This is a genomic window from Nostoc sp. S13 (assembly GCF_029379315.1).
GTDB lineage: Bacteria > Cyanobacteriota > Cyanobacteriia > Cyanobacteriales > Nostocaceae > Nostoc.
Map to the genome: position 1 here is coordinate 1 of NZ_JAQYWQ010000057.1, position 41,465 is coordinate 41,465.

Here is a 41,465-nt window from a genome sequence, read left to right on the forward strand (position 1 = left end):
GTTCGCTTTTAGCGTCTCGTAGAGAGCGTCTTGATTCTGACGAATGTATTCTGACGAATGTATTCTTCTTCAATTGGCTTTAAAAACAATCTATCTGTTTTTAAGGTACAATACGTATATGCTAAACCTAACTTATATCTATCGCTTAAAACTAAATCAGCAACAGTCCCAAACCTACGACGCATGGCTAGAAACATCTCGTAGGGTTTGGAATTTTGCGTTAGGAGAGAGGAAAGATTGGTATAACTCAAGGTCATGCAGAATCGATGCTTGCAGGATCAATTGTGAGTACATTATTTCTGCCGATGCGCCCCGACCAACATTCGCATCTCAATGCCTTGCCTTAACTCAAGCTAGGAAAACTAATCCTAACCTGAGGGAAGCACATTCTCAAATGTTACAGCAAGTGTTAAGGCGGTTAGAAAAAGCATTTATTGGGATGTGGGAATCAGGAAGAGGCTTTCCCCGATTTAAAAAACAAGGGAGAATGCGCTCTTTGTTGTTTCCACAATTAGGGGTTAATCCAATTCTTGGAAGCAAGGTTAAACTCCCTGGTGTTGGCTGGGTGAAAATGCGACTATCCCGACCTATTCCAGATGGGTTTGTGGCAAAGCAAGCCCAGGTAGTGAAGAAAGCTTCGGGATGGTATGTAATGCTCATGCTACAAGCTAATGTTGATGTTCCAAACTTTGTGCCACATGGACAACCTATTGGTATTGACATTGGATTGAAAAGTTTCTTAGCAACATCTAGTGGTGAGCAAATCGCTAAACCTCGATTTTTTGTGGATCTCCAATGCAAGCTGAAATTGCTGCAACAAAGAGTTAGCCATAAAAAATTGGGGTCAAACAACTGGCGAAAAGCGGTGGCAAAAGTGTCTCGACTATACGAACACATTTACAATACCCGCAAGGATTTTCATTTCAAGTTGGCGCATAAGTTATGTGACCAAGTTGGGATGATATTCGTTGAAGATTTAAATTTCAAAGCGTGGGCTAAAGGGATGTTTTCAAAGCATACTTTAGATGCTGGTTTTGGTGAATTCTTTTCAATATTAGAGTGGGTGTGTTGTCAGCGCGGGGTTTATTTTGCTAAGGTCAATCCCAATGGAACCAGTCAAATCTGCCCTAATTGCAACCATCACACTGGAAAGAAGGATTTAAGTGAGCGGATACATTGTTGTGGTGAATGTGGATTTCAGACAGATAGAGACGTTGCATCCGCTATGGTGGTGATGCAACGTGGACTTGCAGCCGTAGGGCATACGGTGAGTCAGCCCTGAAGGAGGGTCTCCCTCCGTAGGGGACTGCGAACCCGAAGGGTCAAGATGCTTGGCGAAGGGTTAAGCAATAGCTCCCTTTTGACCCAAGAATCCCCCGTTTTATAAACGGGGGAGTGTCAAAGTTGGTAAGGTGTAGAGTACTGAGTAGAGGAAAATTGTTGAATTTAAAACTCCCAAGAACAAAAGATAGATAATCAACGACTATTGATTAGTGATTGTTGACTATTGACTAAATGACAATGAAATTGAGTGTTAAGCGCACTGTTGATCAGTGGTTCAACAAAATAGAAAAGAATCCATCCCTTGGTGTAACTGTGTCGATTTTGGGTTTAATGGTGATTGGCTGGATAGCTTTTGGGTGGAATTTGGGCAATACTGGCTTGGTTGATGAGACAGAGCCACTGTTTGCCGAAGCTTCTCGCCAAATGTTAGTCACAGGTGATTGGATAACCCCATTTTTCGATGGTGAGACTCGTTTCGATAAACCTGCTTTAATTTACTGGTGTCAGGCGATCGCCTATAAAATTATTGGGGTGAATGAGTGGGCAGTACGTCTTCCTTCGGCGATCGCAGCCTTAGGTTTAATTTGTTTAGCTTTTTACACCGTACACTGGTATTTGACTAAACAAGACGAATTAGAGCAAGTTTCACGTCCGACTCGCCGCTACTTAATATCTTTTATCGCAGCAGCGCTGATGGCACTCAATGCCGAAACTATTATTTGGGCGAGAACGGGTGTCTCTGATATGCTCCTCACCGGATGTATGGCATCAGCTTTGTTATCTTTCTTTCTAGGGTACGCAGGTAAGGAAGGGAGCAGAGAGCAGGGGAGCAGGGGAGCAGCATTAATAACCAATGCCCAATCCCCAATGCCCCATGCCCTATTCCCTAATAAGTGGTATTTAGCTTTTTATGTGCTGATTGCTGGTGCAATTTTGACTAAAGGCCCAGTGGGAATTGTCTTGCCAGGGCTAATTGTTGCCGCCTTTTTGCTTTACGTGGGCAAGTTTCGAGAGGTGTTGCGGGAAATGCGCCTCTTCGTAGGTATACTGATAATTATAGGTTTGTCAGTGCCCTGGTATGCTTTAGTAATTTGGCGCAATGGCTGGAATTACATTAACTCCTTTTTTGGTTATCACAACCTGGAACGCTTTACAGAAGTAGTTAATGGTCACTCAGCACCTTGGTATTTTTACTTTTTAGTAGTGCTGCTGGGTTTTGCGCCATACTCAGTGTATTTACCAGCCTCTATAGTAAGACTAAAGTTTTGGCAGCGATCGCACTGGCGATCCCTTGAACGTTTTCAGCAATTTGGTTTATTCGCCTGGTTCTGGTTTGCTAGCATCTTTGGCTTTTTCACCATTGCTGTCACTAAACTCCCTAGTTACGTCTTGCCTTTAATGCCAGCAGCAGCAATCCTGGTAGCGCTGTTGTGGAGCGAACTTTTACCAAACATGGAGGCTAAAAATGACGATAAGACTCAAACACACGTAGGTACGGAAAAAGTATTTGCTCATCCCCCTGCGTCCTCTTCCATCCCCCCTTTACTCGTATGGAGTGGTTGGTTGAATGTAGTGTTTTTATCATTTTTGGCAACAGCATTGTTTAATTTAAGCCACATATTAGGTACTGATCCAGCTATAAGTAACTTCCACGAACTAATTCAAAAATCTGGTATACCAGTAATAGCAGGCGTAATTTGGCTAGTTTGTGCTATTTTGGTTGGGGGCTTTTTACTGAGTCGCCGATGGAACTATATTATCAGTATTAATTTAGTAGGGTTTGTGGCGTTTTTAATTTTTGTTTTAACGCCTGCTTCGTTTTTTATTGATCGAGAACGTCAATTACCCTTAAGGGAGTTGTCTGCCGTCATCCTAGAAGCAAAACAACCAGATGAAGAATTGATCATGCTTGGCTTCAAAAAGCCTAGTGTAGTCTTTTACAGCCACATCCACGTAAATTATTTAGGATTTCCCCAACAGGCTGTAGCTCATATTAAAAACCAGGCTGCTAAGGCACTACAACCTCCCTCGCTGCTGCTGTTGGCTGAACAGAAAAAGTTTTTACAAATGGACTTACAGCCAGATGATTACAAGAGTTTATCGACCAAGGGTGCTTATAACTTGGTTCGAGTTAATTTTAAGAAAAAGAAAAATCAAAAAATAGACATATCATAATTGGGAATTGGGAATTGGGCATGGGGCATTGGGCATTGGGCATTGGTTATTTCTCCCTCATCTCCCTCATCTCCCTCATCTCCCTTATCCCCACTCCCCACTCCCCACTCCTATGAACATTTGTCATTGTAACCATTGACAGCTAAAGCTTGATTGATCTGCTTTAAGAGGTCTTCCATTGATATCGATCGCGGTAATATTTGAGTAGCGATCGCACTAACAACAGTTTCTATAGATTTCAAACCATTCTTTTTCTGCTTGTCAATTTCCTTATAACCTACCCCAGGCTGAAAACTGGTTTCTGGGTGATTTAATCGCTGATTTAGTACCAAAATTGGTGGTAACTTTAAAGGTGAATCTCCCAATGTTTTCAGCGCTTTTAGCAGGTCTTTGGGGATAGCTGATTCTCCTAAACAAATTAGCAGTAAGTCAACGCTTTGGTGGCGAATTTGTTGTAACACTTCTGCCCAACAGGGACTCATCGCCGCTTTAAAGCCTGCTGTTTGTAGGTACTGAATTAAAGCTTGGAACCACTCAGACCCCCGTTTAGCAGTTTCACTACTAATTGAGCAATTTGTTTCAGTCTGATAATCCTTAACTTGCTTGCGTCTTACCTGTGGAAAATCACGCAGCATTGTTAAGTCCACTACCAAGATGTTGGCAGGGCAGCAAATACCAGAAGCAATTTGCAGTACTGATAGTAAGGCATCTGTTTTCTCGGTGCGACTGCTGTTGTCTTTAGCAAATGGTGTTAAGTAAGGAAATACAGATAGCCCTGGTATTTTAGAAGCTATTAGGGTGGTTGCAACATCGCAAGTAACCAGTGGTATAGCCGCCAAACGGGGGTGTCCAATTAGTTGTTGCAGATAAATTTGGCCAGTGGTACTTTCAACATCTAGCAAAATGACATCAAACTGCCATACCCGTGCCAAAAGTTCTGCCTGATCTAGGTCATCGACTTCAATCACTCGGTGTTCTCGAAGTGAGAGGTGGGGATTAACCGATTCCAACTGGGGATTCACCAACCTGAGAATTCGCAGTGGGGTCTTAGTTGGGATAATTGCGCTCTTGTCTAACCCTAGCTGCGGAACTGCTTGTGCAGTACATAATTTTTCTAGAACTGGTGCTAAGACCTGATGCTCTACTGGCAAACTTAAGAAACCATCGGCTCGGTTAGCAAATGCTTGCTCCTTTTCGGCTCCCGTCGCGGTCACAATTACAGATATATGACGGGTTGCATTGTCAGATTTCAGTAAAGTCAGCACATCCCAGCCTGATAGCAGGGGTAGCAACGGATTCAAAAATATCGCTATTGGTTGCAAGCGCCGAGCTTTTTCGACTGCTTCTGTCCCCGATCGCGCAATCACTACCCGATATCCTAAACCTTTGAGTTGTTCGGTCAAGTCTTCAATATATCGGGCTACTGCCTCGACTACCAAGACCAACCGTTGCGAACTAGCGGGATGATGCTGTGTAGGGGTAATAACATGCTGAGGAGCGACTGTGAGATTTTGCCGTGTCTGTTGGTGTGGTGTTTCTTCCTCTTCTCTAATTCCTATATCTGGTTCAGAAAAACCTGTTTTCGGGGGACTGGGCGGCAGAAGTAGGGTAAACTGGCTACCTTTTCCTTCACGCGATAAGAAGCTGACATCTCCTCCGTGGAGACGAGCCAAGGCGCGAGTTAATACTAGCCCCAGACCAGTGCCTTCAAATTGGCGGGTGAGGGGATTTTCCAGTTGTTGAAATTTTTGAAAGATTAAGTGTTGCTGGTGTTCAGGAATGCCAATACCTGTATCCCAAACTGTAAAGGCAATCCATCCTTCCCAACGACTCACCCGCAGCCCAATTTCGCCAGATATTTCGGTGAATTTAAAGGCGTTGGAAAGTAGGTGTACTAGCATCTGGCGTAAGCGCAATTCATCTGCCACCATCTGATCTAAGCCTAGTTCAATGGAGAGGCAGAATTGGGGAGCAGATAAACGGGCATTTTGAGTTGGGGAAGCTGGTGTAGCTTTGGTAGTTTGAGTGTGGATGGCTTTGGCCTCCGATAGGGCGCGATCGCACACAGCCCGAATTTTCACCGGAGTCAGCGTCAAATCCATTTGTCCCGTTTCCATGCGGGTCAAATCCAAAATGTCATTAACTACACTCATCAGGTGGCGTCCACTTTGATGAATCAGTCCTGCATAACGGGCTTGACGCTCGTTGAGTTCTCCCAATTGCTGATCCACGAGCAAGCGCGATAATCCTAAAACGGCAGTTAGGGGAGTTTTGAGTTCATGACTAATACAAGCTAAAAATTCATCTTTCAACCGATTTAGTTGAATTAAATCGGCATTTTTTGCTGCCAATTCTTTGCAAAGCTGTTGCTGCTCAGTCACATCGGTAGCTAAAATCAACCACAAATCATTGCTGAGTAAAACCTCCTCTTCAGCACTCATGACTTTAAACTCAAGACTATCTAAGGGAATTTTGGCAAACTGCCAGATTTGCTCCTGACCATTTTGCACTTCAACAACGCAGGTACAAGTACCTACCTGACTATCCAAGTAGCACCGACTATATACAGCCTCTGATGATGCTTCTTGCTGAGTCGGTTCCTCTTCACCACCATCCTCATTCTCCCTACCATTGGGATGAACCTTGATTGCTCGTTGGGTGACATGTTCTGTTTTTTCGGAGGATTCAGGGACAAGTATTGCCTCCACCTGTTGCCTAACTCCTTCTGGATCTTTCAAGGCTCCTAATTGCTGCCACCAAGCGGGATTTCGTGCTATCACCTTGCCAGTACCCGTTTGCAACATCAAAGGCCAAGGCAGTCTTTCCAGCAAGTGTACTAGTGGCTGGTGTCCCAATGATTTGGGTTCATTTGGCATTTGCACACCAGCAGCATACTCATGGCGATGCTCACCTGAGCTTTCTAACCCAGCCATGCGTTCCTTAGCTAGCGATCGCAACAGACGTGAAGTATCCAGCAGCCCCAAATATTGACCATTAGAGTCAATCAGCGCCCAATCTAAGTTCTGATCTTTTTCGCCTTGAGGATAACCCCAGCGCAAGCTCAATTTCTCTACAGGCTCAGAAGCTGATATTGTTTGTATTGGCTCAATTAGACCTTGACCCCAGCTAGAGAGTGATTGGTGTAAATTTAGATTTTTATCGTCACTATGTGCTAATAATTTTGGGATTAAACGGGCAGAATACAACAATCCTATGGGGCATTGTTGTTGATTCACTACTACCAAGCGATCGCACTGCTCTTGCTCAAAAATCTCTAACAGCACTGCCAGAGAACTTGTTTGGAGGCAGCTAGGTACGGTTGCCTGAAAGTCATAAAGCGGGTAATGTAGCATTAACATAGGGCTTTGGGGGTCATTCTTCCTGTGGAAACCTCCGGCATTTCCATCTCCCAACTGTTGATGGTTTTTTTGCCTGAAGCCATATCCTCTAAGAAGACTCATATAAGCAACTCTGGTTATTTCAACGCTATTAAAACAACGGGATTTTCCGTCACGGACACTTGCTTGCGGGCGAGTGCACTTTTCCAAGAGGCGACGTTCCTCATTTCTAGCAACTAGCCTCCCCAGTGTCTTACTGGTATTTAAACTCCTCATCGATAGCGACGGCTAAAACAATTATGACCCCAAAGATTCGCTTTAGAACCTTGAGGAATTATAATGATTTAAAATGCGACAATCCTTTAAGTTCGTTTAAGTATCTTATCAAGGAGCAAAATCAAAAAATCTATCTATTTATATAAGATAGGCAAATAATAAATTAGCTCCTGTGTCTTCCTATGCTGACAGATAGCTGATCATCAAAGACCTACTCAGTCCTACCACTCAGTTGCTGCACTCTTGTTGTTGAGTGGCTAGCATTATCTGCTAACACAGAGCGTTATTTTGGGGTAGAATCACCAGTTTACTTCCCACCCATAATTCCCCTAGAAGCGTTTGCCAAACTTATCAACCCGCGTTTCTTGGTCAGGGCGATCAAGGAGATATATTAAAGAGTAAATGTTATTACCAATATTGATTCTGCAACCTGAGATTAACAAATGTTTAGATAATCCAGTTGACTTAGCCAACCAAAAAGGTTTGAGCGCATGGGTGTGGAAATTGATTAACGCAATTATTGCCCAATTTTGCTACCTACCGGTTGCTACAACTACCTGGGGAAAAATCAACTATTTCCCAAATTGTCCGCGACAAAATTCCAGTCAGGCAGACACTGGCAAATACCTCTATGTATTTGCCAGTCAAACGCAAAAAAACCAACAGCATTTCCAGGAGATGACTCCAGCCGAAAGGCAAGGATTATTAAGACGGCTTAAATCAGATTACAGCCTGATTCTTATAAATTATTTTACCACAGACAGAACACTCAAAGAAAAAATTGATAAATTTATCAATACTATATTTTATGCTAATATTCCTGTGCCCCAAATCATCGAAATTCACATGGAGATAATTGAAGAATTTTCTCACCAGCTAAAATTAGAAGGAAGGAGCAATGAAACCTTACTTGATTACCGCTTAACGTTGATAGATATTCTCGCTCACCTATGCGAAGTCTATAGGAGTTCGATTTCTAAGTAAATTAAATTTACCGATGTTCAACTTGGTAAAAGCTACTGCTGTTAGTAACTCCCAATGCGCGAACCAATATTATTGTATTTGTCTGATCATGACTAGCCATTAAGTATATGAATAAAGCCAGAAAAACCTACGTTCTCAAGCTTTACGTAGCAGGCAATACCCATAATTCAGCTCGGGCATTAAAAACACTCAAAGAGATTTTAGAGCAAGAGTTTGAAGGTGTTTATGCTTTAAAAGTGATCGATGTCCTGAAAAGCCCGCAACTGGCTGAAGAAGATAAAATATTAGCAACGCCAACATTATCTAAAATTTTGCCTCCACCAGTTCGCAAAATTATCGGGGATCTTTCAGATAGAGAAAGAGTATTGATTGGATTAGATTTGCTCTATGAAGAACTGAGTGAAGAAGATTTTGAAGAGTAAAATTTTAATCATAAAAAAATTGAGTACAAACTTTAGTAATAAAAAAACCTGGTTTAATACCCTTTTGTGATCAAGCAATGAGTGAAAATGAGCAAGTAGAACCAAAGCAACCACCGATAATTAGGGGTGTAGAAAAAATTCGGACGATGATCGAAGGATTTGACGATATTACTCATGGTGGTTTACCAATTGGTAGAACTACCTTGATTAGTGGCACATCCGGCACTGGCAAAACTTTATTCTCTCTTCAGTTTCTCTATAACGGTATCACTTACTTTGACGAAGCAGGAGTATTCGTTACCTTTGAAGAATCACCCAGTGATATTATTAAAAATGCCCATATCTTTGGTTGGAACTTGCCACGCCTAATCGAAGAAGGCAAGTTGTTTATTCTTGATGCATCTCCTGATCCAGAAGGTCAAGATATCATTGGGAATTTTGACCTTTCTGCACTCATTGAGCGCTTGCAATATGCCATCCGCAAATACAAAGCTAAACGAGTTTCAATCGACTCAATAACAGCAGTATTTCAGCAGTATGAGGCGATGGGAGTAGTACGACGCGAGATTTTTCGCCTGGTAGCACGTCTCAAACTACTGAGTGTCACCACTGTAATTACCACTGAACGTAGTGAAGAATATGGGCCCGTTGCCTCTTTCGGAGTAGAAGAATTTGTTTCCGATAATGTCGTAATTGTTCGCAACGTTTTAGAAGGAGAACGCCGCCGTCGCACAACTGAAATCCTCAAGTTGCGCGGCACAACTCATATGAAAGGCGAGTATCCCTTCACCATTACTAATGAAGGAGTTAACATCTTCCCACTGGGAGCAATGCGCTTGACTCAACGATCTTCTAATATCAGAGTATCTTCTGGTGTCAAAATCTTAGATGAAATGTGCGGAGGTGGTTTCTTTAAAGATTCTATTATTTTGGCAACAGGAGCCACAGGTACTGGTAAAACCTTGTTAGTCAGTAAGTTTATTCAAGATGGCTGCCTGAATGGAGAACAGGCAATATTATTTGCTTATGAAGAGTCACGCGCCCAACTATCTCGTAATGCTTCCTCTTGGGGAATTGATTTTGAAGAATTAGAACATCAAGGTTTACTGAAAATAATCTGTACCTATCCTGAATCAACTGGTTTAGAAGACCACTTACAAATTATTAAATCAGAAATTGCTGTCTTCAAACCAGCTCGCATCGCCATTGATTCCCTATCAGCACTAGCTAGAGGAGTCAGCAATAATGCGTTTCGGCAGTTTGTAATTGGTGTGACGGGTTATGCTAAACAAGAAGAAATTACTGGTTTCTTCACCAACACAACTGAACAATTTCTGGGAGCACATTCGATTACTGACTCTCATATCTCCACGATCACCGATACAATTCTGATGTTACAGTACGTAGAAATTCGCGGAGAAATGTCGCGGGCAATTAACGTATTTAAAATGAGAGGCTCTTGGCATGATAAGGGCATTCGTGAGTATAATATCACTGCTGATGGTCCCGATATTAAAGATTCTTTCCGAAACTACGAACGGATTATCAGCGGTGCTCCTACTCGCGTTAGCATCGATGAAAAGGCGGAACTTTCTCGCATTGTTAGACGTTTTGAAGACAAACAGAGTTCCGAACCCTAAATTTAGTATCGTAGTATATTCTTTCCTAAGTTTAGTATCGTGCTATATTCTGTGGTGAAGAAAGGTTTTCTGCCGCTAGAGTGATTTTCGTGTGAGGGATGCGGTGAAAGGACAGCAATTATTTTATAGCTTCTTACCTGGTTTGACAGCAGCGGTCTTAACAACTGGGCCTGCTTGGGCTGGTACTACGAAACTAACTGGGGTACAACTGGCGTCTTCTCCTAGTGTTTTGACTTCTACTTATAGTCAAAGCCTGGTTGTGGACAACATGAATACGCCACTGCCTAACGGTGCAAATGTTAGTGTTCCGACCCTAATACCTGCTTTTGGTTTTACTAAACTTAGTGTGAAGCCTTTAAGTAATAACAGTATGCCAGCGTTAATGACTGGAAGTACTGGTGTAGCCATAGAACAAATTCTTAAGAAAGATAAAGGTAGATTTTTCAGTTTGACACCTACCTCTAATCCTTCCCAACCGGTTAATGTTAACCGTTCTACTCAAAATAACCAAAAAAACAGTAATTCAGACCCAAATGGGCAGAAATTAAAGAACGTAGTAGTTCCTAACTACACTTCAAAACCTGCTTCTGTCCAAAAAGAAATTTTGTCGCTGTCTTCTTTACAGCAGCCAGTGGTTCAACAGATAAATACTGTTAATCAGTTGCAAACATTTTTAGAAGCTTCAGGCACAGGGGCAGGAGCAGCAAAACTGTTGTCAGCGCAGAGGTGTCCACAGGAGTTGGGGAAAAGCAAAACTGATTCCTCAGCTTCTTTGCTACTGAGCTCAAGCAACTGCTTAGGACAAAATGCGGTTGGGGAACGTGTGGCTCAGAGTAATCCTCAGACTCCGGCAGGTTCGGTGCAACCTCAGATTGTGCCGGGAAGTGTAACTCCTGCACCAGCAGGTTCAGTGCCACCTCAGACTGTGCCACCAAACGTAATTCCTGTGCTGTCAGATTCGGTACAAATTCCCGATAACCTGACTCCTAGCTCAAATCCCTTGCTATTTCCCACCAAACCGGAGGAAGTGAGACTTCAGGGAAATCAGCCGATTACTCTAGCACAGGCTCTCGAGCTAGCACGGCGTAACAATCACGATCTACAGGTGTCGATATTGCAGCTAGAACGCAGTCGCGCTGCTGTACGCCAAGCACAAGCTGCTTTACTTCCTAGTCTTGATATTACTAGTGATATTACTCGCAGTCAGTCTGCTTCTAGTCAACTTCAGGACGAAATATACAAACGGCAAGGTCTTCGCTCTAACACAGACGTATCTAGTACAGGTTTCAACGGTCAAGCACAACTGACATATAACCTTTATAGTTCTGGGAGTCGGGAAGCTACGATCAGACAGGCTGAGGAACAGGAGCGCTCCGATGAGCTGGCTGTAGAAACTCAGTTTGAGACAATCCGTCTGAATGTTGCCACTGACTACTACAATCTGCAACAAGCGGATGAACAAGTACGTATTGCTCAGTCAGCTGTGCAGAACTCCGAAGCTAGTTTGCGTGATGCAGAAGCTTTAGAGCGAGCTGGGGTTGGTACGCGGTTTGATGTGTTACGATCGCAGGTTAATTTAGCAAATGCCCAACAAGATTTGACTAATGCTAGATCCCAGCAGGCAATTGCCCGTCGTCAATTAGCAACTCGGATAAGTTTGGCGCAGACGATAAATATCAGTGCAGCTGATCCTGTACAATTAGCTGGTCTTTGGAACCCAACATTAGAACAAACTATTTTGCTGGCTTTTCAAAACCGTTCGGAATTGCAACAGCAATTAGCGCAACGTAACATTAGCGAACAACAGCGACGGCAAGCACTTGCAGCTTTAGGCCCTCAAGTTAGTTTGGTAGCCAGCTATAGCCTACTAGATCAGTTCAATGATAATGTCAGCGTGACTGATGGTTATGCAGTCGGAGTCAGGGCAAGCCTGAATTTGTATGATGGGGGAGCTGCAAGAGCACAGGCAGCTCAGGCAACAGCTAATATTGCGATCGCAGAAACTCAATTTGCTGAACAGCGCAACCAAATTCGCTTTCAGGTAGAACAAGCCTATTCTACCCAGCAATCTAATTTGACCAATGTTCAAACGGCTAATACTGCTTTAGAACAGGCTAGGGAAGCCCTACGTTTAGCACGTTTGCGATTCCAAGCTGGTGTAGGCACTCAAACTGATGTCATTAACTCTGAAAACGACCTCACAATAGCTGAAGGTAATCGGGTAACAGCAATTTTGAATTACAACCGCGCTTTAGCTCAGTTACAGCGGTCTGTTACTCTCAGGGCACTACGCTAGTTAGCCGAAACTCAACCGTCAATACTTTTGACTGCTGTTGTGTTTTTTAATACACTTTGCATCTATCATCAGGGCATCACACAGTCTAGTAGTATTTTTTATGAAAAGCTCCAAAAAGCCTCATTTGTCAGTAATTACACTGAATAATGAGGCTTTTTTGGTAACAAAAGCTATATTCCAATAAGTCTTGGCGCTAATTGTATAAATTGAAAACAGTTACATGGGCTAATAACAGACGTTGCAATGCAACGTCTGTTATCTCTTTTCTGTCACTTTCTGGAATAAGCAAGTAGTAAATAAGCTAAATCATCCAGAAGCATAACAGGGTTTAAATTGATTCATGGCAGCAATTAAATGATTGAATCCCATCAATAAATATTCAGAATTATGATTATTAAAAAAATGGATTGCTAATGACCGAAAACGAAAAGGGTACAAGCCCCTCTGTTACAAAGTTCTGATGCCTGCGGCAGGCTGTGCCAACGGATAGCGCCACGGAGAGCGAGTCCGCGAGCGTCGTCAACCTCCGCTCAGACTTTGCGCTAAATTGATTTATGGGGATTATTAATTTTTAATTTTTAATTTTTAATTTTGAATTCCCCGTTCGCGTAGCGTCTCGCAGAGAAGGGGTTGACGCTTCTCTTTGAGAGGCTCCGCCAACGCGGACTCGCCCTCCGTGGCCAAGACAGTAATTCGTAATTAAAGAATTCAATTACGAATTACGAATTACGAATTAAACTTCGGCGGGTTGATATTCTTGTTGTCTTTCCACAAATGTCTGGACACGGCTGCGGTAGTTTCTGATAGTCTCATCTACCCAATCGCGATCGTTGCTATTTGCATACAAATGCACCAGTGGTTCACTGGCATCTGGTAAAACTAACAGCCAACTGTCATCGTAGGGTTGACAAATTTTCACCCCATCAATGAGTTCTAGGTTTTGGGCTGGGTGAGTTTCCACCAAGTAACGCATCAAAGCACCCTTGGCTGTCCACGGGCAGCGTACTGTATAAGTTTTGTGAATTACACGGGGCAATTCTGACCGGGCAGCAGCAAGCGATCGCTCCTGTATAGTCAACATCTCAATTATTTTAGCAATGCAGAACATGGAATCAAATCCCGGATGCAGTTGCGGAAAAATAAAACCAGTCTCTCCACTACCTCCGATGACCACATTTGGATTTGTCTGACAAGCCTCCATTAAGGCTGTAGGGTTGGCTTTAGTGCGAATCACTCTGCCATCATGGCGGCGGGCGACTTGTTCAATAGCACTGGAAGCGTGAACTGGCACTACTACTGTTCCTTTGGGGTTAGCCGTTAGGATCATATCCACCATCAGTGCTGTTAACATTTCTCCACGAATTGGGAAGCCTGATTCATCAACTAAAATCAGCTGTTCCCCATTAGCCGATACTTGCACACCAAAGTTAGCTTTTAATGCCTCGACTACATGACCTAACTGAGTCAGCAGTCCTTCGCGGTCAGCTACGGACATCGCCGTTTTATTCACACTGGCATTCAGCACCACTGCATCAGCGCCAAATTTATCTAACATTTGGGGTAAAACTGCCCCTGATACAGCATAAACATAGTCAATCACCACTTTTGCCCGACTATTGCGGAGTGTATGAACATGCAACAGTTTTTCAAAAGCAGTGCAGTAACGGTCATTCACTTGGCTGGGGTAAGATACATCGCCAATTTCATGAATTAGCGCCCGCCGCATATCCTCCTTAAAGTAAGCGCCTTCAATTTTCTTTTCCAGGGCTTTGGAGATATTAATGCCCTTAGCATCCATGAATTCAATCAGAATGTAGTCAGGGCGATCGGGGTGTACCCGCACATGGATACCACCAGCTACCGACATTGTGGGTATAACCGTGCGGGCGATGGGGATAGCTGTAGCATCGAGGTTTTGAATATCAACACCTACTGACATTAAACCAGCAATCAGCGATCGCGTCACCATCCGAGAGACATTACGCTGATCACGAGAAACCGTTACCTTAGAACTAGGTTTCAAAGTAGAACCGTAAGCAGCTCCCAATTTCACGGCGAATTCTGGGGTGATGTCGATATTAGCTAATCCTTGCACACCACGTTGCCCAAATAAATTGCGTTGGGCGGTGTTTCCCCAAATTAAGTTAATGTTTAAAATTGCCCCTGACTCAATCTTCTTACTCGGCCAAACGCGCACACCAGGGCTAATTTGGGCTTCTTCTCCCACCGTGGAAAGCGAACCGACAACAGCAGCTTCTAATACTTGAGCGCGGCGGTCTACACGAGTGCCACGGGAAATTACACAGGCAGAAAGAGCTGCTTCCTCGCCAATGATTGCTCCATTCCACACTATCGGACGTTTGAGATTTGCATCAGCACCAATAGTGACATTATCCCCAATTATGGTTCCTGCCTCAATCTGTACTCTTGCCCCGATGCGGCAATTGTCACCAATCACTGCTGGGGCTTCAATCACAGCCGTCTGGTCGATGTAAGTATTTTGACCTACCCATAAGTTAGGGGAAACTTCTTTGTAGGCACAATCCAGTTGCACTTTCCGATCTAAAGCGTCATACTGAGCCTCCCGATAGGCATCTAAGTGACCAACATCACACCAGTACCCTTGAGCAATGTAACCATACATTGGCTCATCTTTTGCTAGTAGCAAAGGGAATAAGTCTTTGGAAAAGTCAGATTCAGTGTTTGCTAGCAAATATTCCAAAACTTCTGGTTCGAGAATGTAAGTGCCAGTGTTGACGGTATCGGAAAAAATTTCACTACTAGAGGGTTTTTCTAAAAATCGCCGAATCCGTCCTTCTGCGTCGGTAATCACCACCCCAAATTCAATCGGGTTAGGAACCCTAGTCAAAATCAAAGTAGCTTTTGACTTATTTTGTTTGTGAAATGCGATCGCTGCCGTCAGGTCGAAATCTGTGATGCTATCGCCGCTAATCACTAAAAAAGTTTCATCAAGAAGTTCGGCAATATTTTTCACACAGCCTGCTGTACCTAAAGGCTGATCTTCTTCAACGGCATAGGTCATCTGGACACCAAAATCGTTGCCATCTAGAAAGTAGTCTCGCAAGACATCAGGTAAATAATGCAATGTCGCAATAACTTCTGTAATTTGATGTCGTTTGAGGAGATTGATAATATGTTCGGCAATTGGTCGATTTAGAATCGGCACCATCGGTTTGGGCAGATCGCAAGTTAACGGGCGAAGCCGCGTTCCCGAACCGCCTGCCATCAGTACTGCACGCATAAATCCTCCTTAACTATTTATAACCTTCGCTGCTTCAAGACCCATGAGATATATTTTGTTCTTGTTTCTCTAGTCTCCTATGGATATCGATATTTGAGGAACTTCCACAAGATGCATATAGATTGGGGCATTGGGCAGAGGCGATAATCATTCAATGATGCCAATTGCCGAAGCACAAGCGCTAACTGGGTTGTCTAGAGAATTCCTGCCAGAAGCAATCACAGCAGGTCAGTTAAAGACCAAAGTGATTGGCAATATCTGGCGAGTTAAACGCATTGACTTACAACAGTACGTTGGCAAGTTGTTTTGATTCTCGCCAAATTACGACAAGGCAAACCTCACCAATAACAAAATGCTTTGTTTATTAGCATCACTCCCAGCTTGCGTATAAAAGGCAGAAAAAAGTTCACCTTTATACTTCGTTTCTCACAAAACCTATCGTTGACAAATGGGTTTTAACCTTAAGTTGACACTAATGGCGAGACGCTGCGCGAATAATTTTGAATTTTGAATTGATTTCTTCCCAGCCGATTAACTCTGCTGACAGTGATAAAGTTCATATTCGTAGCCGTTCACCCTTGGCAAAGATTGAGTATCAGATATAACGCATGTTTTGACGGTTTCTGCTGCGGGGGCGTGAAAGTTTACTAGCCACAAGTCAAAAGGTCGTGGTAATTTATTTAAAGTATTTTCTAGAGCAATGGTGGAAGTATTCGGGTCTTGGTCTTGATGGGCAAGGAGAAACAGAGGATTTATGGGTGAATTTGCAAGTTTAAACTCCCTAGCCACTCCCATCATTTCTCCAATATGTACATGAGTTTTCTGAGTAGTGGCAATCAGTATTGGCATTGGGGATATTTGTTGAATTAGTTGCACAAATAGGTCAGGGCGATAATATTTTTGATAGCCGAGATTGCAGAATACTGTAACTGCACTGACAAATCCCATTAACCAAATTAACATCACGGCTTTTTTCCCGTTTATTCCCCATCTGCCTATGCTTTTTGTCCCATTTTTTCCTTGTTCTCTTTCTATCGATTCCTTCGGAAAATGCCAACAAACTGCGAGACTTGCCCCTAGTAAAACAATCACGGCGGGAAAGTAAACAAAGTTATAGCGAGCACCCCTGGTCAGATCAATACCGAAAAAGTACGTAAAGATAAAGAATAAAGCGATCGCGCTGATAGCTACTCCAGCAAGCACCTGAATCATCATCCGGCTTTCTGGATACTCTAATTGAATCTTGATCCCACTTACCAGAATTGGTACTGCCCAAATAAAGAAAATCAGCATCACCAGTCCAGAAAGAATCATCACCAATAGTTGTGGAGATTCAACTGGCAGGAGGGAAATCATTGTAATCCATGTGCCTAAAGCTTGAAAAATTGGGCTGAACCAATCTAGTCCGACGCGCGAGCCTTGAATCCACTCGGTCAAATTACTCCGATTTCTATTCTCTAAAAAGATTGGTAGCCAAATTAAACCCGCCACAAAAGTACCTGTGACAACGGCATAGATGCGCCGCCAGGGAGAAGAGAACAAAACAGAAAATTTGCTGCTAGTCTGCAATTGAAGCCAAGCCAGAAAAATCAAAACTACAGCTTCTGTACAGAGGGTAAGGGTGAAGAAGTAATGAGTAGCAACACCTAAAGCATTAATTTCTACCCATAAAAGTGCTATCCACATGGGTAAAGGTGTGCGGTTTTGAATATGACGTGTGGCAATTACTAAGCAGGTGAGGGAAGCAGTTACCCATAAAGCTGCCAAACTGTAATGACGCGCTTCTTGTGCTAGAAATATGCCGTAGGGTGATACTGCCATCATGGCAGCAGCCAAGTGTCCCACTAATGACGAACGAAACGCTACCCTACCTAATACGTAAGCAGATGGAATGGAGGCAGCACCAATTAAAGCTGGTAGCGATCGCGCCGCAAACAGCGAGACTAATCCTCCGTCACTAGGAAATAATTTCATCCACAAGTAAGCCAGCACAAAATACAGTGGGGGATGGGTATCTTGTGTAACTAAATTATGGATGACATCACCAACACTAGCGCCTGAGTTTGGTTGCAGTGGTTGCAATAAGATATCAGGTGCGATCGCTTGATCTAAGGGTACTGATAAAAAATTATTCCCCAAGCTAAACACTAAGGTGGAAAACTCATCAGTCCAAGGAGGCTTTGCAGTCAAGTTAGCTAGGCGCAAGCCAATGCCGATGAGCAACCACATCAAGTTCAGCAAGGAGTGAACCCAAAAAGGAGGGAGACGAGCTTGCCAATTATGCCAATGCTTGTGTTGTGAGCCAGAGTTTGCATTTGCTAGAGGCAGGAAATGGATAGCATCGGCAGGTAGCAACGAGATAATTTTTCTGTAAAAAGAGAATGCACCTTGGAAAAGAACTCTCATTGCCTGGCCTCAAACAAATGGATTTGTAGATTTGACGTTTTAGATTTAAGTTCGTTCTAAAATCTAAAAACAAAAACCAAAAACTCAAATCCCTCGTTGTGATTATTTAACGTCAGTAACGCGCCAGCTAAGTTTTAAATTAGCCCAGAAATTCCAGATGGTAGCAACTGCGATCGCTATCAATTTAGCTAAATACTCATTTATCCCCAAGACATTATAAAGAAAGTTAATTATTAGAGCTTGTAATACAACTCCTGCCAAACAGATCGCACTGAACTTCAAGAATCGTTTGAAACGTTGATGCGGATCACGTTGCCGTTGAGAAATATCACTAAAAGTCCATAAATCATTCCATAGGAAATTATTTATGATTGCCACTCCGGCCGAAAGAATCGTACTGCGAGTTAAACCTAAATGAATCACAGTACGCAGCAAGTAAAACACCGTTAAATCCACAAACACACCACTCAAGCCAACAAACCCAAAACGGATAAATCGGCCAACTGGGAAATTGACTTTTCTACTCAATCGTCCTACTCGCCCTGTGGAAAGCCGCAACCGCACTAAGTGGTGGATGTAATCTATATATTGCTTCCATGTAACCTTACTCTCACCTTCTTTGCGTTCGCAGAACACATACCCAACTTCGGCAACTTCGTCTACCTTTCCCCGCCCGATTACTTCTAGGAGAATTTTGTATCCGACTGGATTGAGTGTTGCATTGGCGATCGCACTCCGGCGCACCATAAAATAACCACTCATGGGGTCGGAAACTCTCCCCAGTACCCCCGGTAAAATCACCAAGCCTAACAACTGAGCACCACGAGACAAGAAACGCCTGACAACACTCCAGCTGCTGACGCCGCCTCCGTCCACATGACGACTGGCTACTGCCAAATCTGCTCCCTGCTCAACACTACGCAACAGTTGGATCAGCACCTCTGGTGGATGCTGCAAATCTCCATCTATCACTCCCAACACACTCCCCGTCGCTGCTTGCCACCCACGAATCACTGCTGAAGACAGCCCTCGTTCCTGTTGGCGTCGCATCACCCGCAACTGGGGGTATTCTGGTGTCAAGGATTCTGCTATTTCCCAAGTTCGGTCTGGGCTATCATCGTCTACCACAATCAGTTCATAGTTTCCTGGAATAGATTCATCCAGTAACTGACTCAATATGCTGACCACATTCTGGATGTTGTCACGCTCTTTATAAGTAGGAATTACTAGGGAAAGATGGATAGATTCACCACTTGTACCTACATGGTTAGGCGGCAACTCTGAAATCTTTAGTGGGCCAGTTGGTACTGTTAACAGTGAGTTGGATGAGTTGATCTTCATAATTTCACATTACAGAACGCTTTATTGACTGAACCTGGTTACTCAAAGCTTTATGAATACTTTTGTTACAGTTAGCTATTTTGAAAAGTTTAGTAATTCCCGCACCTCAATTTCAAATATTTTTCTAAACTTTATCTAAACTTTAAATTTAGCCATTTCTTTTTATGATATTGCTTACACCTACATAATTTTTTATACAAACAATTGATACTGTACCATTAAGCCAGCAAATATGCAGTTTACCAAGACTTATGTAAATACTTTTTACTATTAGTAGGGCTAATGTATCAATCCAAAATCATTTTGTGAGAAAATAGAGAAATAAATATAAAGTAGTGATTACTACTAAGTGCAAAGTGTCGTAATAGGGGATGAAATCACTAAAAGAGTTTATCAAAAAATCGTCAAGACAACGCGAACGCGGTCAAGATGTTGCTCTGAGAATATAAACATGAGGCAACTATCCCAATACTGAGAGTTTCTCGTGGGTTCATCACTTAAGCTGTAATATTGGATACTATATTCTTGGTTTTATTGTTTCTGGGGTGTTAATGTCTGTTTTACATAAATATACCGTTATTGCTTCTGTGAGCCTGAGCATTGCTTTGTTCATTACTAGTTGCAGCGAAAATAAAGTTTCCCAGTGTCAGAGGCTGATTCGAGTTGTGAATGCTGGAACTTCTTTGATTGATAAAAATAAAGGAACCCAAGTGATTACCAGCATACAGCTGTCTAAGGATTTGGAATTTGTGACTAAATCGATTCGGGAACTGAAGTTAACAGATCCCAAGCTGAAAGAATTTCAAAGCGGTTTTGTCAAAATTTTTCAGAATCTCAGTGAAGCGATTGCTAAGGCAGGCAGGGCACTTGGTGCGACCAAGACAGCAGAAGCCTCGGCATCTGGTAGAGAAAAAATCCAAAAGGCTAGAGCCGAAATTGATTCAGCACTGACAACAGCTACAACTATTGGCAAGCAGTCGGATACCTTAATGAATGAAATGAATAAATATTGTAGCCAGCCAGAATAATCTATCTGGAGTATGGGGATTAGTCAAAAATTCTTCCTCTGTCCCTTTGCTCCGAATGGGACTAAGTTAAGGCATAGCCCTTGCCTTAACTGGTTCCCAACACATAAGCTGTATGAACAATTTTCTCAGAAATTCACACAAGTCAACAGCCTAGCACGCAGGCGATCGCCTCTCAGATTTCTAGTAACTTTTATCACTTTTTATTCAAAAATTTTGCTGATATATACCAACTCTATCTGTCAAAATAAAATCAATATAATAGCTATGACAGAGACAAAATTCCCATAAAAAAAGTCCACAGCAACTTATTGAATGGCGTTTTTGTCGCTCAGACTTTCTTTCTATGGTAGATTTTACGCTGATGATTTTCTGGCTATACTAGTGATTTAAGTCGATTGGTTGATAAATATTCATCCCCCAGTATGAAAGACATAAAAACTCTAAATTTCAGAGATATACAGCAGATTTCAAGGAAGGTGAAGTATACAAAGATTCGTTTCAAAGCTAAGTATAAAGCCTATTTTACTTCTGTTAGGGGAGCGGGGCGTAGCCCATTCTGGCGAATGTATTCTGAATTCTGCTATATCAGTGTGCATTTACTTTTAAGTGACACAAAAGCCTTGTCTGGTCTTGGAGAAAATAAATTTCCTTGGGCGTACAAAATTTTATCAGTCAATCACTGAAGTTAACACTAACACTACAGAGTGAATCTAGAACAATCAAACGTCTTCTGAGTTAGCACCTATGAAAGAAGAATTGATAGCCAGAGTTGTACATGTCTTACGAATTAATATGAGTTGGATGACTTGGAATTTATTTCTGGCTTTTATACCTTTAGCTTTAAGTGTGTGGCTATTTCGCTACAAGCGTGGTAGCACTTGGCTTTGGTGGCTAGGATTCTTAATTTTCTATGCTTTCTTACCAAATGCACCATATTTGTTGACTGATGTGATTCACCTAATAGACGATATCCGCAGAATTCAATCGGTGTGGATGATTACTTTAGTACTAATTCCTGTGTATTTGTTAGTAATTCTCGGCGGATTTGAAGCTTATGTAATATCGTTAATTAATTGGGGTTACTACTTACATCGCATCGGCAAAAGCCAATGGATTTGGCGCTTTGAGTTGATTACACATTTTCTCTGTGCTGTTGGTGTTTATTGGGGGCGATTTTTGCGTTTCAACAGTTGGGATTTTATTACTCAACCCGATGCTGTACTGACTAAAGGGGTAGAAGAAATTCTTGGGAAACAGCCCCTGGTGATTATTACTATTACCTTTGTGGTACTTGCAGGTTTGTACTGGATTATGAAACGAGTAACTTTAGGACTTAGCCAACCAGATAGTAGAATAGGGATAAACTCAAGACGCGCAAACTCTAACACGCCAAACATTTAATCAACCTGGCGATTTTGGCTTTTAAATTTGGGGTTTTAATTAGTAATTCCTCGGATGAATATTGCCTGTCAAAAGAAAGATGCAACTAATTCCTCCTTGAGGTGAAATAAATTCAGAAGCAAACGGTTGGACTTCAACCGTCACCATCTGAAAATAACGTCTTATCAGATCATTGAATATCGATGATCTGGTCTGATGCATCTGGTCACGTTGATAGGAGGGATCTGATATGCAATTAATCTCTAGAGAGGAAATAAAGACATTAATAGAACAGCCAAAAGGATAATTGTGTTTCAATTTATATGCCAACGCATCCAGCCGGGCCAGAAGTGCGACAAGACCCAATTCGCTTTAAAAATTTGATCAAGGAAGCGGAGACTCGTTTAATTGATGCGGGTTTGGAACAGAAAGATGCGATCGCATTGTTGGAAAAATCTCATGAGATTGATAGCCAAGAGTTTTGGGAGCAAATGGGACAAGGGCTGGCGATTTTTATTTCTGAAAATATTTTTCGCTATTATACGCTGCCAATCGATTTTCAAGAGTTGGTCGTAGTTACAGACAGATTTCACATCAAGCCACTGCTGCCAATTTTAAATGGCAATGGTCGTTTCTATATAATGGCTTTGAGCCAACAAGATGTCAGGTTCTTTGAAGGAACACGCTACAGCGTCAATGAGGTGGAAGTAGAAAATCTCCCTAGAAGCCTAGATGAAGCTTTGCAAAGAGACGATACTGCTAAAGAGAGTCAGTTTCGCATCGGAACATCAAAAGGGGGAAGCACCAATGCTTTTTCACAGCCGGGTACGTTTTACGGACAGGGAAGCCCTGACAGAGATAAACGTTGCAATTGGTTAGCAACAGTGGGGTTTATTCGATCCAACCTCAGAAACGGTTTAATTTGCACCCAGAAAAAGAAACTGGGGATGAGGATTTATTGGATTTTGTTGCTGCTCATACTTTATTAAATGGTGGCACGGTTTACTTTCCCGCCATTTTCCGCAATATAACTGTAAAGCGTGTCAATTCGCTCGTGGTTTTCAGGATGGTTATTTGAATCTACCTTATGCTGGGCAAGAGGAGGTTGTACCTAAAACAATTGTGCAACATACTATTCAGGTTTGTAATGAAGATGGTTATTACACCGTAGCGCCTCCTCCTGCTTACATCTACAACCCTTATGCCATCTATGGGTCGCCCTATCCTACTTTTGGCATCAACTTCGGATTTGGAAGAGGGTTCCACAGATGGGGTCACTATCGAAGATGGTAGGGGTGGGGAATTTCGTCTACATAAAATGAAAAACTCTATTCTTAGAAGCGTCACTTATCCATTTTCGCAACGGCGCGTCTTACTGCATCCTCGCTAACTTTCCCAGTCTTTTCCCTCATCTCGCCTAACGTCGTATCCGGTGAAAACTGAGGAATGGGTTTTGGAAGGTTTTTGTTGAGCGTATCGCTGCGTTTTTGCTGAATCTCTCCCGCCTTTGGAGGATTTTTATCACGATGACGGCCATCAAGTCCTGGTTCTTTCATCATGTCAGCTTCCTTTCTGCTTTATGACAAGCATAAACCACTGATTTTGTAAGTACAAAATATTTTCGTAAAAGTCTTGAATTTTGAGAATGAACGAGGCGATAAGATTTCATCATTACCCGCACCGGGGAACGGAAAACCAGGATTGTTGGCTGGTAGGCTAGGAAAGTGTAAAATCTAAAATCTAAAATCTAAAATCTAAAATCTAAAATTAAATTACTTCTAACTAATAAAGTTTTTGTCGTGCAGCTGCTAAAATTAGGCGTTGTTCAGCACGAGCGATCGCTTGATATGTTCGCTTTACTGCTTCCGGTTCAACGGAAATGGAAGTTATGCCCCATTCCACTAACTTATCGATAATTTCTGGATAGAGGGCTGGTGCTTGACCGCAGATTGAACAAGGTATTCCGGCACTTTTGGCCATTTGGATGAGTTGAGCGATCGCACTCATAACTGCCGGATGACATTCATTAAAAACTTTTGCTAACTTTCCTTGTTCTCGATCCACTCCTAGCAGTAATTGGGTCAAGTCATTTGTACCAATAGAAATTCCAGCTGCACCTGCTTTGACATATTCTGGCAGTAAAAACAGTACGCTTGGCACTTCTGCCATCATCCACAATTGAAACTGTGACACCTCAGTTAAAAGAGCTTGCTCAACTTTGCGGCGGCAAAAGACAAATTCTTCCACAGTCCGAACAAAAGGTAACAGGAGATTGACATTGCTATAACCGGCTTGCTGTACACTCGCTAAAGCTTTCAGTTCTAACTCAAATACTGCGGGATTTTGTAAATAGCTAAAAGTGCCACGTTCACCCAACATCGACTTTGGTGAAGATTGTAAATTATCACTCAATGATGTTAAATCTTGCGGCCAATCTAAAGAACGATAAAAAACTGGTCTAGGTGCAAAGGCACGGGTAAACTGCATAATCTGCTTAGACCATAGCTCTAATAATTCTGCCTGACGTCCGCCTAAAATCCAACTATTGGGATGTTGCCCGGACAATATATTTAGTACCATCAATTCTGAGCGCAACAATCCCACCCCATCCACAGGTAAGCTTTGCACTTGTTCTATTAAACTGGACTGACTCAAGTTAACTAGCAGTTGGGTAGCAATCATCGGTAGATGAGAAGTAAGAGTAGGAGGGCGCAATGGGGAGATCGGGGGATGGAGAGACAGAGGATTTTCTGCTACTTTCCCCCTCTCCATCTCTCCCCTTCTCCCACTTTCCCCTTCTGGTCTAATCCGATAAACTTCTCCTTTGTCCCCATCAAGCACCAGTCGTTCGCCAGTTTGGATTAAGCTTGTCGCAGATGTGGCGTTCACTACTGCGGCAATACCTAGTTCTCTGGCAAGAATGGCAGCGTGGCTGGTTAATCCGCCTTGTTCAGTAATAATACCAGCAACTTGTTGCAGTAATGGCAACCAATCAGGTGCGATCGCTGGTATTACTAAAATCACTCCCTTTGGTAGTTGTTCGGGTTTCTGTTGGGGATTAATAATTACGACGGCAGTCGCTACAATACGTCCTCCTGCTGCCCCTATTCCCCGAATGAAGTGTACGGGGGGAATTAGAGATTGGGGAGTACTAACTTGTGTTATGTAGAGCTTGCCAGATGTAGTTTGCCCAGTGATAGTCCATTTAATGGCAAAGGTTTTACCTAGTTCACTCACCAGTTGAGTTCCCAGAGCAATTATTTGTTGTAAGTATTCTTCTTGTAAAGCATACTGTTTTTGTTGGACTGAGGGAATTAGGTAGGTACTCAGACAAGTGTGATCTGCTGTTAGCACTGACTTCGGCACCGCTTGCGAAAAAGCTCCAGCTGCTGCATCATCAACACCATAAGCCAGCATTTTATCCCCCAGCTGTTGCTCAAGTACAACCCCAGTTTCCTGTTGAATGTAGTAGATATCTGGCTGTACTTCGCCTTGAGCGATCGCAATTCCCAATCCCCAAGTAGCTTCAATTTCCCACCCAGAAGAGTTGGCTCTGAGCAAACCACTAGCGATCGCATTTTCAATAGGTTGCACCAAAACTGCTAGATTTATTTGTTGCAGGTCAATTCCGGCTCGTTGCCAATATAGTAGACTTCTAGCACGAAATATCTGGCTCCAGGTACGCTTTAATGCCAAAGCGATCGCTTCGGGTTCGCACTGGCAAAACACCGACTCCAGCAAACCAGATATATTCTTCATAGCTGGGGTAGCAGTTGATACTGCTAAGGTAGGTCGAAGAATCAAACAGCCAGTTTGCCATTCTGTAGCTGCTTGGAAAATTGTACTCACCCACTCCTGTGGCACAGTCGCAGTGAGAATTTCTTGGCGCAAGCGACTAGCTACCTGCTGAAGTTGACGCCAATTAGCTACATCTAGGTGTAACGAAGAATAGGGTAAGTCAGCCACTAATGACTCTGAACTATTGAGATTTTCGAGAAATTGTCGCAAAATTTCTGCCGAAATAACAAAACCAGGCACCACCGGATAGCCACGCTGCATGATTCTGCTCAAGTAAAACGCTTTGTCACCTACTTTGGCGCGGTCTTGTAGTTTAATTTGGTCTAGCCAGTAGAGTTTGTCCACTCAATTTGTTAGTGTCAGTTGTCTATTTGTAGCCACAGGCATTACTTCCTGATACGTTATCAGTCATCAATCCACTGTAGGAGGATTTTTCAGCATTTACGGTTAATTGCTGGTTACACGATGGATTGCTGTAATTTGACTCCTTTAATCAAATTTTTTCCTTCATTGCCTTCCTTCCCCGAAACCGGGGGTTTAGTTCTTTTACGAGATTATACATAGCGGTATCATATTTAATTATTGAGTGTATGGGTTAAATCTAGCAATTTCAGGTATAATTTTATAATTCAGTCATTTTAAATAGCCAAAAAACAATAAAGTTAAAAGTCATGTCGTTTGCTCAGATTATGATCATTGTCATAATTTAAGAATGCAAACCTTTATTTATTGTTGACCAAAATAATATCTTATTGTCAAACAATTTTCACAATGGAAGATATTAATTTGCAACTAAAAAAGTATTCGCGAATTGATCGGAATTTAAATACAGCAGAATTCAGAAGACATTCGTCAGAATGGGCTACGCCCCGCTCCGCTAAAAGGAGTAAAACAACCTTTATACCTGGCTTTGAGACTTAGTTTGTCTACTTCACTTCCTTGAAATCTGCTGTATAATATAGGCGATTAAATTACACCCATTGAATTAGACTCCATCAATCAAAGATTAAAATAGTTTTGTACTATAGCTATTCTGAGCTGTATGAAGCAAACCCCTCTTTTTAGTAAGGAGAGGGGAGATAAAGGGCACCTTTATCGGAGTGAGGTTAAGCTGCATCTCACCAGATCAGGAAACGCCATATTTTTATAATTATATTAGCAAACAACCTAATCTATAAAATTATCTATATCAGACTAAGTAAGTCGGCAATAAAATTTCAATAAATGTAAACAAATATAAACTAACGCACTCGACAATTTAAATTTCTTAACATAGTTAATAAATATTCCCACTTACCTATTTAAGTATTGGCAAACACTTACTACCTTGCAACTAATGATTGGCTAAATATCAGCTTCAGGCTATGCCTAGCATTGCTTATTGGCGCAATTATCGGCTTAGAACGCCAAATTAGGCACAAACCAGCGGGTTTAAGAACTCATATACTTGTGAGCTTAGGTTCAGCTATGTTTACTCTGATAATTATGCAAACAGATGGGTCACAGTCCAGTCATGATGCACTCAGTCGCGTGATTCAGGGGATTGCAGCCGGTGTGGGATTTCTCGGTGCTGGAGAAATTGTACGCCAATCTTCCCAGCAAACGCAGCAACTTCAAATTCACGGGCTGACATCAGCAGCAGCTATTTGGGTTTCGGCTGCTTTAGGAATTGCTGCTGGGTGTGGTTTGTGGCAGTTAGGATTAATTGGTGCTGTGCTGACTTTTTTAGTTCTTAACGTTTTTAAAAGGTTAGAAAAACGTGATTAGTCAAATCTTGATAACTAAGTCGGCAAGAAAATTTCAATGTATGTAGTTATAAAAATTCCTACTTATTTACTTAAGCCACAAGTGACAAATAACTAATTTGGGATTATTTCTCCTGCTTTCACAAACAGAATTTGGGAGGACTTCAACCACTGGGAATCAAAAGAACCCAAGTGAGTGGTAGTAATCAGGGTCTGAAAACGGTCTTGAATAGCATCAAGCAATTGATTTTGGCGGGATAGATCGAGTTCGGCAAGAACATCATCAAGTAATAGCAATGGTGGTTCTTTGACGACTTCTTCAATTAATTGTAATTCTGCTAATTTTAAGGCTAGAACCAGCGTTCGTTGTTGACCTTGAGAACCGTATTGACGAGCGGGTGTCTGGTTAATAGTTAATTCTATTTCATCTCGATGTGGGCCGACAAGGGTAGTGCCTTGGTGCATTTCCGCGATCGCTCGCTGCTGAATTTTTGCTAAAAAAGCTTGCTGCACTTCTTCTGGATGGTTATCCTCTAAAGGAATATTAGGCAGGTACTTGATTTGCAGAATTTCTGTACTGCCACTGATACTGGCGTGCCAAGCGGTAGCAATAGGAGCTAATCTTTGGATAGCGCGATCCCGTCGTCTAATTACCCTGGTTCCTGTGGTGGCTAACTGTGCATCCCACACCGCAAGTTCTGAGTGTAGAGAGGTTACATCCAATGTCTCTACATGACGTTTTAAAAAAGCATTGCGCTGGCGTAACACATGGTTATACTGCTGCAAAATGTGAGCATAAACTGGTTCGAGTTGAATTAAGAGTGTATCTAACCAGTTGCGGCGACCTTCGGGGCCGCCGCGTACCAGTTCTAAATCCAAGCTAGAAAATTGGACTGCATTGAGAACGCCGAGAAAATCCATTTGACGGCGGATAGATTCACCATTGAGAGCAACGCTACGGCGACCATTGCGGCGGAGGGTTAAAGTAAGGTCAGTAACGCCTGTTTGTCGCTCAAGAGTGGCATTAATTTGGGCTATGGCTTCCCCTTCTTGAACCAAATCGCGATCGCGGGTGATTCGGTGCGATCGCAATGTCGCCAACAACTCCACCGCCTCCAACAAATTCGACTTTCCCTGAGCGTTATTACCTACCAAAATTGTTTTGGCAGCAGTAAACTCAACCTTTTGGTCTTGATAATTGCGAAATTGTCTCAGGTTTAGAGTTTTGAGGTACATAAGTCAATTTTGGATTTTAAATTTTAGATTTTGGATTGAAGATAATAGAACTAACCTTTTCAAGGTGGGTAAAAATTTTCAGAAATTGCTCTTTAATCTCTTTACTCTGTGTTCTCTGTGCCTAATAAGGTTAAATAAATTACTGTTAAACCGCAGAGAGCGCTGAGAGAAAAAAGGGATTTTACGAGTCAACTTGAAAGGGCTAGTTCTAGATAAATCTAAAATCTAAAATCTAAAATCTAAAATTTCCTTTTCACACAGCCTTTTTGCCCATAATTCGCAGAAATATCTTCTCCGCTTCAATCCACACAAACATTAAGGCACTGAAGCCAATACAAACCCCCAATTCTTGCAGATTCAGGTGGTGAGTACCAAAGAAATCTCGCAGGGGTGGGACGTAAACTAGCATCAACTGCAAAATCGTGGTGACGACAACCGCCGCTAGTACAAAGATATTAGAGAAGGGATTCATCTCGATGGTCAGTCGGTTGTTGGAGCGAATGGCGATCGCATGACCCATTTGGGCAATACACAAGGTAGTAAATACCATTGTTTTCCAAGCATCGCGATCGCCCTGATATTCTGGGGCATGGGTATGTTGATAAGCCCACCACATCAAGGTAATGGTGATAATCGCAAATATTATCCCAATGCGAATCATATAAGAACCCAATCCCCGAGCGAAAATACTTTCGCGGGGGCTAAAAGGCGGACGTTGCATTACATCGGGTTCTGGGGGTTCCACAGCTAATGCCAAAGCTGGTAAACCGTCTGTCACCAAATTCATCCAGAGAATTTGTAAAGGCGTAAGAGGAACGCCTCCTAAACCAATTAAGGGTGCGGCGGCAATTGTGAGAACTTCACCAATGTTACTGCCCAGGATGTATTTAATAAAGCGGCGGATATTGGTGTAAACAACTCTTCCTTCCTTGGTGGCGCTGACAATGGTGGCGAAGTTATCATCAAGTAACACCATGTCACTGGCTTCTTTACTGACATCAGTGCCAGTAATCCCCATCGCAATCCCGATGTCAGCTTGTTTGAGGGCTGGAGCATCATTGACACCATCGCCTGTCATCGCCACAAATCGGCCTCGGCGTTGCAGTGCTTGGACAATTCGCAGTTTGTGTTCTGGGGAAACCCTGGCATAGATACTCACCAGGTCAACGTTTTGCTCTAATTCCTGCTCAGTCATCCGTTGCAATTCTTGACCTGTGAGGACGCGTGCTCCTTCCTCAGCAATTCCCAAATCGGTAGCGATCGCTCGTGCTGTTAGTTGGTGGTCGCCAGTAATCATTACTGGGCGAATGCCTGCATTCCGACACTCTTGGACTGCTGCCCTTACCTCTGGGCGTGGCGCATCTAGCATTCCGACTAATCCCAGCCATACCAAGCCTTGCTCGGATGTCTCATCTGAACCTTCCGGTGGGATCTGTGTCAGGGGTTTGTAGGCAAAACCTAACACCCGCAAACCTTTACTCGCCATTTGGTCATTGTCTGCCAAAATTTTCTGGCGTTGTTGTTCGGTTAAAGTAGCCGTGTCATTACCCAAATGAATCTGAGCCGAACGTGCCAAGATTAACTCTGGAGAACCTTTGGTAAACATTAAGTAAGGTTCAGATTGTAATAAACTGGCGATCGCTGGGTCAACGCCTCTCGAAGATGCTTCACCTGTGGCGACTTGCTGCACCTGAAAAATCACGCTCATCCGCTTGCGTTCCGAGGAAAAGGGAAACTCCCTAACTCTGGGTAACTTACTGTTCCACTGGTCTTTTTCGATTCCAGCTTTTCCCGCCAGTGTTAACAATGCCCCCTCTGTGGGATCTCCCAAAATCGCCCATTCACCTTGTTCTTTTTGCAAGACTGAATCATTACAAACGGCACAGGCGACTGACAAAGCTGAGATTTCTGGAGACTCCTCCAGAGAAATTTTTTGACCATTTAACTGAAAATCCCCTGTGGGAGCATAACCTTCGCCAGTGACGCGAAAAGTTTTGTTATTTGTGGAAACCGATTGCACCACCATTTTATTTTGAGTCAGTGTACCGGTTTTATCAGAACAGATGGTAGTTACAGAACCCAATGTTTCCACTGCTGGCAGTTTGCGAATCAAGGCATTGTGGCGTACCATTCGCTGGGTTCCCAGTGCCAGAGTGACGGTAATTACAGCTGGTAAACCTTCTGGCACCACAGCAACCGCCATACTCAAGGATACTTCCAAGAGTTCTTGGATGTTTTTAAAACCTCCATCCTTAATCACACCGCCGACGACGACGATCGCCACGAGAATTAAAGAACCCGTAACCAGGACATTACCGAGTTGAGTCATCCGTTGCTGTAAAGGCGTAGGCTCACTTTCTACCGCCTGCAACATCGCAGCAATTTTACCCAGTTCTGTAGTCATTCCGGTGTTAGTCACCAGAACTTTGCCTCGTCCTTGGACTACTTCGGTTCCTTGAAAGACGACATTCAGGCGATCGCCTAAATCCGTTTCTTCAGGTAATTTTAGCGTTGCCTGTTTATTCACCGCTTCGGCTTCACCCGTCAGTGCCGACTCACGCACTTGTAAATTAGACTGTTCTATCAAGCGTCCATCTGCGGCTATCTGCATCCCAGCTTCCAGCAGCATCACATCTCCGGGTACTAGTTCCTTGGCTGCTAGCTCCACCAATCTAGTATCGCGGATGACTCGCACCAAAGGAGAGGTGAGTTTTTTCAAGGCTGCCAGGGCTTTTTCGGCGCGGCTTTCTTGGACGTAGCCGAGTATGCCATTCAGGATGACAATTGCTAAGATGGCGATCGTATCTTTAAATGGCACTTCACCAGGCTTCAAGGTGCCCGTTCGCCAACCCCATAGGTCTATCAACCCAGAAATGAGAGCTACGCCAATCAGCATCAACAACATAATGTTCTTGAACTGATCCAGCAGAATTTCCCAAGTACTACGGCCAGCAGTTTCTTCAAGTTCGTTGGGGCCGTATTTTTGCAATCTCTGTTGAATTTCTTGAGGTGTTAAGCCACTGTCTGCATTACTATCTAGCAGGTCTAACGCTTTATCAACTTCTAAACTATGCCAAACGGCGGCACCTTCAGGCAGAGAATTAGCAGACATCGTGTAGGTCACAGCAAATGGTTACAAAATTTGATCATAATTTAGTGATGGCTATAAAACCATCTTCTAAAGTTACATTAAGGCGATCGCTTAGTTGGATGAATATAAATCTTATTCTTAAGATTTGTAAATTTATCCTTTTTTGAGATAGTGTTATTTCTCACGAAAGAGTTTTTTGAAACAGATTATACAGATAATTGTGAGTAATAGAGCTTTGAAGCTTTGTTTAAGACCATATGCCACAATTAATTTTAGGCTGCCATTGCTTTTATTTACATCTAGTCAATAGCCAGGATGTATGGCACGATTGCATTTCTTTATTTTGAATTTTGCCCAAAGTTGAGTCAGTCACTTGTGTATTTATTCGCTCAAGCCAACTGAGGTGCCAGTAGGGTTTACCGATCTAGCAAACTTCTCAAGCGGAATTTTTAATTTTGAATTGCCCAGCCTTGCTAAACAATTGAAGAAATATGCTTAATATGAGTTTTGCACTCCCCACTTTGACCACAAGCCAGATGTTTGGGCAAAAAACAATTCGACCGCTTACTGCTGCTTCCCTGTGTGGTATCACTTTCATTAAAGATAGACTGATTGCCATTGATAGTATTAAAGGGCATCTACTGGAGATTGATCCCACGTCTGACAACAGCAAAATTCTCAATCCCCATCAAGTTAAAGAATTTACCGATGTCACTGGTCTAGCGGCGTGGTCAGATACCCTCTGGGTGAGCCGAGAAAATAGTGTTTACTTGTGCAAGCTCAATACTTTGGATCTGGAACATTTTGTAACATTGCCTTATGAGGCTGACGGCGTTGCTGTTTGGGAAACAACAGTTTATGTCAGCTCGCAAAGGCTGGGCTACATTCTGATTTTTGACCGCGAAACACGAAAAGAGATTACCAGATTTTATGCTCCTGGGGTTGGGATAGAAAATTTGGCAGTTAGTGAAGAAATGCTGTGGATTTGCGATCGCACCGAACAATCAGTTTACGCGATGGATCGGGCGACAGGAGAACTTAAATTCAGTGTTCTGACACCCTTTGAATCTCCCACAGGCATAGCGATACATAAAAATGACGAAACAGGCAAAGAAAGTATTTACGTCGCTTACGCTTCAGAGGAGGCTTATATTCGGGATAACCCAAATGCTGATCCGAGTTATGAGCTAACATTCCGCGATCGCACTTTTATTCACCCTCTGTATTATGATTACCAGCCAGATAACCGCTACGCCCTTTCTAATGGCTATCTGATTGAAATGTCCTATGCTGAGGAAATCGCTCCCTTAGATGAGGTTAATTTACCTGAAGTAGAATGGCGCATCGCCCTACCATCCGAAACTGAGCGTCAAAAGGTGAAACACGTTGAACCCATTGGTATACCCTTTACCGAACAAGTGATCGAGGGGCAACGTGTAGCAGTCTTTAAATTTGATTCTCTTGCCCCAGGAGAACGGCATGTATTTGGCTGGAAAGCACTTTTGGAAGTTCGAGGGATTAAGTATCGCATCACACCCAGAGATGTAGAAAATATCCCTGAACTGTCAAGAGAATTAGAAACACGCTACCTAGTGGATGACGACGATTTAGCAATGGATACTACCATTGTTCGCCGTGCTGCCAGAGAAGCGATTGGTTCTGAAACCAATGTGTTGCGGAAAATGCACAGCATCCGCAACTATGTCTATGATCAGTTATCTTACGGTATTAAACCTTACATTGACGCGCCAGATACAGTTTTAGAACGGGGCGTTGGTTCCTGTGGCGAATATGTCGGCGTTTTACTTGCCCTATCTCGTTTAAATGGTATCCCCTGTCGCACCGTAGGTAGGTATAAATGTCCTGCCCATAGTGACTTACAAGGTGTGCCGCTACAACCCGACTTTAATCATGTTTGGCTGGAGTTCTACGTCCCGAATTTTGGCTGGTTGCCAATGGAATCAAATCCTGACGATGTGGGTGAAGGTGGGCCTTATCCGACGCGCTTTTTTATGGGCTTATGCTGGTATCACATTGAAATTGGCAAAGGTATCACCTTTGAAACTGTGACTAGTCAAGGTGCGCGGCTAACCAAAGAAGATATCCCCATCGGTGATTTGGCAATTAATCATATTCGGTTCACAATTCTTAAAGAATTGCCACCCTTTTGAATTTCTTCGATTTATCAAACACAATTCAGGAGTCAGGAGCCAGAATTCAGAATGAATTTTGTGCGACTGGTGGATGAATAAACCGCGTTTTTGCACCCCCACAAAACAAGAAAATTTGGTGGTCAACTTTCGTAGTGGCGGGTCTGAATCCCCCACTGATTATATTCTGACTCCTGAATTCTGACTTCTGAATTCTTCTTCAATTACCCAAATTATGCTTTTTAATTAGCTCCTGGTTTTCAGGCTTATTGAGCCAGTCTTCTAGAGCCTCAGCGATAGTATCGCTGAGGTTTTTTTCTTTGAGAGCTACCACAGCCCGAAACAATCGGTTTAACTCTGGAGAAACATAGCCCCGTAATTCCTTTTTTTCACTCATCAACCTTGCACAGCGTACAACCGCTTAATTTTTGCATAGCTTTTTAGGCTATGTTCATTTAGTGGTTTATCCTATTATCCGATTATCCTATTTCGGCGGTATGATTGAGAGTGTTGGAATGCGATCGCACCACCAACGCTACAGGCGATCGTCTGATGACATACATTAAATATAGTTAGCAGTTGGTAATTCCATGAGTATTCGTCAAGAACTTCTAAGCGTGATTGAACGCCTAAATAATGAGCAGTTATCAGCACTGCTAGATTTAGCTCTTTCTTTCAACAATGGCGAAAAACCGGTTAATCCTGCTGTTGAATCTCAGGCTTATCAGGATTGGGTAAGTTCTGAAAATGATATTTACGACGAAGTATTTGCTGATGAACTTACAGCGCGGTGATGTTGTGTTGTGTCGAGTCCCCATGCCTTCAACCGGATTGGCACAGTTTAAAGTTCGCCCTGCTGTTGTAATTTCGGCAAATCAATTGAATCAAATTCTTGATGATTTGATGGTTGTGCCTTGTACTTCCAACACTAATCGCCCTTTAACTGTGACGCAATACTTAATAACGGGCGATGAAATTGCCAGTGCAGGTATTAAAGTTGAGTCTGTAGTTCGCTGTGAGTCAATTTTTACATTAAATAAATCTATGATTCTCAGAAAGCTGGGTTCTCTTTCCTCTGAGACAATTAATCAGGTGAATTTTTGTCCAATAGCGGCTTTGGAATTATAAATCAATAGGCTTGGATTAGCGTCAAAAACCACTGGAAATGTTGGGTTAGCCTGCGGAATGAAAGCTACGTTCTTCAACCCAACCTACGATTATCCTTTACTTTCGCGCTAACACTACCTACGATCGCTTTATAATTGCGATGTCTACGATGGTTACTGAGCTTGCCGCACCCCTACGGGGAAGCAAGCTACGCGCAGCGTCTCGTAGAGAAGTACGGGCTATACGGTGACGCAGCTATGAAACAAATGCCTGAGTACTTAGCCCAATTCTCTTGGTGGAGAGACGGTTTGGTTAGTTTGAGAAGATGGTTTATCCAAGAAGAAATTCCAGATTCTTTGCATAGCTATTATTAGAAAACCAATTACAATCACTCGTGCTACCACTGGTAAAGCTAGCGCCAGCACAGACAGTCCGATTGCGATGACCAACTCAATGGTTGAGACAACTGGATTGGTTAATCCACCTGAAACGCCTGTAGAACTTATCCGCAATATATTCGTTAATCCCTGAGTTAATCCTGCGGTTCCACCACCAGCAATTAAAGCTAACGTCCATTGCGCCAATGGATTCATCTCTGGAGCAACAGATGCTGTTACGATTGTCCCGGTGATAAATGCCGCAGGTGTGGCAACAATATCCAGGAGATGATCTAACCAAGGAATGTAATAACCGATAATTTCCAGCAAACAAGCGACTGCAAATACAATAACAGCTTGAGGTGTTTCCAGCCAATCAAAGTTAGTGGGCAAATCTAAATGTCAAAAAACTGAAGCCACACTCAATGCTAGCAGTGGTACAAATACTCGAAAGCCAGCCGCCGCGCTCAAACTAATCCCCAGTAATAATTCAATAAATGTATTTAGATTGAACAAAGAATTTAAATCCATAGTAGGACTCAAGTTATACTCCTGGTGTTTTTTCCATCTTTGAGCTGAACGGAGTCACAACTCTAAGTTGTGATCCTAAGATAAGAAACTTGGCGAAAATATTTCATCTGACTATGTGTAGAATCAGTGAAAGCTCACCTCTGTCGATGGGCAATGCCATACCCCTACGATAAATCTATAATATCGCCCACCTGATAATTGTGATGTCTAGGACGGGCGTAGCTGCGGCACCATCAACGCTACAGGTGATCGTCTCTTCCAAGATGAGGTATACTAAATACTCTTCTCTAAGTATTGAAAAAATTGTAGTTTATTACTCTAAGTGCTTAACAGGAATTGATACCAAGTTTCCCAAGCAATCAGCAACTTCTTTTCGATGACAGCGATTCGGGTTCATTTCAGCACACAACAGTAAAACATTACCCATTTGAGCAATTTGTGCAATTTCATGTAGAGCTTTATCTGCTTCTTCTTGATTTACTGGAATCCAATTTTCTTTACCAGATGTGTTGCCTAAAGCAGTTTTAGAAATATACTCAATATTATTTAATTCACAGAATATTTTAATTTTGTCCCCGTACCATTTACGACTCCAAGCACGAGGAACCATTCTGACATCAACAACACATTCCACATTAAACTTTAGTAGGTATTCTAAGAAGGCATCGTAGTCTTTGCGATTGCCATATCCAAAAGTAAGTATACATGTTGTTTTAGCAATATCTTTAATCTTCATTTTCAATTCCTGGAACCAATCAAGTTTCAATATTACATTTTTAGTAATGGTGGGTAAAATATCCCAATAATCATAAAGCTATTTTTATGAGTTTTTAGATTTCCCATGATAAAGTATAAATCTTTTTTGCTTAAAAACTCATCTTCTAGTTTTTGGCGTACTTTTTCTAAAGCCTCCTTTTCTTTATTGTCCATACTTGTTTCATTTGATCTATCTCTACAATTTCTATAAAGTTGTTGAATTTCCCAATCGCTTATTGTACAACGATGCTTATCTCCATCTTGAGACATAAACTCGTAACCAAAATTGTAAGGGATTTTATCTAACTGCACTGAAGGTTCAAACAAGTCTAGTTGATCCAATATTCCTTGTTGTTTTGGGTTCCATTCTCGTTCTGTCTCGTTACAAAAGTATTTTTTTATAGTTTGTGGTTTAATAATACCAAGAGACTTACCTTGTTCTTTAATCTCCCGAATAGATTTGAATTCCAGTGGCAGAACCAAGGCTTTTCGCTCTTCCCAGTTTTTGCGAGTATCAATTTTTCGTATTACTTCTATCGAAGAATCATCTATACGAAAACTTTCTTCTCTATAATCTTTGTCATTTCTTTCTATTTTAGCACTTATAATTGACCATCTTGGATAACGTTTATCAAAATCTAATTGACGAAACCGAATGGGATAAATGCGAATCCACTGAACTGGTTTCTCATCATCTAATAAAACTCCTGCTGTACAGACTGTTTCTTGATATTTGGTGCTAATTGAAGGGTATGTTTTAGTTGCAATTAAAATTTTCCTTCTTTCCATAGAACAACCTCTATATGAACTAACTCATTCTTTAGAGTGATATTATAGACACATTGGTAATTTCAGTATATTATCAAAGTTTTTCCATTAGACTTATCCACAAATAAACCTCAAAATAGCTGAAACCCTTACATAGCTGGCTTTTTAGCTTATATAAAACAGGAACCTCTAAAACCCTCTCCAGAGCTAGGTTTCAGCCAAATAAAGTTCTCATTTCCGGATAAGTCTATTACATACTGGCAAAACTCTCAAAATTTTGGGAAATAATAAAGTAAGTCGAATATTATACGACTGACCCAAATTCTTCTAGGAAAATATGACTCATCCTTTCCTTGAACGCCTGCGTAGTCCAGATAGCCCAGTCCTCGTCTTTGACGGGGCGATGGGAACCAACTTACAAACTCAAAACCTCACTGCTGAAGACTTCGGCGGTCCACAGTATGAAGGTTGTAACGAATACTTAGTCCACACGAAACCCGAAGCTGTCGCTAAGGTTCACCGCGACTTTCTCGCGGCTGGTGCTGATGTGATTGAAACAGATACCTTTGGCAGTACGTCCCTGGTGCTGGCAGAATATGACTTAGCAGACCAAGCCTACTACCTCAGTAAGACAGCCGCAGAATTGGCCAAGCGTGTGGCTGCGGAATTTTCCACGCCCGAAAAACCCCGGTTTGTAGCAGGTTCCATCGGCCCGACAACGAAACTTCCTACCTTGGGACATATTGACTTTGACACCATGAAAGCTACTTTTGCTGAACAAGCAGAAGCGCTGTGGGATGGTGGTGTCGATTTATTTCTGGTGGAGACTTGCCAAGATGTGCTGCAAATTAAAGCGGCGCTGAATGGCATTGAAGAAGTGTTTGCCAAAAAAGGCGATCGCCGTCCGTTGATGGTGTCTGTGACAATGGAAAGCATGGGCACAATGTTGGTTGGTTCAGAAATCAGTGCTGTGTTGACAATTCTGGAACATTACCCAATTGACATTCTCGGTTTGAATTGCGCCACTGGCCCAGACTTGATGAAACCACATATCAAGTATCTGGCAGAACATTCACCTTTTATCGTTTCCTGTATTCCCAACGCGGGTTTACCTGAGAACGTCGGCGGTCAAGCGCACTACCGTTTGACACCGTTGGAATTACGGATGTCGCTGATGCATTTTGTTGAAGATTTGGGTGTCCAAGTGATTGGGGGTTGCTGTGGGACGCGTCCAGAACACATTCAACAATTGGCAGAACTTGCTAAAGACTTGAAGCCAAAAGTTAGACACCCAAGTTTAGAACCCGCAGCAGCATCAATTTACACGACTCAGCCTTACGATCAAGATAATTCTTTCTTGATTGTCGGTGAACGTCTCAACGCCAGTGGTTCCAAGAAGTGCCGCGATTTGCTAAATGCGGAAGATTGGGATGGACTCGTTTCAATGGCGAGGGCGCAGGTAAAAGAAGGCGCACATATCCTTGATGTCAACGTGGATTATGTGGGACGCGACGGCGTGCGAGATATGCACGAATTAGTTTCGCGCATTGTGAATAATGTGACATTGCCTTTAATGCTTGACTCCACCGAATGGGAAAAGATGGAAGCAGGTTTAAAGGTTGCCGGTGGTAAGTGTTTGCTGAACTCCACCAACTACGAAGATGGGGAACAGCGCTTTTTGAAAGTGCTGGAGTTGGCGAAAAAGTACGGTGCTGGTGTAGTTATTGGTACTATCGATGAAGATGGGATGGCGCGGACAGCAGACAAAAAGTTTGCGATCGCACAACGCGCTTACCGTCAAGCTGTAGAATATGGTATACCAGCCACAGAAATATTCTTTGATACCCTAGCTTTACCAATTTCCACCGGGATTGAAGAAGACCGAGAAAACGGTAAAGCCACAATTGAATCTATCCGGCGAATTCGTCAAGGATTACCTGGATGTCATGTGATTTTGGGTGTTTCCAATATTTCCTTTGGTTTAAATCCAGCGTCACGAATGGTGCTGAACTCAGTGTTTTTGCACGAGGCAACGACGGCGGGAATGGATGCAGCCATTGTCAGTGCTAACAAGATTTTACCGCTCTCGAAGATTGAGGAACGCCATCAACAAATCTGTCGCCAGTTGATTTATGACGAGCGGAAATTTGAGGGTAACGTCTGCGTTTATGATCCCTTGGGAGAGCTTACCACAGTCTTTGCCGGGGTGACGACAAAACGCGATCGCTCCTTAGATGAAAATCTCCCCATCCCAGAACGTCTCAAACGCCATATCATCGACGGCGAACGCATTGGCTTAGAAGAACATCTCACAAAAGCCCTAGAAGAATATCCCCCCTTAGAAATTATCAACACCTTCCTGCTAGATGGCATGAAAGTTGTCGGGGAATTATTCGGTTCTGGACAAATGCAGTTACCCTTCGTCTTGCAATCTGCGGAAACCATGAAGGCGGCGGTGGCGTATTTAGAACCATTCATGGAAAAATCTGAATCTGGCAACAATGGTAAGGGAAGCTTTATCATTGCCACAGTCAAAGGCGATGTCCACGACATTGGTAAAAACTTGGTGGATATTATCTTATCCAACAACGGTTACAAGGTGATTAATTTGGGAATTAAACAGCCGGTGGAAAACATTATCAAAGCTTACGAACAGCACAAAGCTGATTGTATTGCTATGAGTGGTTTGCTGGTGAAATCCACCGCTTTCATGAAAGAGAACTTGGAGATATTTAACGAAAAGGGAATTAGTGTCCCTGTGATATTAGGTGGCGCGGCGTTGACTCCAAAATTTGTGTATGAAGATTGCCAAAAAACCTACAAAGGTAAGGTTGTTTATGGCAAAGATGCCTTTTCTGACTTGCACTTCATGGATAAATTAATGCCAGCAAAGGCCGCTGGTAACTGGGAAGATTTGCAGGGATTTTTGGATGAAGTTGAAACTGCTAAAATTTCGGTGAATGGTCATAAAGAACCAGTAACTACAACTGCTGAAAAAACAGCATCTGCTGAAAAAACAGCATCTGCTGAACCAAAACAACTAGATACGAGACGTTCTGATGCTGTGGCTGTAGATATTGAACGCCCAACACCGCCTTTCTGGGGAACGCAGTTATTGCAGCCTAGTGATATTCCCATTGAGGAAATATTCTGGCACTTGGATTTACAAGCTTTAATTGCTGGACAGTGGCAATTCCGCAAGCCAAAGGAACAATCTAAGGAAGAATATCAGGCTTTCTTAGCTGAGAAAGTTTACCCAGTTTTAGAAACTTGGAAACAGCGAATTATTGAAGAGAATCTGTTGCATCCGCAGGTGATTTATGGGTATTTCCCTTGTCAAGCTGAGGGGAATTCTCTACATATATATGACTCAGAGAACCAATCACAACAGGTTGCAATTTTTGAGTTTCCCAGACAGAAGTCGTTAAGGCGGCTGTGCATAGCAGATTACTTTGCACCAAAGGATTCGGGAATCATTGATGTCTTCCCGATGCAGGCGGTGACTGTAGGGGAGATTGCCACAGAGTTCGCTCAAAAGCTGTTTGCTGCGAATCAATACACCGATTATCTGTATTTCCACGGTATGGCGGTGCAGGTGGCGGAGGCGATTGCTGAGTGGACACACGCCAGAATTCGCCGAGAGTTAGGTTTTACTGCTGAAGAACCCGACAATATTCGGGATATATTGGCACAGCGCTATCGTGGCTCCCGGTATAGTTTTGGGTATCCAGCTTGCCCGAATATCCAAGACCAGTATAAGCAACTGGAGTTATTGCAGACTGACAGGATTAACTTGTATATGGATGAAAGTGAACAACTTTATCCAGAACAGTCTACCACTGCGATTATTGCTTACCACCCACTAGCAAAATACTTCAGCGCATAACCGATATCCCCTCTCTTTAATAAGGAGAGGGGTGCCCGAAGGGCGGGGTGAGGTTATTATTTTGTAGGCTAGACAATAGTCCAGAGGAGCGAGAATTATGACCAATTAAAACAGCACAACTATAGGCAATAGCAATTATTGAAGAAGAATTCAGAAGTCAGAATTCAGGAGTCAGAATCAAGACGCTC

27 protein-coding genes and 2 pseudogenes are annotated in these 41,465 nt (G+C 42.6%); 16 read left to right on the forward strand and 13 right to left on the reverse strand.

From position 1 onward, the window contains the following. Positions 1 to 118 precede the first annotated feature (118 nt). Complete coding sequence (locus PUQ00_RS18065) at positions 119 to 1,282, forward strand: transposase (protein WP_300419121.1); 1,164 nt, start codon at positions 119 to 121, stop codon at positions 1,280 to 1,282. A gap of 233 nt (positions 1,283 to 1,515) precedes the next feature. Further along, complete coding sequence (locus tag PUQ00_RS18070; RefSeq protein ID WP_300419123.1) at positions 1,516 to 3,459, forward strand: glycosyltransferase family 39 protein; 1,944 nt, start codon at positions 1,516 to 1,518, stop codon at positions 3,457 to 3,459. Here PUQ00_RS18070 and PUQ00_RS18075 read toward each other — a convergent pair. Both PUQ00_RS18075 and PUQ00_RS18080 read right to left on the reverse strand, forming a co-directional pair. Continuing rightward, positions 3,438 to 3,560: a hypothetical protein gene (locus PUQ00_RS18075; RefSeq protein WP_300419124.1), complete on the reverse strand. Its 123-nt coding sequence runs from the start codon at positions 3,558 to 3,560 to the stop codon at positions 3,438 to 3,440. The two genes, PUQ00_RS18070 and PUQ00_RS18075, sit on opposite strands and share 22 nt — an antisense overlap. 9 nt (positions 3,561 to 3,569) lie before the next feature. Next, positions 3,570 to 6,818, reverse strand: coding sequence for a hybrid sensor histidine kinase/response regulator (locus PUQ00_RS18080; RefSeq protein WP_300419161.1), 3,249 nt, complete (start codon positions 6,816 to 6,818; stop codon positions 3,570 to 3,572). Between the two features lie 657 nt (positions 6,819 to 7,475). On the opposite strand from PUQ00_RS18080, the gene PUQ00_RS18085 reads away from it, so the two are divergent. The 4 genes from PUQ00_RS18085 (at position 7,476) to PUQ00_RS18100 (ending at position 12,415) form a co-directional block, all read left to right on the forward strand. After that, positions 7,476 to 8,057: a KaiA family protein gene (locus tag PUQ00_RS18085; RefSeq protein ID WP_300419126.1), complete on the forward strand. Its 582-nt coding sequence runs from the start codon at positions 7,476 to 7,478 to the stop codon at positions 8,055 to 8,057. A gap of 107 nt (positions 8,058 to 8,164) precedes the next feature. Beyond that, positions 8,165 to 8,479 (forward strand): circadian clock protein KaiB, encoded by a 315-nt coding sequence (kaiB, locus tag PUQ00_RS18090; protein ID WP_300419128.1) that lies wholly within the window; start codon positions 8,165 to 8,167, stop codon positions 8,477 to 8,479. Between the two features lie 77 nt (positions 8,480 to 8,556). Further along, the gene (kaiC, locus tag PUQ00_RS18095) at positions 8,557 to 10,119 is read left to right on the forward strand and encodes a circadian clock protein KaiC (RefSeq protein ID WP_300419130.1); all 1,563 of its coding nucleotides are present in this window, start codon (positions 8,557 to 8,559) and stop codon (positions 10,117 to 10,119) included. 103 nt (positions 10,120 to 10,222) lie between these two features. Continuing rightward, the gene (locus PUQ00_RS18100) at positions 10,223 to 12,415 is read left to right on the forward strand and encodes a TolC family protein (protein WP_300419132.1); all 2,193 of its coding nucleotides are present in this window, start codon (positions 10,223 to 10,225) and stop codon (positions 12,413 to 12,415) included. A 733-nt stretch (positions 12,416 to 13,148) separates the two neighbouring features. On the opposite strand, the gene PUQ00_RS18105 is transcribed toward PUQ00_RS18100, so the two are convergent. Then, positions 13,149 to 15,677, reverse strand: a complete 2,529-nt coding sequence (locus tag PUQ00_RS18105) for a mannose-1-phosphate guanyltransferase (protein WP_300419133.1) — start codon at positions 15,675 to 15,677, stop codon at positions 13,149 to 13,151. 154 nt (positions 15,678 to 15,831) lie between these two features. On the opposite strand from PUQ00_RS18105, the gene PUQ00_RS18110 reads away from it, so the two are divergent. After that, the gene (locus tag PUQ00_RS18110) at positions 15,832 to 15,987 is read left to right on the forward strand and encodes a helix-turn-helix domain-containing protein (RefSeq protein WP_300419135.1); all 156 of its coding nucleotides are present in this window, start codon (positions 15,832 to 15,834) and stop codon (positions 15,985 to 15,987) included. 221 nt (positions 15,988 to 16,208) lie between these two features. Here PUQ00_RS18110 and PUQ00_RS18115 read toward each other — a convergent pair whose 3' ends face one another. Next, complete coding sequence (locus PUQ00_RS18115; RefSeq protein WP_300419163.1) at positions 16,209 to 17,906, reverse strand: glycosyltransferase; 1,698 nt, start codon at positions 17,904 to 17,906, stop codon at positions 16,209 to 16,211. A gap of 279 nt (positions 17,907 to 18,185) precedes the next feature. After that, positions 18,186 to 19,424: a glycosyltransferase gene (locus PUQ00_RS18120; RefSeq protein ID WP_300419137.1), complete on the reverse strand. Its 1,239-nt coding sequence runs from the start codon at positions 19,422 to 19,424 to the stop codon at positions 18,186 to 18,188. A gap of 551 nt (positions 19,425 to 19,975) precedes the next feature. Between PUQ00_RS18120 and PUQ00_RS18125 the strand changes: the two genes are divergently transcribed. The 4 genes and pseudogenes from PUQ00_RS18125 (at position 19,976) to PUQ00_RS18140 (ending at position 23,125) form a co-directional block, all read left to right on the forward strand. After that, positions 19,976 to 20,452, forward strand: a complete 477-nt coding sequence (locus PUQ00_RS18125; RefSeq protein ID WP_300419138.1) for a hypothetical protein — start codon at positions 19,976 to 19,978, stop codon at positions 20,450 to 20,452. A gap of 744 nt (positions 20,453 to 21,196) precedes the next feature. Beyond that, positions 21,197 to 21,853: a DUF1361 domain-containing protein gene (locus PUQ00_RS18130; RefSeq protein ID WP_300419139.1), complete on the forward strand. Its 657-nt coding sequence runs from the start codon at positions 21,197 to 21,199 to the stop codon at positions 21,851 to 21,853. Positions 21,854 to 22,082: 229 nt separating this feature from the next. Then, positions 22,083 to 22,910 (forward strand): annotated as a pseudogene (locus tag PUQ00_RS18135) (hypothetical protein). Beyond that, positions 22,907 to 23,125, forward strand: coding sequence for a hypothetical protein (locus tag PUQ00_RS18140; protein WP_300419140.1), 219 nt, complete (start codon positions 22,907 to 22,909; stop codon positions 23,123 to 23,125). Before PUQ00_RS18135 ends, PUQ00_RS18140 begins: the two are co-directional and overlap by 4 nt. Positions 23,126 to 23,175: 50 nt before the next feature. Here the strand turns inward: PUQ00_RS18140 and PUQ00_RS18145 are convergent, their stop codons facing one another. Further along, positions 23,176 to 23,391, reverse strand: coding sequence for a hypothetical protein (locus PUQ00_RS18145; RefSeq protein ID WP_300419141.1), 216 nt, complete (start codon positions 23,389 to 23,391; stop codon positions 23,176 to 23,178). A 223-nt stretch (positions 23,392 to 23,614) separates the two neighbouring features. Then, on the reverse strand, positions 23,615 to 25,975 hold the full coding sequence (locus PUQ00_RS18150) for a putative PEP-binding protein (protein WP_300419142.1): 2,361 nt from the start codon (positions 25,973 to 25,975) through the stop codon (positions 23,615 to 23,617). A gap of 963 nt (positions 25,976 to 26,938) precedes the next feature. On the opposite strand from PUQ00_RS18150, the gene PUQ00_RS18155 reads away from it, so the two are divergent. After that, positions 26,939 to 27,397, forward strand: a complete 459-nt coding sequence (locus tag PUQ00_RS18155) for an MgtC/SapB family protein (RefSeq protein ID WP_300419143.1) — start codon at positions 26,939 to 26,941, stop codon at positions 27,395 to 27,397. A 92-nt stretch (positions 27,398 to 27,489) separates the two neighbouring features. Here the strand turns inward: PUQ00_RS18155 and recF are convergent, their stop codons facing one another. Together recF and PUQ00_RS18165 are read right to left on the reverse strand one after the other, a co-directional pair. Then, complete coding sequence (gene recF / locus PUQ00_RS18160) at positions 27,490 to 28,611, reverse strand: DNA replication/repair protein RecF (protein ID WP_300419145.1); 1,122 nt, start codon at positions 28,609 to 28,611, stop codon at positions 27,490 to 27,492. Positions 28,612 to 28,864: 253 nt separating this feature from the next. Beyond that, on the reverse strand, positions 28,865 to 31,723 hold the full coding sequence (locus tag PUQ00_RS18165) for a cation-translocating P-type ATPase (RefSeq protein ID WP_300419147.1): 2,859 nt from the start codon (positions 31,721 to 31,723) through the stop codon (positions 28,865 to 28,867). Between the two features lie 479 nt (positions 31,724 to 32,202). Between PUQ00_RS18165 and PUQ00_RS18170 the strand changes: the two genes are divergently transcribed. Then, positions 32,203 to 33,873 carry a transglutaminase domain-containing protein gene (locus PUQ00_RS18170; RefSeq protein WP_300419149.1) on the forward strand — a complete coding sequence of 557 codons (1,671 nt, stop codon included), beginning with the start codon at positions 32,203 to 32,205 and terminating at the stop codon, positions 33,871 to 33,873. Between the two features lie 199 nt (positions 33,874 to 34,072). On the opposite strand, the gene PUQ00_RS18175 is transcribed toward PUQ00_RS18170, so the two are convergent. Further along, positions 34,073 to 34,249 (reverse strand): hypothetical protein, encoded by a 177-nt coding sequence (locus tag PUQ00_RS18175; protein WP_300419151.1) that lies wholly within the window; start codon positions 34,247 to 34,249, stop codon positions 34,073 to 34,075. A gap of 193 nt (positions 34,250 to 34,442) precedes the next feature. Here PUQ00_RS18175 and PUQ00_RS18180 point away from each other — a divergent pair, with 193 nt between their 5' ends. Together PUQ00_RS18180 and PUQ00_RS18185 are read left to right on the forward strand one after the other, a co-directional pair. After that, positions 34,443 to 34,646 (forward strand): hypothetical protein, encoded by a 204-nt coding sequence (locus tag PUQ00_RS18180; RefSeq protein WP_300419153.1) that lies wholly within the window; start codon positions 34,443 to 34,445, stop codon positions 34,644 to 34,646. Further along, the gene (locus PUQ00_RS18185) at positions 34,627 to 34,980 is read left to right on the forward strand and encodes a type II toxin-antitoxin system PemK/MazF family toxin (RefSeq protein WP_300419155.1); all 354 of its coding nucleotides are present in this window, start codon (positions 34,627 to 34,629) and stop codon (positions 34,978 to 34,980) included. The genes PUQ00_RS18180 and PUQ00_RS18185 overlap by 20 nt, the downstream gene beginning before the upstream one ends. A 257-nt stretch (positions 34,981 to 35,237) precedes the next feature. On the opposite strand, the pseudogene PUQ00_RS18190 reads toward PUQ00_RS18185, so the two are convergent. From PUQ00_RS18190 to PUQ00_RS18200, 3 genes and pseudogenes are all read right to left on the reverse strand, one after another. Beyond that, positions 35,238 to 35,867, reverse strand: a pseudogene (locus PUQ00_RS18190) (DUF4126 domain-containing protein). Positions 35,868 to 36,180: 313 nt separating this feature from the next. Then, on the reverse strand, positions 36,181 to 36,603 hold the full coding sequence (locus tag PUQ00_RS18195; RefSeq protein ID WP_300419157.1) for a DUF488 domain-containing protein: 423 nt from the start codon (positions 36,601 to 36,603) through the stop codon (positions 36,181 to 36,183). 32 nt (positions 36,604 to 36,635) lie between these two features. Next, positions 36,636 to 37,412: a hypothetical protein gene (locus PUQ00_RS18200; protein ID WP_300419158.1), complete on the reverse strand. Its 777-nt coding sequence runs from the start codon at positions 37,410 to 37,412 to the stop codon at positions 36,636 to 36,638. A 316-nt stretch (positions 37,413 to 37,728) separates the two neighbouring features. Between PUQ00_RS18200 and metH the strand changes: the two genes are divergently transcribed. Further along, on the forward strand, positions 37,729 to 41,277 hold the full coding sequence (metH, locus tag PUQ00_RS18205; RefSeq protein ID WP_300419159.1) for a methionine synthase: 3,549 nt from the start codon (positions 37,729 to 37,731) through the stop codon (positions 41,275 to 41,277). Positions 41,278 to 41,465 lie beyond the last annotated feature (188 nt).

Coding starts and splice junctions, on each gene's coding strand:
- PUQ00_RS18065 (WP_300419121.1), top strand. CDS start 119: ATGCTAAACCTAACTTATATCTATCGCTTAAAACTAAATCAGCAACAG.
- PUQ00_RS18070 (WP_300419123.1), top strand. CDS start 1,516: ATGACAATGAAATTGAGTGTTAAGCGCACTGTTGATCAGTGGTTCAAC.
- PUQ00_RS18080 (WP_300419161.1), bottom strand. CDS start 6,818: ATGTTAATGCTACATTACCCGCTTTATGACTTTCAGGCAACCGTACCT.
- PUQ00_RS18085 (WP_300419126.1), top strand. CDS start 7,476: ATGTTATTACCAATATTGATTCTGCAACCTGAGATTAACAAATGTTTA.
- kaiB (WP_300419128.1), top strand. CDS start 8,165: ATGAATAAAGCCAGAAAAACCTACGTTCTCAAGCTTTACGTAGCAGGC.
- kaiC (WP_300419130.1), top strand. CDS start 8,557: ATGAGTGAAAATGAGCAAGTAGAACCAAAGCAACCACCGATAATTAGG.
- PUQ00_RS18105 (WP_300419133.1), bottom strand. CDS start 15,677: ATGCGTGCAGTACTGATGGCAGGCGGTTCGGGAACGCGGCTTCGCCCG.
- PUQ00_RS18110 (WP_300419135.1), top strand. CDS start 15,832: ATGATGCCAATTGCCGAAGCACAAGCGCTAACTGGGTTGTCTAGAGAA.
- PUQ00_RS18115 (WP_300419163.1), bottom strand. CDS start 17,906: ATGTGGTTGCTCATCGGCATTGGCTTGCGCCTAGCTAACTTGACTGCA.
- PUQ00_RS18120 (WP_300419137.1), bottom strand. CDS start 19,424: ATGAAGATCAACTCATCCAACTCACTGTTAACAGTACCAACTGGCCCA.
- PUQ00_RS18125 (WP_300419138.1), top strand. CDS start 19,976: ATGTCTGTTTTACATAAATATACCGTTATTGCTTCTGTGAGCCTGAGC.
- PUQ00_RS18130 (WP_300419139.1), top strand. CDS start 21,197: ATGAAAGAAGAATTGATAGCCAGAGTTGTACATGTCTTACGAATTAAT.
- PUQ00_RS18145 (WP_300419141.1), bottom strand. CDS start 23,391: ATGATGAAAGAACCAGGACTTGATGGCCGTCATCGTGATAAAAATCCT.
- recF (WP_300419145.1), bottom strand. CDS start 28,611: ATGTACCTCAAAACTCTAAACCTGAGACAATTTCGCAATTATCAAGAC.
- PUQ00_RS18165 (WP_300419147.1), bottom strand. CDS start 31,723: ATGTCTGCTAATTCTCTGCCTGAAGGTGCCGCCGTTTGGCATAGTTTA.
- PUQ00_RS18170 (WP_300419149.1), top strand. CDS start 32,203: ATGAGTTTTGCACTCCCCACTTTGACCACAAGCCAGATGTTTGGGCAA.
- PUQ00_RS18175 (WP_300419151.1), bottom strand. CDS start 34,249: ATGAGTGAAAAAAAGGAATTACGGGGCTATGTTTCTCCAGAGTTAAAC.
- PUQ00_RS18180 (WP_300419153.1), top strand. CDS start 34,443: ATGAGTATTCGTCAAGAACTTCTAAGCGTGATTGAACGCCTAAATAAT.
- PUQ00_RS18185 (WP_300419155.1), top strand. CDS start 34,627: ATGAACTTACAGCGCGGTGATGTTGTGTTGTGTCGAGTCCCCATGCCT.
- PUQ00_RS18195 (WP_300419157.1), bottom strand. CDS start 36,603: ATGAAGATTAAAGATATTGCTAAAACAACATGTATACTTACTTTTGGA.
- PUQ00_RS18200 (WP_300419158.1), bottom strand. CDS start 37,412: ATGGAAAGAAGGAAAATTTTAATTGCAACTAAAACATACCCTTCAATT.
- metH (WP_300419159.1), top strand. CDS start 37,729: ATGACTCATCCTTTCCTTGAACGCCTGCGTAGTCCAGATAGCCCAGTC.